General features: G+C 44.7%; 55 protein-coding genes (1 of these 55 running past the window's edge). 27 read left to right on the forward strand and 28 right to left on the reverse strand.

Annotated features, from left to right (window positions below; all coding sequences use genetic code 11):
• Positions 1–156: 156 nt before the first annotated feature.
• From WH96_RS14255 to WH96_RS14295, 9 genes are all read right to left on the reverse strand, one after another.
• Positions 157–750, reverse strand: a complete 594-nt coding sequence (locus WH96_RS14255) for a hypothetical protein (protein WP_047764884.1) — start codon at positions 748–750, stop codon at positions 157–159.
• A gap of 132 nt (positions 751–882) precedes the next feature.
• Positions 883–1,851, reverse strand: coding sequence for an Hsp33 family molecular chaperone HslO (gene hslO / locus WH96_RS14260; protein WP_047764885.1), 969 nt, complete (start codon positions 1,849–1,851; stop codon positions 883–885).
• Positions 1,852–1,869: 18 nt separating this feature from the next.
• Positions 1,870–2,778: an ornithine carbamoyltransferase gene (gene argF / locus WH96_RS14265; RefSeq protein WP_047764886.1), complete on the reverse strand. Its 909-nt coding sequence runs from the start codon at positions 2,776–2,778 to the stop codon at positions 1,870–1,872.
• Between the two features lie 33 nt (positions 2,779–2,811).
• Positions 2,812–3,990 carry an aspartate aminotransferase family protein gene (locus WH96_RS14270; RefSeq protein WP_047764887.1) on the reverse strand — a complete coding sequence of 393 codons (1,179 nt, stop codon included), beginning with the start codon at positions 3,988–3,990 and terminating at the stop codon, positions 2,812–2,814.
• A 137-nt stretch (positions 3,991–4,127) separates the two neighbouring features.
• Positions 4,128–5,075: a TraB/GumN family protein gene (locus WH96_RS14275; RefSeq protein WP_047764888.1), complete on the reverse strand. Its 948-nt coding sequence runs from the start codon at positions 5,073–5,075 to the stop codon at positions 4,128–4,130.
• 70 nt (positions 5,076–5,145) lie between these two features.
• Positions 5,146–6,126, reverse strand: a complete 981-nt coding sequence (locus WH96_RS14280) for a TraB/GumN family protein (RefSeq protein WP_156176816.1) — start codon at positions 6,124–6,126, stop codon at positions 5,146–5,148.
• 137 nt (positions 6,127–6,263) lie between these two features.
• The gene (locus WH96_RS14285; protein ID WP_047764890.1) at positions 6,264–7,091 is read right to left on the reverse strand and encodes an ABC transporter permease; all 828 of its coding nucleotides are present in this window, start codon (positions 7,089–7,091) and stop codon (positions 6,264–6,266) included.
• A gap of 4 nt (positions 7,092–7,095) precedes the next feature.
• Positions 7,096–7,920, reverse strand: a complete 825-nt coding sequence (locus tag WH96_RS14290) for an ABC transporter permease (RefSeq protein ID WP_047764891.1) — start codon at positions 7,918–7,920, stop codon at positions 7,096–7,098.
• Between the two features lie 115 nt (positions 7,921–8,035).
• Complete coding sequence (locus WH96_RS14295) at positions 8,036–8,317, reverse strand: TfoX/Sxy family DNA transformation protein (protein WP_053005929.1); 282 nt, start codon at positions 8,315–8,317, stop codon at positions 8,036–8,038.
• Between the two features lie 74 nt (positions 8,318–8,391).
• Here WH96_RS14295 and WH96_RS14300 point away from each other — a divergent pair, with 74 nt between their 5' ends.
• Positions 8,392–8,994, forward strand: a complete 603-nt coding sequence (locus WH96_RS14300; RefSeq protein WP_204248204.1) for a regulatory protein RecX — start codon at positions 8,392–8,394, stop codon at positions 8,992–8,994.
• A 30-nt stretch (positions 8,995–9,024) separates the two neighbouring features.
• Here WH96_RS14300 and WH96_RS14305 read toward each other — a convergent pair whose 3' ends face one another.
• Entirely contained in the window at positions 9,025–9,822 is a 798-nt protein-coding gene (locus WH96_RS14305) for a class I SAM-dependent methyltransferase (RefSeq protein ID WP_047764892.1), read from the reverse strand.
• A gap of 260 nt (positions 9,823–10,082) precedes the next feature.
• On the opposite strand from WH96_RS14305, the gene WH96_RS14310 reads away from it, so the two are divergent.
• Positions 10,083–10,556 (forward strand): tetratricopeptide repeat protein, encoded by a 474-nt coding sequence (locus tag WH96_RS14310; RefSeq protein WP_047764893.1) that lies wholly within the window; start codon positions 10,083–10,085, stop codon positions 10,554–10,556.
• A gap of 67 nt (positions 10,557–10,623) precedes the next feature.
• Here the strand turns inward: WH96_RS14310 and WH96_RS14315 are convergent, their stop codons facing one another.
• Complete coding sequence (locus WH96_RS14315) at positions 10,624–12,285, reverse strand: adenylate/guanylate cyclase domain-containing protein (protein ID WP_047764894.1); 1,662 nt, start codon at positions 12,283–12,285, stop codon at positions 10,624–10,626.
• A gap of 212 nt (positions 12,286–12,497) precedes the next feature.
• Here WH96_RS14315 and WH96_RS21995 point away from each other — a divergent pair, with 212 nt between their 5' ends.
• On the forward strand, positions 12,498–12,749 hold the full coding sequence (locus WH96_RS21995) for a DUF1289 domain-containing protein (RefSeq protein WP_156176817.1): 252 nt from the start codon (positions 12,498–12,500) through the stop codon (positions 12,747–12,749).
• A 33-nt stretch (positions 12,750–12,782) separates the two neighbouring features.
• On the opposite strand, the gene WH96_RS14325 is transcribed toward WH96_RS21995, so the two are convergent.
• Entirely contained in the window at positions 12,783–13,358 is a 576-nt protein-coding gene (locus tag WH96_RS14325) for a TetR/AcrR family transcriptional regulator (RefSeq protein WP_047764896.1), read from the reverse strand.
• Between the two features lie 98 nt (positions 13,359–13,456).
• Here WH96_RS14325 and WH96_RS14330 point away from each other — a divergent pair, with 98 nt between their 5' ends.
• From WH96_RS14330 to WH96_RS14345, 5 genes are all read left to right on the forward strand, one after another.
• Positions 13,457–14,377, forward strand: coding sequence for an NADP-dependent oxidoreductase (locus WH96_RS14330; protein ID WP_047764897.1), 921 nt, complete (start codon positions 13,457–13,459; stop codon positions 14,375–14,377).
• Between the two features lie 109 nt (positions 14,378–14,486).
• Positions 14,487–14,720 carry a type 2 periplasmic-binding domain-containing protein gene (locus tag WH96_RS22140; RefSeq protein ID WP_053005931.1) on the forward strand — a complete coding sequence of 78 codons (234 nt, stop codon included), beginning with the start codon at positions 14,487–14,489 and terminating at the stop codon, positions 14,718–14,720.
• On the forward strand, positions 14,683–15,294 hold the full coding sequence (locus WH96_RS21445) for a type 2 periplasmic-binding domain-containing protein (protein WP_162200160.1): 612 nt from the start codon (positions 14,683–14,685) through the stop codon (positions 15,292–15,294). Before WH96_RS22140 ends, WH96_RS21445 begins: the two co-directional genes overlap by 38 nt.
• 133 nt (positions 15,295–15,427) lie before the next feature.
• Positions 15,428–17,098 carry a U32 family peptidase gene (locus tag WH96_RS14340; protein ID WP_204248205.1) on the forward strand — a complete coding sequence of 557 codons (1,671 nt, stop codon included), beginning with the start codon at positions 15,428–15,430 and terminating at the stop codon, positions 17,096–17,098.
• Between the two features lie 136 nt (positions 17,099–17,234).
• Entirely contained in the window at positions 17,235–19,313 is a 2,079-nt protein-coding gene (locus tag WH96_RS14345) for a methyl-accepting chemotaxis protein (RefSeq protein WP_047764898.1), read from the forward strand.
• A 78-nt stretch (positions 19,314–19,391) separates the two neighbouring features.
• Here WH96_RS14345 and speB read toward each other — a convergent pair whose 3' ends face one another.
• From speB to WH96_RS14380, 7 genes are all read right to left on the reverse strand, one after another.
• Positions 19,392–20,210 carry an agmatinase gene (speB, locus tag WH96_RS14350; RefSeq protein WP_047764899.1) on the reverse strand — a complete coding sequence of 273 codons (819 nt, stop codon included), beginning with the start codon at positions 20,208–20,210 and terminating at the stop codon, positions 19,392–19,394.
• Positions 20,211–20,339: 129 nt separating this feature from the next.
• The gene (locus WH96_RS14355; protein ID WP_047764900.1) at positions 20,340–20,657 is read right to left on the reverse strand and encodes a hypothetical protein; all 318 of its coding nucleotides are present in this window, start codon (positions 20,655–20,657) and stop codon (positions 20,340–20,342) included.
• A 148-nt stretch (positions 20,658–20,805) separates the two neighbouring features.
• Positions 20,806–21,783, reverse strand: a complete 978-nt coding sequence (locus WH96_RS14360; RefSeq protein ID WP_162200161.1) for a nickel/cobalt transporter — start codon at positions 21,781–21,783, stop codon at positions 20,806–20,808.
• A 35-nt stretch (positions 21,784–21,818) separates the two neighbouring features.
• Entirely contained in the window at positions 21,819–22,496 is a 678-nt protein-coding gene (locus WH96_RS14365; protein ID WP_082130499.1) for a DUF1007 family protein, read from the reverse strand.
• Between the two features lie 173 nt (positions 22,497–22,669).
• Positions 22,670–23,812 carry a TRAP transporter substrate-binding protein gene (locus tag WH96_RS14370; RefSeq protein ID WP_245629494.1) on the reverse strand — a complete coding sequence of 381 codons (1,143 nt, stop codon included), beginning with the start codon at positions 23,810–23,812 and terminating at the stop codon, positions 22,670–22,672.
• Positions 23,813–23,927: 115 nt separating this feature from the next.
• Positions 23,928–25,160 (reverse strand): organoarsenical effux MFS transporter ArsJ, encoded by a 1,233-nt coding sequence (arsJ, locus tag WH96_RS14375; protein ID WP_047764902.1) that lies wholly within the window; start codon positions 25,158–25,160, stop codon positions 23,928–23,930.
• 69 nt (positions 25,161–25,229) lie between these two features.
• Positions 25,230–26,243 (reverse strand): ArsJ-associated glyceraldehyde-3-phosphate dehydrogenase, encoded by a 1,014-nt coding sequence (locus WH96_RS14380; protein ID WP_047764903.1) that lies wholly within the window; start codon positions 26,241–26,243, stop codon positions 25,230–25,232.
• A gap of 299 nt (positions 26,244–26,542) precedes the next feature.
• On the opposite strand from WH96_RS14380, the gene WH96_RS14385 reads away from it, so the two are divergent.
• The gene (locus WH96_RS14385; protein WP_047764904.1) at positions 26,543–28,621 is read left to right on the forward strand and encodes an oxidoreductase; all 2,079 of its coding nucleotides are present in this window, start codon (positions 26,543–26,545) and stop codon (positions 28,619–28,621) included.
• An 8-nt stretch (positions 28,622–28,629) separates the two neighbouring features.
• On the opposite strand, the gene WH96_RS14390 is transcribed toward WH96_RS14385, so the two are convergent.
• Complete coding sequence (locus WH96_RS14390) at positions 28,630–28,956, reverse strand: hypothetical protein (RefSeq protein WP_053005937.1); 327 nt, start codon at positions 28,954–28,956, stop codon at positions 28,630–28,632.
• 170 nt (positions 28,957–29,126) lie between these two features.
• On the opposite strand from WH96_RS14390, the gene WH96_RS14395 reads away from it, so the two are divergent.
• Positions 29,127–29,624 carry an Lrp/AsnC family transcriptional regulator gene (locus WH96_RS14395; RefSeq protein WP_047764905.1) on the forward strand — a complete coding sequence of 166 codons (498 nt, stop codon included), beginning with the start codon at positions 29,127–29,129 and terminating at the stop codon, positions 29,622–29,624.
• A gap of 56 nt (positions 29,625–29,680) precedes the next feature.
• Entirely contained in the window at positions 29,681–30,574 is an 894-nt protein-coding gene (locus WH96_RS14400; protein ID WP_053005939.1) for a DMT family transporter, read from the forward strand.
• 15 nt (positions 30,575–30,589) lie between these two features.
• Here WH96_RS14400 and WH96_RS14405 read toward each other — a convergent pair whose 3' ends face one another.
• Positions 30,590–31,498: a LysR substrate-binding domain-containing protein gene (locus WH96_RS14405; protein ID WP_047764906.1), complete on the reverse strand. Its 909-nt coding sequence runs from the start codon at positions 31,496–31,498 to the stop codon at positions 30,590–30,592.
• Between the two features lie 185 nt (positions 31,499–31,683).
• Here WH96_RS14405 and WH96_RS14410 point away from each other — a divergent pair, with 185 nt between their 5' ends.
• The 3 genes from WH96_RS14410 to WH96_RS14420 all read left to right on the forward strand — a co-directional run bounded on the left by WH96_RS14410 (position 31,684) and on the right by WH96_RS14420 (position 35,436).
• Entirely contained in the window at positions 31,684–32,868 is a 1,185-nt protein-coding gene (locus WH96_RS14410; RefSeq protein ID WP_047764907.1) for a mandelate racemase/muconate lactonizing enzyme family protein, read from the forward strand.
• 67 nt (positions 32,869–32,935) lie between these two features.
• The gene (locus WH96_RS14415; RefSeq protein WP_407060100.1) at positions 32,936–33,877 is read left to right on the forward strand and encodes an NAD(P)-dependent oxidoreductase; all 942 of its coding nucleotides are present in this window, start codon (positions 32,936–32,938) and stop codon (positions 33,875–33,877) included.
• Positions 33,878–33,921: 44 nt separating this feature from the next.
• The gene (locus WH96_RS14420) at positions 33,922–35,436 is read left to right on the forward strand and encodes an aldehyde dehydrogenase (protein ID WP_047764909.1); all 1,515 of its coding nucleotides are present in this window, start codon (positions 33,922–33,924) and stop codon (positions 35,434–35,436) included.
• Here the strand turns inward: WH96_RS14420 and WH96_RS14425 are convergent.
• Positions 35,433–35,900: a flavodoxin family protein gene (locus WH96_RS14425; protein WP_047764910.1), complete on the reverse strand. Its 468-nt coding sequence runs from the start codon at positions 35,898–35,900 to the stop codon at positions 35,433–35,435. The two genes, WH96_RS14420 and WH96_RS14425, sit on opposite strands and share 4 nt — an antisense overlap.
• A gap of 102 nt (positions 35,901–36,002) precedes the next feature.
• On the opposite strand from WH96_RS14425, the gene WH96_RS14430 reads away from it, so the two are divergent.
• Entirely contained in the window at positions 36,003–36,716 is a 714-nt protein-coding gene (locus WH96_RS14430) for an SDR family NAD(P)-dependent oxidoreductase (protein ID WP_047764911.1), read from the forward strand.
• Positions 36,717–36,791: 75 nt separating this feature from the next.
• Here the strand turns inward: WH96_RS14430 and phnE (WH96_RS14435) are convergent, their stop codons facing one another.
• From phnE (WH96_RS14435) to phnD, 4 genes are all read right to left on the reverse strand, one after another.
• Complete coding sequence (gene phnE, locus WH96_RS14435) at positions 36,792–37,610, reverse strand: phosphonate ABC transporter, permease protein PhnE (RefSeq protein WP_047764912.1); 819 nt, start codon at positions 37,608–37,610, stop codon at positions 36,792–36,794.
• A complete protein-coding gene (phnE, locus tag WH96_RS14440; RefSeq protein WP_047764913.1) occupies positions 37,610–38,416 on the reverse strand; it encodes a phosphonate ABC transporter, permease protein PhnE in 807 nt (268 codons plus the stop codon). Before phnE (WH96_RS14440) ends, phnE (WH96_RS14435) begins: the two co-directional genes overlap by 1 nt.
• Positions 38,413–39,213 carry a phosphonate ABC transporter ATP-binding protein gene (gene phnC / locus WH96_RS14445; RefSeq protein WP_047764914.1) on the reverse strand — a complete coding sequence of 267 codons (801 nt, stop codon included), beginning with the start codon at positions 39,211–39,213 and terminating at the stop codon, positions 38,413–38,415. Before phnC ends, phnE (WH96_RS14440) begins: the two co-directional genes overlap by 4 nt.
• Before the next feature lie 79 nt (positions 39,214–39,292).
• Complete coding sequence (gene phnD, locus WH96_RS14450; protein WP_047764915.1) at positions 39,293–40,270, reverse strand: phosphate/phosphite/phosphonate ABC transporter substrate-binding protein; 978 nt, start codon at positions 40,268–40,270, stop codon at positions 39,293–39,295.
• 1,040 nt (positions 40,271–41,310) lie between these two features.
• On the opposite strand from phnD, the gene WH96_RS14460 reads away from it, so the two are divergent.
• The 12 genes from WH96_RS14460 to WH96_RS14515 all read left to right on the forward strand — a co-directional run bounded on the left by WH96_RS14460 (position 41,311) and on the right by WH96_RS14515 (position 56,298).
• Positions 41,311–41,607 (forward strand): STAS domain-containing protein, encoded by a 297-nt coding sequence (locus WH96_RS14460; protein ID WP_047764916.1) that lies wholly within the window; start codon positions 41,311–41,313, stop codon positions 41,605–41,607.
• Between the two features lie 6 nt (positions 41,608–41,613).
• Positions 41,614–41,979, forward strand: coding sequence for a response regulator (locus WH96_RS14465; RefSeq protein WP_047764917.1), 366 nt, complete (start codon positions 41,614–41,616; stop codon positions 41,977–41,979).
• A 112-nt stretch (positions 41,980–42,091) separates the two neighbouring features.
• Entirely contained in the window at positions 42,092–44,335 is a 2,244-nt protein-coding gene (locus WH96_RS14470) for a chemotaxis protein CheA (RefSeq protein WP_082130501.1), read from the forward strand.
• Positions 44,335–44,913, forward strand: a complete 579-nt coding sequence (locus WH96_RS14475; RefSeq protein WP_047764918.1) for a chemotaxis protein CheW — start codon at positions 44,335–44,337, stop codon at positions 44,911–44,913. The genes WH96_RS14470 and WH96_RS14475 overlap by 1 nt, the downstream gene beginning before the upstream one ends.
• 120 nt (positions 44,914–45,033) lie before the next feature.
• Positions 45,034–47,736 carry a methyl-accepting chemotaxis protein gene (locus tag WH96_RS22675; protein WP_053005943.1) on the forward strand — a complete coding sequence of 901 codons (2,703 nt, stop codon included), beginning with the start codon at positions 45,034–45,036 and terminating at the stop codon, positions 47,734–47,736.
• A gap of 68 nt (positions 47,737–47,804) precedes the next feature.
• On the forward strand, positions 47,805–50,681 hold the full coding sequence (locus WH96_RS21455; protein ID WP_053005944.1) for a methyl-accepting chemotaxis protein: 2,877 nt from the start codon (positions 47,805–47,807) through the stop codon (positions 50,679–50,681).
• A 53-nt stretch (positions 50,682–50,734) separates the two neighbouring features.
• On the forward strand, positions 50,735–51,643 hold the full coding sequence (locus tag WH96_RS14490; protein WP_053005947.1) for a CheR family methyltransferase: 909 nt from the start codon (positions 50,735–50,737) through the stop codon (positions 51,641–51,643).
• A gap of 1 nt (position 51,644) precedes the next feature.
• Positions 51,645–52,322: a hypothetical protein gene (locus tag WH96_RS14495; RefSeq protein ID WP_053005948.1), complete on the forward strand. Its 678-nt coding sequence runs from the start codon at positions 51,645–51,647 to the stop codon at positions 52,320–52,322.
• A 13-nt stretch (positions 52,323–52,335) separates the two neighbouring features.
• Complete coding sequence (locus tag WH96_RS14500) at positions 52,336–53,403, forward strand: chemotaxis-specific protein-glutamate methyltransferase CheB (protein ID WP_053005950.1); 1,068 nt, start codon at positions 52,336–52,338, stop codon at positions 53,401–53,403.
• Between the two features lie 75 nt (positions 53,404–53,478).
• The gene (locus WH96_RS14505) at positions 53,479–54,678 is read left to right on the forward strand and encodes a methyl-accepting chemotaxis protein (protein WP_047764919.1); all 1,200 of its coding nucleotides are present in this window, start codon (positions 53,479–53,481) and stop codon (positions 54,676–54,678) included.
• 44 nt (positions 54,679–54,722) lie between these two features.
• Positions 54,723–55,031, forward strand: coding sequence for an STAS domain-containing protein (locus WH96_RS14510; RefSeq protein WP_053005952.1), 309 nt, complete (start codon positions 54,723–54,725; stop codon positions 55,029–55,031).
• Positions 55,032–55,107: 76 nt separating this feature from the next.
• Entirely contained in the window at positions 55,108–56,298 is a 1,191-nt protein-coding gene (locus WH96_RS14515) for a PP2C family protein-serine/threonine phosphatase (protein WP_053005954.1), read from the forward strand.
• A gap of 48 nt (positions 56,299–56,346) precedes the next feature.
• On the opposite strand, the gene WH96_RS21460 is transcribed toward WH96_RS14515, so the two are convergent.
• Both WH96_RS21460 and betC read right to left on the reverse strand, forming a co-directional pair.
• On the reverse strand, positions 56,347–57,246 hold the full coding sequence (locus WH96_RS21460) for an ATP-binding protein (RefSeq protein ID WP_053005956.1): 900 nt from the start codon (positions 57,244–57,246) through the stop codon (positions 56,347–56,349).
• 255 nt (positions 57,247–57,501) lie between these two features.
• Positions 57,502–57,671, reverse strand: partial view of a choline-sulfatase gene (gene betC, locus WH96_RS14525; RefSeq protein WP_047764920.1) — the end only. The gene runs 1,354 nt beyond the window's last position; the window shows 170 of its 1,524 coding nt (coding positions 1,355–1,524); its start codon lies beyond the right edge, outside the window; the stop codon is at positions 57,502–57,504.

A 57,671-nucleotide genomic window follows, 5' to 3' on the forward strand; every position in this document is an offset into this window, starting at 1 on the left:
TTCCCGAACTGGCGACATGGTTGCCAAAAGTGATCTTTGGCTAATACAACACACCAAAGATCTAACCAAAAAGCCGCTGAGTTTTATTCTCAGCGGCTTTTTAAATTTATGCTCTATAAATAAAACGTCTAAAATAACGACACAGGTATAAATGAGCTACAGCACGTAATCGCTTAGATGTTTTGCAATGCCTTGCTGGAGTTGGCGATCAATCTCCGTCATCAGATCTTCGGTAAGTTTATACCAGACCTTCTCTCTTTCACGGAGCTTGATATTTTCAGCAACAGTCACAGAACGTTCTGCCTTTGCGATAACAGAAGCTTCGTTAAATCCTTGATCGCTCAAGATCTGCAACTCAACTTCAAGCACACCATTATAACGCTCAGACTGGTCATAGGTGAATAATCCGGTCAGGCCTTTTTGCTGCTCCAGTTTGCTCTCGGTAACGGCAGCATTCTTAATAACAAAATTCAGAATGTTATTATTGCCTTGCGGATATAAACGATCCCTCGCCCAACGTTCCGACGCCTGTGCAGGAGAAACATCAAACAAATGTTCAACATTTGGAGACTTCGCGGGACTGACATAGGCTTGATCAACAACAACATCCCGCACCAAGAGATTATAAGGAGGGAGGTGTGTATAAGTAAGCTCAGCATACTCATAGGTAGAAGGTGCCGTTTTACATCCAGCTAAAACTGCACTGCCGAGAGCTAAACCACTAAGAACAAATGACCGTCGACTTAACATTCTATAATCTCACCTTTGAATAAACCTAATCGCATCTCAAACATCCCATAGATAAAGAGATAACGAATACTAAGCACTCTTCGTAAAGAAACAATATGGCACGACAAAGGCCTTGGTTCTTAAAAGAAAGGCTTAGCTCTGAGCAGCTTCTTTTTGAATTTCGGCAATTGCAGCATCATCAAAGACATAAGAACGGCCACAGAATTCGCATTTAGCATCAATGACGCCGTCAACTTTATAGGAATCAACTTCTTCAAGTGAAACTGTTTTAATCACATTAGCCAGCTTTTCCCGCGAACAACGACAACCTTCTTTTAACGGACGTTGATCATACACTCTCACCTGTTCTTCATGGAACAAACGATAGAGCAAATCCGTTACAGCAAGATCACGATCCAGAAGCTCATCTTCTGTACAGCTGGACATCAGAATCATAGACCGTTGCCAGTCTTCTTTGATCTCGTCATCATCCTTGTCTGTTTGTTGGTTAACGCCACCATCACCAGGAACGTACTGAAGTATCATGCCACCAGCATGCCAACGTCCCTCAGTCTGGGCAACATTAACCAGAACACCTGTATTAATCTGATCAGATTGTTTGAAATATCCCTGAATACATTCGGAAAGATTATTGCCTTCAAGCGCAACAATCCCTTGATAACGCTCCATGTGTTCACCTTGATCCACAGTAAAGGCGATATAACCTTTGCCAGTTAGATCTGTAAGCGAAAGTGTCGAATGGTCTTCCGTTTTATCCAGAAGCTCTTTCAGAGCAACCTCGTCAATTCCGGCACATCCACGCAAGACACCTTCGGATGTCATGTCACTAACAAGCATTTTCACAGGGCCGTCACTTTTGCTTTGCAGGGTAAAACAGCCGGAAAACTTCATTAACGAAGAAAGGACACTCGTCAGGGCCAAAACCTCACCCAACAACTCATTCACAATTTGTGGATAGTCGTGACGTTTGAGGATCTCATCAATGGTGGGGCCCATTCGGACAATACGTCCTCGGATGCCAGTTGATTCAAGCAAAAAGGGTTGAATTACATCATCCTTTAAGAACTCAGACCCAACATTTTCCCCAACGGTGTCATTCATTTTTCTTCTCCAACGCCCTTAAAGGTTACTCATACACCAATAAAGGATACCTTTCTGGGCATGTAATCTGTTTTCTGCTTCGTCAAACACAACGGATTGCGGGCCATCGATAACTTCTGCCACGACTTCTTCGCCGCGATGTGCAGGCAAGCAATGCATAAACAACGCATCGCTTTTGGCAAGCGACATAACTCTTTCATCGACCTGGTAGGGTTTCAGCAAGTTATGACGGTTCGCCGCATCCTTATCGCCCATGGATACCCATGTGTCAGCGACAATACAATCACTATCCTGCACAGCTTCATCCATTGAACAGGTAACTGAAATTTTCCCACCCTGAGACTGTGCCCAATCAAGAACTTTTTGGTTCGGCGCCAACTCAGCCGGTGTTGCCAGTTTCAATTCAAAATCAAAGCGTGTCGCCGCATGTATCCAAGATGACGCAACATTGTTGCCATCACCACACCAGGTTACTGTTTTTCCCGCGATAGCACCGCGATGTTCTTCATAGGTCATAACATCAGCCATCAACTGACAAGGATGAGACTCATCAGTCAGACCATTGATAACAGGAACAGTCGCATATTCCGCAAGCTCATGAAGAATCTCTTCCGACGATGTCCGGATCATAATTGCATCCACAAAACGCGACAAAACACGCGCCGTATCCGCAATGGTTTCACCGTGCCCCATCTGTGAACTACTCGGATCAAGTAAAACTGCATTGCCACCAAGTTGATTAATACCAACCTCGAAAGAAACCCGTGTTCTGGTTGACGGTTTTTCAAAAATCATGGCAAGAGACTTACCTTCCAGTGGTCGCCCGGAAATTTCCCCTGATTTCAGCTGGGAACCATAGCCCAGTATTTCTCTTAATTTTGAAGTTTCAAACTGGTTTAAATCCAGAAAATGTTTTGTATGGGTCATTATATTATACCTTATAAACCCGGCGCCATTTGATCAGGCAGCCAGGGTTAATCCTTTGCAGACGTCTTCCAATATTGAAATTGCTTCATCAACGTGTGATCGCTCGATAACAAGCGGCGGCAACAATCGGATAACATTATCCGCAGCACCAACGCTTAATAGACCGCCATCACGCATCGCTGTGATCACATCACTATTGGGAACCCGGCATTTCAGACCAAGCATCAACCCAGAACCGCGGACTTCTTCAAAAATATTCGGGTTTCGGGCAACAAGGCCATCAAGTTTTCCACGGGTATAATCTGCAATAGAAATCACGCTCTCCATAAAGCCATCTTCAAGCAAGACATCCAGAACGGCATTCCCGATTGCCATCGCCAAGGGGTTCCCGCCGTATGTACTGCCATGAGTTCCGGGCACCATGCCAGCAGCAGCGTTATCTGTGGCTAAGAAGGCACCCATTGGGAAACCACCACCAAGTCCCTTAGCCGTCGCCAAAACATCCGGCTCTATATCTGCCCATTCATGAGCAAATAGCTTCCCTGTACGGCCATTTCCACACTGGACCTCATCAAAGATCAAGAGCAAGCCAAATTCATCACAAACCGTCCGCAAACCTTTGAGAAAATCCATCGAAGCAGCACGAATGCCACCTTCCCCCTGGATCGGCTCAACCATAATAGCAGCGGTCTCTTCACCAATCGCCGCCCGCAACTCATTTAAGTTTTCAAAGGCAACATGATCAAAACCAGGCGTCTGAGGACCAAACCCATCCAGATGTTTTGCGTTCCCTGCCGCAGACAAGGCCGTCATCGTCCGGCCGTGGAATGCACTGTCACAAGTAATAATACGATATTTCTGTGGCTGACCGTTATGGTTATGATATTTACGCGCCAGCTTAATGGCACCTTCCAGAGCTTCGGTTCCAGAGTTGGTAAAGAAGACCTTATCTGCAAAAGAATTTGCAACAAGACGCTCTGCCAGTGTTTCGCCGCCTGTAATTCTATAGAGATTAGAGACGTGCCATAATTTACGACCCTGCTCTTCCAATGCAGCAACAAGCTTTGGATGACTGTGTCCCAGAGAATTAACGGCAATACCACCAGCAAAATCAAGATATCGTCGGTTTTCAGCAGTATATAAGTAAGGACCTTCGCCCCGCTCAAATGCGAGGTCGATACGTGCGTAGGTGGGCATCACTGCGTCACTCATGGTATCTCTCTTTTATATCTGCCGAAAAAACAAAGCCCGGGGCGACAGTAAGTCACCCCGGAGCAGCGTATTAACCCAATATCAACGCCTGCTGTCAACCGGAACAAGCAGGATTCACAAGGTTTTTAACAGAAAAGCTATTTCACTGGTGTAATAGTAAAGCCTTTACCCTGCAAAAGCGTCAAAACTCCCTGTTGTCCAGGTAGATGGATTGCATCAACCACGGTCAAACTATTACCCTTCTGAAGTATTTCACTCATTCGAGAAACCATCTGACGATTACGTTCGAAAACAAGGCCTTCCAGATATCTTGCTTGTGCTTCTGGCGACAGAATTGATACTTCGTCAAGAACCTCTTGGTAAAGCGCCCCGGACGATTGAGAGAGAAAGTTATTGATCCGGGTTTGATAGGTCGCTTCTACGGTTTGAATTTCTGCAGGTAATGTATCCAGGAGTGTAATTTGATCGGCTTCATTTAGTGCCTCAGCAACTTCCAACTGCTCTTCGATAGTTTGAAGCGGAACAATCTCGATTCTTTGTGTCCTCGCAACATCCTGAAATGTTTGATTAAGCGTTCTAATCCCTAATGAAATACGTGATGCTTCAGACGGTGGAGAGGAAAAAACAACACGCGCCGCCCAAGGCTTCAGCACATTCATCTGTCGAGCCAAATATCCGTATTCATAACCGATGACCTTGATTTTTTCGAAAGTCTCTTGCGAAACAAGGTCCCTTAATCGGCGATTATCATTATACAGCATGACACTAAACAGCTTTTGTTTGATCGCATCATCATCAAGGATATCCACCATGAGATAATTGATGCCTTTCAAGAGCTTATGTGCAAAAACTCCGGCATCAACAACACGGCGATCACTGCTATTCAATGTCCCGTATATATAACTTGGTTCCGCGTTCTGCCCTTCTATTTTCCACAGCACAGCATCACCATTAACCAGCGACGGTGCAGAACTGACCTGTAAAGGCAAAATAATAGTAAATAAAAACAGAATACCGGAGAGAGGGCGCACAAAAATCATGTTCTTAACCAATCTACGAAATTGGCTAATCTGTATCAAAGCCATCTTAATTCCTGAAGGAATGAATTTAATAAACCATGTTGAATATGATCATTGTTGCAGATATTTATGCAAATTACATGTCTTGATTAGGGCAAAAGCTACTTTTTTCATCTTCACCACAATCCATCCGAGAAACTGTATAACCACGATTTACTAAAATATTCAAAATCCCTTCTTCACCGGGAAGATGAAGCGCGCCGACAGCAGTAAAAGAATTCCCTTTGATCAAGCCTTTGGTCATGCCATTCACCATATTTAGGTTTCTTTTATCCAACATCGCGATTTTCTCTATCTCGTATATCTCGGGCGGTTCATCTTTGAGTGTCTCTTCAAGAGTGTGATACATTCTTGTCGTGTCTCTATTAAGATAATTCTGGATAAATTGCTCACGACGCTTCGCGGCATCCTTGATAATATCGACATTCTCAAGGGCTCGCTCAATTCCTTTCAAATATATTGGTGCAGGTCGTCCCCAAACCAACTGAGCTCTTTCCCTTGCTTTTTCTAGCCCCTGAACTTTGACGTTACTCTCAAAAGCCATAATTCCTAATTGTGTATCCAAAACAGGTTCATCATCTTCACGACTATCTTTGTCGTTATCGGTGCCTCGATACCAAGGCGCGCCCTTCAACAGTTCATAGACAAACCAAAGCTCCAGGACTTTAAGATCTTCTTCTTCAAGATCGATTGACTTTGCAACTTCGACCACTTTTTTAAATTGCTCTTCTGATAAATCTTGATCCAAGGTTCTGTCATCATCACGAATACGCATATTTGTTTGTTCACGATATTCCCGATGAGTTTGTTCAACTTCTTTATAGAGAATTTTTGCTTTCGTCAGATAAGGTTTCACCTCATCCTTCATCTTCAGAACCCGCGGATCAGCAACGTGCATTGTGCCCAAAAGATAGCTTGGTGCGCGATCATCTTTTTCGATTTTCCAAAACAACCCTTTGCCATAAAGAACTTCGGTTTCTGCCCAAGCTACAGAAGAGAATAACAGAAACCCAGAAAGTAAAAGAAGGAGCAAAGATTTATGAAACAAAAAAGGCATCAGAAGCTCCCCAACAAAACAGATCACACAATCATAGTTTGAGAGTAATCTAACAATCACTTCCTTATAAAAAGTGAAAAATAGATCAAATGCAGTTTAAAATTTGAGATCCAAACCAAGGCAAATAAACTAACCTGTCAGGCCTTGATTTTGTATCCACGTTTAAATAGCAACCAGCCGCAAGCAACCATAATCAAGATCAGGCAGACAAGTATCCCGCCTTGCCAGATTAGATCTTCAACAGATCCATAGCCGGTAATACCGTAACGAAAACCGCTAATAATCCAGAACATAGGATTGGCTTCGAAAAGCCATTGCCAGTTTTCCGGAATGCGATTCAAAGTAAAGAATGTGCCCGACAAAAGACCAAGTGGGAGAACAAGGAAATTATCCACCAAAGAGAACTGATCCCACTTATCGGACCAGAGGCCAACAACAACACCTATCATAGAGAATAACAGGGCTGCAGAAATAGCAAAGAAGGCTGTTGCCCAGAAACTATACAGCATCGGGCCGGTAAAAACTGTCATCGCCCCAAGGAGCAGTATAGCAACAAGCAGCGCATTCGCGATACCAGCAAGGCTATAACCAAACAGAAGCTCTATCGGTGATAAAGGTGCCATAAGGACATCGGTTATTACCCCTTCCTGCTTGTCGATAATCAGCATGAAACAGACATTTTGAAAAGCCGTTTGCGACAAGACAAAAACCGCAAGACCGGGGGCAATAAACTGCAATGCAGAAAGCCCGGGCACCATTTCACCATCCGGCCCCAAAGCCAAAGCAAATACAGTCATAAACAGCATCGTCGATACCATCGGTCCCAAAAGGCTCTCGACCCAGAACCTCATGAATCGAACAACACCGCGACGGTAGAACAAAGTCCATATTCTCAATAACGCGATAATACGCACGCCGTCACTGTGCACAATGTTACTGCTTTGATCTGGCGTCGCGTCATTCATACCATCAGGCCTTCAAACGATATCCGGTGGTAATTAGACGATGCGTAACAAACCATAGAACGAGGTTCACCACAGGAAGCAGGATCGCCCCAACCATAATGTTTCCATCTGCATGCCCGATAAAGCCGTAGCGGAAACCGTCAATCATATAGAAGAAAGGATTGAAATGCGCCACAGCAACCCAGGCATCAGGCAGTCGATCAATCGAGTAGAAGGTCCCCGAAAGGAAAGAAAGTGGCGTAATAATAAAATTGGTCACGGCAGCGATGTGATCGTACTTTTGCGCCCAAATCCCCCCAAGCATGCCCAGAAGAGCCAGCATCATACAGGCATTAATGGCAAACCACAGTGCAGATAAAGGGTGCGCGAGTGAAATCGGCAGGAATAGCATCATGGAGAAAAACACGGTCAATCCGACCATCAAACCACGGGTAATTCCGCCCGCAGCAATACCCAAAGCCATTTCCCACGGCGCCAAGGGCGGCATGAGAATATCAACAATATTGCCCTGAACCTTGGCAATAAGAATAGAAGAGGATGTATTGGCAAAAGAGTTTTGCGTCATGGTCATCATCATCAGACCAGGCGCAAGGAAAGTAATGTAATCAACACCACCCACCGTTCTGCCGAGGCCACCAAGTGCCAGCGCGAACACCGCCAGAAACAACAGTGTTGTGATAACCGGGGCCATAAGTGTCTGTGTAAAAACGTTCAAAAAGCGTTTTACTTCACGACTATAGAGTGTCCAAAGACCAAGGGTGTTCACACGACCTATGGTACGGGGAGCGATTTGGGTGAGTTTTTGATCGATCAAAGCCATGCGACACATTTACGCAACCATCCCGCTAGCTTCAAGAGCAAGATCCTAATTACTTCTTATTTTTGCCATTTTTATTTTCCCAAGCATAGATAACATCCAGAAAAGAACCCACGACAATACCAGATTAAGATTTCAAATCTTTCAATAATCTTCTGAATTCCTCTTTTCTATCCATGGGTATCAGACGCCAATCACATCCTATTATCGCGCCTTCCAATGCATAGAGATAATTCACCGATAGCCTGTGTTCGTCACAAAACCGAAAGTATAACCGTCGAAACACCTCTTCCGTACCGAGATCGTTTAGTTGGTCAGACGATGTGATCCCAATATCGACCAATTGTGCAACCGACTTAGGTCCCAGATTTTTTAAGGCAAGAAGATCTTCTTTTGGATCACTGTTCATTTTAAATTTTGGACAAGGGTCATTTTGACATAATTTATTCAACAAAAGAATTGGCCCCGGAACATCGCCGTGGCATGTATAAGAACATGATGGAACGGTCAGAAAAAAACAACCGCGAACAACCCAAACGTAAAGTTCCGCGAAAAGCCACAGCAAAATACCTGGGCAACGTTGCTCGATTTTATCTGGAACGCTACGCAACGACAGAGGTTGGCTTGCGCCGCTATCTTATGCGCAAGGTAAATCTTTCTGCCAAGGAACATGGCACAGTCCCTCAAGAAGGGACAGAGATTATAGAAGATTTGATCTCTAAATTCCGCGACTTGAACTTTCTGAATGACGAACGCTATGCCGAAGGTCGTAGCGGTAGCTTACACCGCAAGGGCATGTCTCTTCGTGCTATTCGGCAAGATCTATCCCTCAAAGGTGTCTCCGAAGATCTCATTAACAAATCCATAGATCTTATCAGAGAAGAAAGCAGCAATCCAGATCTGGAAGCTGCGATCTCCTATGCCCGAAGACGTCGCCTCGGCCCTTACCGCACTGACGACAAACGTGAAGAACGTCGAGACAAAGATCTCGCCGCGCTCGGCCGGAAGGGCTTTTCTTTTGTCATCGCTGAACGTGTAATTCTCGCCGTTGATATTACTGAACTGGAAGATGAAGCTGGTCTTTAGTCCTCAGCAGACCTCTTTCATCAATCGAATTCATTTTTTTGGTTTTCTCGCTACAGCACACCACAATCGGTGTGGAATAAACAGAGGGTCAGCAGAGAATTCTCTATGAAGCAAATCAGCATGCTCTTTATCAAAGGCAACAACATCTTCAGGTGATAGCGAGGCTGAGACACCTGCTGAAGCTCTGATACGCCCACGCCAGTCTTCATGACTATAGCGAACGAGCAAATCCTGACTGAAGGTTTCAATCGCTTCAAAACCACCCGTTGCCATGTCTATTGTCCACTGCGGATAGATGCCCGTTCCGCCCGACATTTCCCACGCTGGATTATGTTTGGAAATGAGATTTTCTGTTGCTGAGACAACATTTCCGGGTAAAGGGAGCCAATCAAAATGACAAATGACAAGATAACCACCAGGTTTCAGTAACCACAGACATTCTTTTGTTGTCTTTGCCGCCTCAAACCAATGCCAACACTGCCCAGCTGTCACAACATCAAAGTTTCCACTTGCCAGACCTGTTGCTTCTGAACTGCCCCGTTGAAAGGTAACGCGAATGCCTTCGTCCTGCGCCATTAATCGCGCCTGTTCAAGAATAGCTTCGGAAGGATCAATCCCGGTAACTTCGACGCCTCGTGCCGCAAAGCCGCGAGCCAAAGTGCCAGTTCCTGTTCCCAAATCAACAAGGGATTGCCCCGTGATACCAATGCTTCGCTCTTTCAGCAGATCAAAAATAAGCGTAGGAAATCCAGCTCTGTGCTTTGCATAATCTTGTGCCGTTTTACCAAAGTCTATTCCGTCAGAATTTACTTTTCCGATTTCTCGCATTTGTCTCTTCTATAAATAAACATGTTTTGAAATTTCGAACCTGTTAGAATAACAAATCTGACCTTATTGATGCTGAATTACGCCCAGCTGGCGGGCCAAGAAGCGACCTAAACACTTGAAGCAGAAATTTATTCATTATTTTTATGTCAGAATAATGTGATCAAGAGATCATTGAAAATCTGCTCAAAAACTACAATCATTACTATAGGACAACAGAACACTAAAACCAACGCGATTATAGTAAAAGTGGAACAAAGCACATGAAAATAAAGGCAATCACCATAGCACTGGCCACAGCAGGATTTCTTATAAGCGCTACCGGTCCGGGCTTTGCCGCAAGCAGCGGAGGAGACAACGGTTGGGGCAATAGCTCAAATTCTGATCTAAAGGCCGCTATCAAACTGATCAAAGAAGAAAAGTACAGCGACGCACAACCTCTTTTGCAAAAGACCATAAAAGCCGATCCTGATAATGCTGATGCGTATAACATGCTCGGCTACAGTCAACGAAAGCTTGGAAACAAAGATATTGCTCTTGGTTACTACACCAAAGCGCTTGATCTAAAACCGCGGCATCGTGGAGCCAATGAATACTTAGGCCAACTTTATCTGGAACTGAACAAGCCGGAGAAGGCAAAAGAACGACTTGATGTGCTTGATAAGAATTGCACATTTGGATGTGACGAATACACAACACTCAAAAAAGCCATAGAAGCTTACGAAAAAACGCAATAATATCCTTAAACCACATAGATTTAGACATTGAATCGCGTTTATGCGTACCAGATCCTGCATATGAGTATTAGATCTGTGGCAGATCTTTCGCATTCTCTAGTGACCAGATATCCATCCCGTCTTGTCGCCCTCTGACCTGAATATGTTGCCGGGGAAAATCTTCAAGATCGATCCCGGCAATTTTTGCGAGAGGTTGAGAGACCACAAGTTGTGACTTCAATTCCTTAGTCATCCCCTCTAAACGGCTGGCAGTATTCACAGCATCTCCAATTGCAGTAATAGACGTCGCCTGTCCCCACCCGAGTTCACCGACGATAACTGCCCCCGTATGAACACCAATGCCAATGCGAAGAGGTTCAGGCAACTCGTGTGCGAGATGCGCATTGAGTTCATCCAGCTTCTCTGCCATCCGTCGCGCAGCCCGCAGAGCATTTTTGCACCCGGTTTCAACACCGCGATCAATACCAAAAAGTGCCATGACACCATCGCCGATAAACTTGTCTAGGCGTCCGCCGGACTCTTCGACAGCTGTCCCCATCGCTTCAAAGTAACGGTTCAGAATAAAAACAACATCATAGGGAAGCTTCTTTTCTGACAGAGTTGTAAATCCCCTGATATCAGCAAAAAGAATGGCAATTTCGCGTTCCTGTCCCTGCGAAATCGAACTGTGTTCTCGGCGCGCTGCCTTCAAATCACTTTTTGCAGGTAATAGAGGTGTCACTTCAACATCTGTAATAGGATAGGTTTGACACGCCAAACGCATATTATCCGATGCCCCGATCCGGATGAGAACCTTACGTTCCTCGGACTCGCTTTCAGGTAAATGATCCAATCCCTTACCAACGCGAACACGACAGGTAGAACAACGCCCTTTGCCCCCACAAACTGCGGCATGCGGCATATTATTCAAATGACTGACATCAAGCAGGCTCGTTCCTTTTATCGCCCGAAATGCTTTGCCATTCGGATATGTCACCTTAAATGTTCCCTGCCACCGCTGGATAGCATAACGAACCCAGCGCCCGATGATCACGACAGAAATCACCCCGGCAAATGCGAACTGAATAACCGTTTCCAGACGATAGATATCCTGAGCTTCTTCTGCCGTTGGCAGATTGTAACCACCGAAAAATGACTTTAACCACTGAGGGTCAGCAGCAAGTTTCATAACCTCTAAACTCGCGACATAGTAACCCGCCATGGAAAGAGCAGGAATAACAACAGCAAATGCAAGAGCCAGTGATTTGTAATTTTCATAAGCTGGTTTATATCTGAGCCAATAGTGAATGCCGACACAGCCGTGCACCCACCCCAAAACCATCAATATAGCCTGTCGGTATCCAGCATCTATATTATGAACAACCAGGGCATAAAGGACGTAAACATAGTTATCGTCCACACCATAGATCTCGTGTGCAAATCGCGTCCCTAGAATATGCAAAATCAACAAAAAGGGAATGAGCAAGCCAGAGAGGAGTTGGGCCATTTCCCAGAACTTCATGTGTAAATGTTGTCGCTGATAAACACCCCACAAAGAAAGAACCATGTGAGAAGACAAGGAAAGATATAAAAGTGGCGTACCAATCGGGTTTCGCCACATCGCCAAAAAGGCTTTGCGACCTTCATCCATCGCTTCGATAGAATGAAGACCAAGAACATGGTTCAGTAAATGCGTAAGAATGTAAACAAAAAGCACAAGCCCACCGTAGAGACGGATCGTCCGAACCATGTAGTTTTTATCCTTCTCTCTATACTGACTTTATCACTCTACCCCTTAGCCACAGACAACCTTGCAGCAAAAAACGTGCACTTTGCCTTAAACATCAGGGTGTTTTGTCGTTCTAGTTATAAGTTCTTGTCGCGAAAAGAACGAGTAATTAATTAATAGCTGAGTAGGATAATAGGGAATAGGAATGATATCCAGTGCAGGAAACAAGTAACGTGACATCAAAACTATCCCGGGAAGAAAGGACAGCACGTCGTAAAAAACGGCGCGAAAAGCTTCTTCAAGAGCTTGATTCGTCTATTCCGTCCCCCTGCACCTCTGTCTGTCAAATGGATGATCTGACACAGCTATGCATTGGCTGTCACCGGACAATAAATGAAATCCGGGATTGGGTTATTATGACTGGCGATGAAAAACAGGATCTTTTGGAATCAATCAATCAAAGACGTACTGGAATGGTTGCCTAGTTCCACACCTAAGACTTTAGCTAAATTCCTCACTTAGCCATTCTTCAAGAAATTTTCAGCAAGTGATGCGAGATCAACCGCTAAAACCTCGGGATCAGGTTGCAGGGCTTTTTTTGTAACGCAATAACCTTCCAAAAACGGCATCAGAATATTTACAGTCCGAGCAATCTTTTCATCCTCAACAGAGAAATCACAAGACGCGGTGAGTAGCTGACAAAAAAGCTCATGTGTTTGCTGGTAAAACTGATCAAGCATGCCATTAATTGAGTCATTCCGTGTCGATAGAGACCAGAGTTCCTTAAAAACAATTGCACAGCTATCAAAACTACTGTGCGTAAGAATTTGTAAAAAAATCTGCTCCAGAGAACAATTCTCTCGCTCCCCCCAGTTCTCTTCCAGATACTGCGTAAGAAAATCATTAAGAATGGCACTTAAAAGCTCTTCTTTGTTTTTATAATGATACTGTAGATTGCCGAGGCTCATTCCGGATCGCTCGGCAACCCGTCGCATTGATAACCCTTCACCACCATACTCTTCAAGAAGCGTCAGTGTTGTCGCCGCAATTGCTGCGCGTTTTAAGCTGTTTTGGTGCTCTCTAGATTTTGGCACACGCCTCACCTTGTCCAATTTTTTTCAAAGTCATGTTGAAACTTAGGTCATGCGACCTAAATAATGTTTTCCATACAACATATACTACGAGGGAAGTCATGAAAGGCTTAATCGTCAAGGAAAAAACCATTATTTTCAACAGTGATCTTGAAAAACCAAAACCAGGTAAAGGTGAAGTCCTTATCAAAGTTCACAGCGCTTCACTTAATCCTTATGATCTGGAGAGCGCGGCAGGTATCTATGATGATTATTTCAAGGAGTACGGCTTTCATCACCCGGTACAAACAGGCCTTGAATTCGCTGGAACCGTAGAGACGGAGGGCGAAAAATTCAGTATCGGTGAGCCTGTCTATGGCTATGCACATCTGATAACAGGGTGTAAAACCCACGCTGAATATATCACCCTGCCCGAGGCATATATATCGACAATACCGTCAGGCCTGAGCTTTGAAGAAGCAGCCGCCCTGCCGATCGGTGTTCTGACATCCTTATCCATCTATGAAGACCTGGCCCCCCAAGCATCTGACTTGAAGGTTTTAATTATCGGCGCTTCGGGCGGAGTAGGCGTCTATGCGACACAACTGGCTAAACAGAGAGGTCATCATATTACGGCGCTTGTCGGAAAGGGACATAGAGATTTTCTGAAAGAGCTCGGCGCTAATATCACCCACGAATATACTGAAAAACCACTCAGTGATCTGGACGGGAACTACGATCTCATTCTGGATTTTTCCACACGCTTTACCCTGTCTGATTGCCGATCTCTGCTAAGTACTTCCGGAAAGTTCATGCCTGCCCTGCCAGACGATCACAATGGCGGAACATCAGAAGATAAACAGGTCGCCTATCTGATGGTAATGCACGGCGACACCAAGCGATTAAAATCTATAGAACCTCTCTTAACAAGCAAGGCTCTGCGACCCGTTATCGAAGAAGTCTATAGCTTTGACAAATACAATCAGGCTCTCACGCACCTTCAAAAAAGAGGTAAGCGCGGGCGTATAATATTGAGTTGGTAATATAACCCCAATTTATTAACAGGGCTGATCCATTTATCCGCCCTGTTAATAATTATTTTGCGAGTCATGTATTACACTTGATGGTGTCCGACATCATAAGGAGCCCCCAATGAAAACCATAGACTATTTGGCCGGGGTCATTGTTACAGTCTTTATCGGGTTACTCCCCTTTAGCAGTTCAGCTGCACAGAAAGTGGTCATATTCGGAGATGACGGGTACGCCCCCTTCTCCTATCTCGAGGACAATCAGCCAAAAGGCATTTATGTCAATATTCTCAATCACGTCTTTACAAAACTTGACGGCTATGACGTTACTTTCCAGATGCTCCCTTGGAAGCGCTAGTCTCAGCAAAGTAGAAAAAGGCACAGGATTTGCGGTTTTTCCACCTTATCACTTTCCCGAAGAACGTCCATATATCGCCCCTTATTCCGAACCGATTTTATTGGAACAGGTAATCGCCATTTGTCACGACAAGGTTCTTGCAAAAGACAGGAAGAATTGGCCAGAAGATTATTATGGCCTCAGAATAGGAACCAACGATGGTTTTTTATCCCCCGGACAAGATTTTTTCAACGCTGCAAGACAGGGGCACCTTTCATTAATTGAGGCCACCAATACCAGAAGCGGACTCCGAATGCTTCTGGCCCGTCGAACTGATTGTTATGTAAACGCAGAGATGTCTATCAGATGGGGGTTGTTAAAATTGCGTCGCGCTGGACTTTACGATCCCGGCCTTGACCAGCTCCGGTTTGGGGCTGTTATTGATGCAGAATGGGGCTATATTGGCTACACAAACAGAAACGAAAACGCATTTCCCTTTAAAGAAGATTTCATCCATAAGGTAAACAAAATCATTCGCCAGATGAAGAGTGATGGAAGCATTAATCAAATCGTTGAGGACTATTTCGAATATTAACCACCCTTTTCGATTATCGTGACTATTCTTGATTATGATCAAATTAATTCGCTCGAATTGCCCTAGATCAATTATTCTTAGCGAAAGTATCGCCATAACCCAAACCAGTTGATGAGCAAACACTGGTTTTCTAATGGTAAAAATTGCACCCCGTCCCCAACGATCCGAATTGTTAATGCCTGCAGGGTCGCTAGAGAAACTTAAAATCGCGGTCCTCTACGGTGCGGATGCCGTATACTTGGGCACCCCGGATATGTCACTTAGAACGAAATCTTCCTTTACATTGGAAGAAGTGGTCGAAGGCGTCCAATTTGCCCATGCCCATGGGAAACGTGTTTATCTGACCCTCAACCTTTTTTCACACAATAAAGATATTCCTAAACTTCCGCTATTCATTGAGACGATCAAAGCCATCAAACCGGATGGTGTTATCATCGCGGACCCCGGTGTTTTTCAGTATGTCAAAGACAATGCACCGGAACTTGAGCTCCATATATCAACCCAAGCCAATGTTTGTTCTTGGATCTCTGTTGATTTCTGGCAAAAACAGGGGGCAAGCCTTTGTGTTCTTGCCCGTGAAGTCAACTATCAGGAACTTTGCGAGATCCGCGAAAAATGCCCAGATATAAAACTGGAAGCTTTCGTACACGGTGCGATGTGCATGACCTATTCAGGCAGGTGTTTGCTATCCAACTTCATGGCAGAACGTGGCGCCAACCAAGGAAATTGCGCCAACAGTTGCCGGTGGCATTACAAGGTACATATGAAGCTCAAGGACGGAACGGTTAAAGAGCTCAACCTGTCCGAAGAAAATCTAGAGCTTTTTGAATTTATGATGGAGGAAGAATGCCGTCAGGGAGAATTGATGCCCATCGAAGAAGATGAGCGCGGATCCTATATTCTCAACTCAAAAGACCTGTGTCTTATGCCAAAACTCGACGACTATCTCAGGATCGGGGTTGATTCACTCAAGGTAGAAGGACGAAACAAAAGCGCTTACTACGTTGCCGTAACGGCAAGAGCCTATCGACAAGCCATTGACGACTGGTATCAAGACCCGGACAACTGGTCACCAGATAACTATATGGAAGAGCTCTCAACAGTTCCCAGTCGTGGATATACCCTTGCGTTTCACAATGGACGCCTGGAAAACCACGCCCACAACTATGAACACACAAAAACCTTTGCCGATTATGAATACGCCGGATACATTGAGAAAGTTACGGCTGAAGGTCTTTACGTCGCCGTAAAGAACCGATTACAGGCGGGTGATGTACTGGAATTACTTCCTCCCGGCTCTCTGGATACAATCCTGATCCGTCTCTACGAGTTTATCGATGCCAAATCTAAGCAAACTCACGACGTTATAAATGCCGGTCAAAAGCCGATAATTTTTATTCCCTGGTCACTCTTTGATCAGGAAAACATCGTGTCGCTACAACAAAAGCTTTGTGAACAGACGATAATCAGAAAAGAAAAATCCCTTACCCAGGCAGAATGGGATCGATTGAAACTCGACGCGACAGCCCAAAGAGTAGAGTTGGGGACAGGTAGTAACACCCTCTACCAAAAACAGCGTAATAAACTCCAAGCTTCAATCTTCGAGGAAAACGGCGAACGTATCCCAAAAACACCGCGTATCGGTACCGACGGCTGTTGTGGTCGCGGTTGCAACGGTTGCGCGATTTTCTGGCACGACCCGATCTATGAAAAGGCCAGAACACTTCTAGCACAGAAAAAGCAGGGCGAGATGTTTGACCGAGATATGAAGGACGAGGCTGTCATGTCAGACGTAAAAGTCTAATTACAATTATTACGTTAAAATTAAACTCTTTTTTAGTCTTTTCATTCAACACTACCCGTTCTCACACTTTCCAAATAAATGGATCATCACAAACACCAAAGAAATGATGACCGTTAGACAAATACGGGTAAAAAATATGAAAAACGCCTTCCAAAGCCTCAGCTTCAGGCTTGTGGGATTAACGGCCATTATGGTGATCTTAGGGTTTGCCGCCGTTATTTCCTACTCAACAATCAGCCAACATCAAAACGCACAGGAAAACGCGAAAAGCTATTTGTCGAGTCTTTCTGCGCAATACGCATTGGACGTAGAACTCGATATTGAAGAAGCCCTCGTTGCCGCACGTGGTATGGCACACGCGATAGAAGGTCCGCTAAGAAGCGGCTCTACGGATCGTGACGGCTTTGCACAGATCGTCGAAAACACGATCAGGCGTTATCCCAATTTGGTTGGCGGAGCCGTTGGTTTCGATAGCAATATCGGTGGTAAAGATGCTGATTTTGCAGGAAAAGGCTATAATGACAAAGCTGGCCGTTTACTCCCCTATTTTTATCAGGACGGTAACGGTGGCGTTGCTTGGGAACCACTTGCCCTTGGCGGTGATAGCGGATCCGAGCTCTGGTACGACCTACCCAAAAATAAAAAACAGGAAGTTGTAACCGAGCCTTACGTCTATCCGGTCAACGGAGAAGATGTTGTCATGACCACAGCGACTGTCCCCATTTTTGACGCCAAGGATCAAGCCGTTGGCGTGGCCACAACCGATATGGCCCTCAAAGATATCCAGGTTCGTCTTTCGGAACTAAAACTATTTGAGAACGGAACTGTTTCACTGATCACTTCTACAGGGATGTGGATTTCACATCCTGACGATAAAAAGCTGGCAACGATTGAAGAAAGCAAAGCTCTCTCATCTGTACTCAAAGAACTTTCCGCAGGGAAGAGCTTTTATGGAAACATTAATGATCCAGTCGTAGGTGGAGACCGATATCTTGCTGTACAACCAGTAACTTTTGGTAAAAGTGATGCAGTTTGGGGCGTTATAGTTTCAGCCCCTGAAAGCGAAATTATGGCTTCGGCGAATGATTCTCGTAACTTGACGATACTGCTTTCTTTGCTCGTCGTTATTGCCGTAATTGCTATTAACGGCTTTATTGGCACCAAAGCGATGGCATTACTGCGAAGAGTCACTGACAGTATGCAACGCCTTGCCGAGGGTGAAACAGACATCAAAATTCCGGCCAGGAAAAGAAGCGACGAAATTGGTGCGATTGCCCGAACCGTTGAAATTTTCAGAACAAATGCGCAGGACAAACAACGCCTAGAAGCCGAGCAACTACAGTTGCAAGAAACGGCAGCAACAGAAAAGAAAGCGACCCTTGATCAAATTGCCTCTCGTTTCCAACAAGGCGTAAGTACTCTCATTAACGATATTGAGTTATCCGTTACTGACATGAAGTCCTTTGCCGACAACATGAATGATATGTCACAGCAGACAAGATCCCGCGCCTCTGAAGCATCATCTTCATCAGACAATGCCAACCAGAGTGCACAAGCTGTTGCAAGTGCATCTGAACAGCTCGCTGCCTCGGTCGGCGAAATCGGACGCCAAGTCGGACAGGCCACCTCAATCACAGGCGAAGCCGTTGCTGAAGCAAGTAGATCAAACGAAAATGTACAATCACTTGCTCAGGCTGCCCAGCGTATTGGTGAAGTTTTAAAACTAATCTCTGACATTGCAGAACAAACAAACCTGCTTGCCTTGAACGCAACAATTGAGGCCGCTCGTGCAGGAGAAGCCGGCAAAGGATTTGCCGTGGTTGCCAGTGAAGTGAAATCCCTTGCGACACAGACTTCAAATGCGACAGGTGAAATTGAACAGCAGGTTATTGCAATTCAACATGAAACCAAGAACGCTGTAGAATCTATTGGTCATATCAGTACCGTGATCGGCCAAATCGACGAAATCAGTACCGTGATCGCAGGCGCTGTTGAAGAACAAGGTTCCGCAACACAGGATATCTCGTCCAAGATTCAACTGGTTGCTTCTGGCGTTAGCTCAATTCTGAAAAGTATCTCTGGCGTAAATGAGGTTTCAGTTCAAACTGATACGGCGGCAAACTCCGTTGTTGAGACCATCAACAATTTGGACAAAAAAGTACAGGCCCTTAACGAAGAAGCAGAAAGACTTGTTGCTGAAGTCCGTAGCGCTTAGCATTATATAAGAAGTATAAATATCGAACTTTGAGAGAGGCTTGCACATTCGCAGGCCTTTTCTTTTATCACGACTTATTTATTCAGACAAAAACTTTGCAGATACTTCTTTTGTAAGCTTGGCAGCAACCATTGCCGTCATTCCAACCAGATCCCGGTGCGGGTTGAGTTCTACGATATCAGCCCCGATCAAGTCGGCATCAAGTCGATGTAGTGTATTGATTAGATCACGAACAGACATCCCGCCGGGTTCATGATGGGAAACACCCGGTGCGAAGGCCGGATCAAGTACGTCCAGATCAATAGATAGATAAAGCGGACCATCAAAGTCAAACGAGATATCCGGATGCCAATCTTTCATGGCGATAATTTCGACCCCGAACTTTTCAGCCTGTTCTTGTTGGTGCTTATTCAATGTTCGGATCCCCACCTGCACAAGGCGTTTCACCCGACCCGTTTCCATCGCTCTTGCAAAAGGACAGGCATGACTGTCTCTGTTCCCCTGCATTTCATCATAGAGGTCAGAATGGGCATCAAAGTGTAAGATGTTTAAATCAGGATAGCGTTTGCTATGTGCCCTTATCAGAGGCCCGGATACTGAATGATCTCCGCCAATACTTAAAAGTTTTGCACCTGTGGCAATAATTTCTTCTGCTTTCTGTTCGATAAACATAATTGCTGTAGAGGTGTCTTGAAAATGTAAATCACCAAGATCCTTGAGACGGGTATCAGTTCCCAGATCATGGCCATTTTCGCTGGTAAGATTCGCGGCACCACAGTGTAAGGCTTCGCGCATTCTCTGCGGCCCCATGGCAGGTCCGGTCATAAAAGACGAGTTGTGATCAATGGGCAATCCCAGCAAAACCAGATCCCCCTGTTTAACGTCGCGAAGATCCATAACCAACCCCTAAAACTAAACACAGTACAAATAATTTTGAAGCAAGCTTATGCTGTTAAAGAACCAGGTCAAGCCGAGAAGGATAGCAAGAAAGGATCGAAGAGGTATCAATGGAATTTTGCATGAATATTAATCTCGCCTATCAAAAGGGTCACGAACAAGAGTTTCCCTGTATTTAAAATAGCAAAAGACCGTCGTACTTAATCCAGCTCCTAATATCCAGGGGCTTTGATAAAAATACCCAATAGTGATCAACCCCAAAGCCAAGACGGCAAGAACACATACAGGAGCATCAGCTCGATCACCGCATAAATCTATCCAGAACTTGCGCTGCTTTAGCAAAATAGTATTGAGATTTCCTGTAATAATTGATGTTCCGATAAAAACTAAAAAACCGAAACCGATAATACCTGCAACAGTAAACGCCTGTTTAAACAAATCTGACATTCATATCTCCTTCGACTATATCCCGGAGGACACATCGTCTTGGAAAAACTTATTGCCTTAAATTGAGCTTAGGGGAAGTTACAGCTTACCTCAAAATGATCAATTTGCGAAATTCGCCAAGGAGATACATCATCAAAAAGCTTTGCTTTTAGGCGAAGGGGTGTTGAGGCGTCATTAATGTATCAGTCAAAAGCAGCAAACCAATAATCGCAATTACGATCCCACCAAGCAAAGACACATAACGCCCGAAATAACCGACATGTACACCCATTTCATCCATAATCTTCATCAATGGAAAGCGTATCCCGCGGGCCCCTATCGCCAGAAGAGAAACCGTAATGCCTGTCCCAAAAGACATGGCAAGCACTGCCGCCAGTCCCCCGGCCCACTGCCCAAGGACAAATGCAAGAATAAGAACAAGTAATGCGCCCGTACAGGGCCTGATGCCGACGGCAAGGATGATCGCTATCAAATCACGTTTGGTATGGGGTAAATTATCTCTGGCTTGAATAGCCTTATCAGATTTAGTGTGTTCGTGAGCGTGATCCGACACATGATGCTCGCAACAGGAATGATAATGCTCTTCGCCTCCTCCTTCGCTATGCTCATGGTCGCAACAATCGCCTGAGCTTCCTCTCACACCACGCCAAATAAGGACGAGCCCGACAATGGAAACAGCACCGTAACTTAGAGATTCCATAACATCTTCAATGGCAAGCGATGTACTTCGAACGCTTGTTTCCAAAAGAAAATAACATGTTCCAACAATTAAAATTGCAGTTAATCCTTGGACAAAAGATGATGCCATCGACAGCATAACTGCAAGTAAAATTTTAGTATCCGTCGTCAAAGTATAACTCGCAATAACAGCTTTCCCATGCCCCGGACCAAGGGCGTGAAAGATCCCGTACAAAAAACAAATCCAAATTAAATAGAGGACCGAATCAAACCCGATATCATCACCAAGTGCTCTGACCCCCTGCCCCAGTAAGTCAGAAAAATTTCTTTGCTGCTGTCTAATTTCGCTCAAGGCAAGATCAATAATCGACTGATCTTCAACAGAAAAAACACTGAGCAACCCGACAATAGCAGCAAAGAAAAGAACAATCAGTACGACAGCCAGCATAGCACTTGATGACCGCCTGTTTTGAGAAGAGACTTTTAACATCTCACTTCGACCGTCTTGGCAAATATCGATCCCAGATCAGGATTTTCTGCGACCTCTTCATCACTAAAGACCAGATCAGAAAGGCTTGTTGTATTCTCCGCGAAATCATCAGGGTGCGTAACGTTATGGGTACAGCCATTCAAAGAGGATGGCAAAGAAGATGGAAGATAAGAAACTGTTTTATCGTCAATAAAATCGATCGCAATAAAATAGGACGGATCATACATTTGAACCTGTACTACAGTTCCAGCCTTGATTGGATCTTCAAGTTCCAGCCTAAATCTCAACAAAAGGCGATCATTCAAGACGGTACCGTCTGTTATGATTTCTTTTTTGTATTGTAGAGCAGATGCGTCTTCTCTTTTAACCTTCAGAAAATAATCCCATTCCTGAAGGTTTCCAACGGCTTCTTTGGCAAAAGTTAGTAACTCTGGCTTCTCGACCTTACCGCTCTGATCCTGATCAAGATCAGGTAATAACGAGGCTGTATAGAGATCATCAAAAATCCATACAGGCTCCAGAGCAGAGATTTCACCCGCCTCGTTTCGATGGATAATAAGCGCCGCATCAACCCAAACATGGGGGTGTGATTGCGCATAAGATGGATATAACAAAGCAAGTAACAACATTGTACGGGCGATATACCTCTGGCCCTGTTTTATCCGTCTCATCCCTATTCGCTTACAAAAAGCCACTCTAACCTTTTCCTTTAAAACATAACCGTCATATTTCAATCACATAAAATTATGACGGCAAAACGGCAATAGTTATATTATAACATTTCAAAAACACAAGCGATCAGACTCAAAGTATAAATTACCGGGCAGGAAAAATGCCCGACAACCTACTCCATAGCTTTGGCGCGCATCTCAAGTGCCGCGAGTTCCGATGCTTTAGCATAGTTATTAGCTTCTTTTCTGTAGGTCACGAAGCTATCAAAAATCTCTTTAGCCAACGCACTTGTCTTACTGATTTCAGTGAGGGTGTCTTCCGACGCTTGATAGAGCGCCTTCATCACATCATCCGGGAAGCGGCGTAATTTTACCCCTTCTTTTGCCAACAAGGGTTCGAAAGACTTTACGTTGCCATAGGTAAAATCAGCGTAACTTTCATTTGCAGACGCCATAACTGCGCGCTTAACAATCTCTTTCAAGTCATCTGGCAAAGCATCATAAGCGGCTTTGTTCACTGTTGCTTCCAATGCAGGACCAATTTCATGGAAGGCTGGCATATAATAATAATTCGCAACTTTATAGAGGCCGAAAGCAATATCGTTCCAAGGGCCAACCCACTCTGCCGCGTCAACAGTCCCAGACTTCATCGCCGCGAAGATTTCACCAGGCGGCATCAAGACAACATTCACACCCAACTTCCGCATGGCTTCACCGCCCAGCCCTGCAATACGCATCTTGATGCCTTGCAAATCTTCAAGACTGTTGATTTCTTTACGGAACCATCCCCCGGCTTGCGGCCCGGACGATCCGGCATAAAAAGGTAAAACACCAAAGGGTTCATAGGCCTTTTGCCAAAGTGCCTGACCACCCCCAAAATAAAGCCAGCCGGTGTATTCGGCGACGCTCAACCCAAAAGGAACGCCCGTGAAGAAATGAAAGGCCTTATCTTTCCCCTGCCAATAATAGGGGGTTGCATGCCCCATCTCGGCGACACCATTTGATACAGCATCAAAGACTTCAAAGGGGGGAACCAGCTCTCCACCAGCATAGACATCAACCCGCAGACGGCCACCAGACATCGTCGTAATCATCTCAGCTAGTCGCTGGGCATTCATCCCCACGCCAGGCGAATTGCGCGGCCAACTCATGGCCATTTTCCAGGTTATCGTGTCTTGAGCTTTAACAACTGCGGGGGTAGCAAGTGTTGCGGCGCCAGCTGTGACCAAAGCTCCAAGAACTTGCCGTCTATCCAGAGTTTTAGATTGCTGATCTTTATTATTACAGATCTCTGTTGTCATCTTTTTGTCGGTCATAGCGGCCCCCATAATTGATATGAGAGACCACTTTACCGTCTCCCCTATCAGACGCAATGCCCGAGAAGGTCATCACACAAAAATAACTTTGAGCCAGCTCGGGAATGAAGACGTTTTAAGCCGAAGATGAAACAGAAGACTGTCCTGGTTCCAGAAAAAAAATTGTAAAGGTGGCAATAACAAGCATCACTGTTGATGCCAACAAACAAGCTTCAAGACCGGCGTACTGAAAGATTAACCCGGAAAGCAATGTTCCCATCAGTCGACCAATCGCATTGGCCATGTAATAGAAACCAACATTCAACGCAACCTTGTCTGCATCAGAACAGGCGACAATAAGATAAGAATGCAGAGAAGAATTAATCGCGAAGACAAAGCCAAAGACAAGAATCCCGAACAGAAGGAAAGCACCTGAAAAAGACAAATCCTGCCATAAAACAACGGCGATCACAGCAGGCAAAACTGCCAACACCCCCCCCCAGAAACGCGCAACTCTGATCCCTGAATGCGGGCCTTTTACTTTTTTGGTAAGTTTTGGCACCAGCGCTTGAACAGTACCATAACCAATTACCCATAGCGCCATGAAGGCACCGACTTCATCAAAAGACCACCCCAGAGTGGAATAGAGAAAAACCGGCAAGCCAACTACAAACCACACGTCTCTCGCTGCGAAGAGGAAAATTCTCGCAAACGAAAGAACATTTATCGCTCTTGATTTTGAAAAGAGTTCTTTGGTGCGGATTTTTTGCTTTGCTTTTCCGAGGTCAACCTTAACCACCAATGCCGTAGTTCCGAGAACAACAACCAATGACAAAGCCATTGAAAGCAGGGAATTTTCAAACCCAACCCATTCCAATAAAACACCACCGAGTAAAAAACCAAGGCCTTTGAGAGCGTTCTTGGAACCGGTTAAAATGGCTACCCATCGGAACAGTGTTCCTTTGTCTTCACCATCATCCTTAGCCACAAGCTTTACCGCTGACTTGGAACTCATCTTTGTCAGATCTTTAGCAACACCAGACAGAGCCTGTGCCCCCATGACATAGATGATCGAAAAATCAATCGACCAGTCTGCACGCAACTGAGAGAGTAATCCCAGAGCTACAATTTGAGTCGTTAGACCTAAAAAAAGTGTCAGCCGAAGGCCAAAGCGTGCTGCAATCCACCCTCCAACAAAATTGGTTACAATGCCCATCGCCTCGTAAAGTAAAAACAGATAGGCCAAATCAAGTGGCGTAAATCCCAGACGATGGAAGTGCAGCAATACCAGCATGCGCAAAGCACCATCCGTGAGGGTGAAGCCCCAGTAGGCCGCGGTTACTGCGCCATAACTCCGTAAATCAGACATACAATTTACCTGTCAACTCGTATCTCATACGCTCAAGTCTCTGACAAACCTAACCCCTGATGGCTTGCATCAATGAAGATCACGACTGATCATAGAAAGTAGATCTGCCATACGATTTACATAGCCCCATTCATTATCATACCAGGCATAAATTTTAAGATGACGCTTATCCACAATCATGGTGCTCGGACCATCAATGATTACAGAACGAGGATCATCAACAAAATCAGTAGAGACAAGTGGCCGGCTTTCAAACCCGAGAATATCCTTTAACTCTCCGTCGGCAGCAGCCTGGAAGAGCTGATTGACCTCTTCCACTGTTGTATCCCGCGCCAACTCAAAAACACAGTCAGTCAAAGAAGCATTAAGCAGGGGCACCCTTACTGCATGACCGTTCAACTTCCCCTTTAGCTCAGGATAAATCATCGTGATCGCTGTTGCTGACCCCGTCGTTGTCGGGATCAAAGAATTAAGACCTGATCGTGCCCGTCTGAGATCTTTGTGCGGCGCATCTACCATGACCTGTGTGTTGGTAACATCATGAATGGTCGTGATCGATCCTCGTTCAATACCCAGAGCTTCATGGATTACCTTGATAACAGGAGCAATACAGTTCGTCGTACAGGATGCGGCCGTTAAAATATCATCCTTGGCTGGATCATAAAGCCCTTCATTAACGCCATAAACCAGATTAGGTACCCCTTCCGATTTAACAGGCGCAGCTACAAGAACCTTCTTCACCCCTTGATCAAGGTAAGGAGTCAGGACCTCTTTGCTTTTGAACTTACCCGAACACTCAAGTACCACATCCACACCACGGTCGACCCAACCAACATGAGAAATATTTTTTTCTTCGGAAAAGCTGACCGTCTGCCCTTCGATGATGATGTTATCCCCCTCGACATCGATGGCTTTATCCCAATGACCGTGGACAGTATCAAACTCCAACAGGTGTGCGGCGCACTCTACGCCTCCGCTAATTTCATTGATATGAACAATATCGATATCTTCCATGCCCCACGCGGCCCGCAGTACAAGTTTTCCCATACGGCCAAAGCCATTGATGCCCACACGTACTGTCACTGTGTTATCCTTCTATGCTTGAGAATTTCATTCAATATTGCCCTGAGAAGCCTTTCATATCTTTAGGCAACATCAGTGCTATAAAAACATTATTTCGAATGTATTGGAAATAATAAACAATGCACATGAATTTTTCATGACGCCCCTTATGAACAACGCAAAAGAAAACCCTCTATTAACAGAATGAAAGCATCATAAATAAATCTTGTTGGTCTCTCTCACTTGCTTCTGACATCATCACCGTAACGAGCTTAGAGAAACAAGCCATAAGTACGTCAGCAGATATCCGGAAGCTTAACATGACCTCTCCTAACACCCGTAATTCGCGATACGATATTCTTTTTGAGCCAGTAAAAATTGGCCCCATTACGATGAAGAATCGATTTTATCAAGTGCCTCATTGTAACGGTCTGGGCTATGCACGGCCACAAAGTCTCGCCGCCATGCGCGGCATCAAGGCCGAAGGTGGTTGGGGGGCAGTCTGCACTGAAGAGGTGGAAATTCATCCTTCGTCAGAAATATCACCTTATATAGAAGGACGGCTTTGGGATAAATCTGATATTCCTGCCCACCAATTGATGACATCAGCAGTCCATGAACATGGTGCGCTTGCTGGGATCGAACTTGTTCATAATGGTTTCCACGCCCCCAATAGAACATCACGACTTCCCCCGATGGCCCCTTCTGCCATGCCTGTCGATGCCTATGATCCCGTACATGCACGTGCAATGGATTTAACGGATATCAAGAATTTCCGGAAATGGTATCGTCAGGCAGCACTGAATGCCCATGAAGCGGGCTATGATATTATCTATGTCTATGCCGGGCACTGCATGACCACCCTTATGCATTTCATGCTCGAGCGCTTTAATCATCGAAATGATGAATACGGTGGCTCCCTAAAAAACAGAGTACGCCTCACCCGCGAAGTAATTTCCGAAGTAAAAGACGCCGTTGGCGATCAATGCGCCATCGCCTTCCGCTTTGCCGTCGATGAACTTATGGGCAAGCATGGTATGACCTCTGAGGGAGAAGCACAGGAAGTCGTCGGCCTCCTCGCCGAACTACCGGATCTATGGGATGTGAACATCAGTGGCTGGTCACATGACTCTTCCACCGCACGTTTCGAACCAATCGAAGGCTATCAGGAAAAATATACATCCTTTGTAAAATCCCTCACCACAAAACCCGTTGTTGGTGTCGGGCGTTTTACCTCGCCTGATGCCATGGTCTCCCAGATCAAACGCGGTGTACTTGATCTTATCGGCGCTGCACGTCCATCAATCGCCGACCCCTTCTTACCAAACAAAATTGCTGAAGGACGTATTGATGAAATACGCGAATGCATTGGCTGTAACATCTGCGTCAGTGGCGATAATCTCAGTGTTCCCATCCGCTGTACTCAAAACCCGACAATGGGTGAAGAATGGCGTCGCAAGTGGCACCCGGAAAAGATCGCACCGAAAGTATCTGATAGCTCCGTACTTGTCGTTGGCGCAGGGCCATCAGGACTTGAAGCAGCTCTGCAACTCGCGAACAGAGGCTATCAGGTCACACTGGCAGAGGCAGGAAAGGAACTTGGCGGACGGGCAACAAAAGAAAGCCTTCTCCCCGGTCTTTCAAGCTATGCCCGCGTCCGGGATTATCGCGTAAACCTCCTCACCCAAATGGTTAATGTTGAAATTTATAAGGGCAGCCCGCTTGATGAGGATGCCATACTTGATTTTGGCTTTCCTCACGTCCTTCTTGCCACTGGTTCACATTGGCGTCGTGATGGTACTGGACGTCACCATCAACACCCAATTCCGGGACTGGATACTATTTCAACATTTACACCCGACGACATAATGCAAGGAAAGGTTCCGACTGGGGACGTCATTATCTTTGATGATGATCACTACTACATGGGCGGAGTGCTTGCCGAAAAACTTATAAGCGAAGGGATGAAGGTAACTTTGATTACCCCAGCAACAAAGATATCAGCCTGGAGTGAATACACGCTTGAACAAGAAAAAATACAGGCAAAACTCATCACTCTTGATGTGGATCTCATCACCAATCACGCCTTATTAAATGTTACCGGCAACCAGATAGAGCTATCCTGTAGCTACACAGGCAGAACAAAAAGCATTCACGCCGATAGTTTAATACTTGTGACCGCAAGACACGCGAATGACACCTTATACCAACGACTAAAGAGTAACCCCGGTAAACTAGATAAAGCTGGTATCAAATCATTAGAAGTCATCGGTGACGCCTATTCTCCCGGTTCCTTGGCATCAGCAGTTTACTACGGTCATCTTGCCGCCCGATGTCTAGAGGGAGAAAACTGGGATGCCGCTCTATTTAACGGGGAAAGACCGGGTTTGATTTCCTAACTCAACCGTCAAGCGCACATCCGCATATCTGAATGATTCGATCTATCACCTAGTTCCTCAATAGAATTGACAACATAGCCTGTCGAGTTCACCGTGAAAATCTCGTTGATTTTGCCTGCGAGGATATAAGCACGCCGTTGTGATAGTCCCTCGACTATGATTGAAATTGTTTGTGTATCGTCTGGATTCGCATCAGCTCTCACGTTGCTTGGCGTCGCCCCAATCAAGGCAAAGTACTCTAATACTCGCAACAATGTGTTGGGTTCACTCATGGCAACGATAACAAACTCAACCCGCGTATTTTCACTTGTTGCTTCTGGTGTTGTTTTTGGCACAGAAATTCATCCCGCTTACGATCACTATTTTAGTTACTTCAAGCCAAAGACATTATCTTTGCCTGATATAACCAGTATCCCAGAAGCAAGCAGGTATTTCTTCCCCAACACATCATTTAAATGTTATTATTCGAAACAATATCCCTACTGATTAAACATTTTCAGGAAAAATGACCACAAAATTGGACAAACTCGACATTCGTATTCTGGAATACTTACAAAAAGACGTCACCATACCGGTAACCGAACTTGCCGAAAAATTGGGGTCATCAAAATCAGTGTGTTGGCGTCGCATCCAGCGCCTGATTGACGAAGGTGTGATCAAGGAGCGTGTTGCCATTATAGATCAAAAGAAAATTGGTCTAGGCGTTACCGTTTTTGCCCAAGTCAAAATGCACCACCATGTAAAAGACGCCCTACCGGACTTTGTAAAAGCTGTGCAAAAGTTTCCACAGGTTATTGAATGTCATACCCTCATGGGCAGCGTTGATTTCTTGCTAAAGATCATCGTTAAGGATATTGAGGATTATGAACGTTTCTTTTGGCAGGATTTATCGCAAATCGAAGGCGTTCAGGAAATAAGTTCTTCAACAGCTCTGACACGTTTCGTAGATACCACCAGCCTTCCTCTGGATCATCTTTATCTCCAGGACAACCAAGCCGACTGAGCCTATCTGCTTCTTAGAATACATCAGACAAGCCAGAATCGCGATGAAAGTAACGAATGACCAAAGCGATAACTCCATCCGGTGGAGACCAACCCGTCGGGCTGACCGATTACAGTGTATTGGCGATGATTTTCATTCTTTGGGCATTGAACTACATCGCAATCAAGGTAAGCGTAAACGATTTTCCCGTCTGGACAGCCTTGGGTATTCGCTTCAGCATCATTGTTGTTCTTCTGGCACCCTTTGTTAAATTTCCAAAGGGTCAATTCCGTTCGTTATTGTTAATTAGTGCTGCGCTTGTCCCCGGGCATTTCGGACTACTCTTCTGGTCAATCCAGAACACGGCCAGTGTTGGGGCAATCTCTGTCATCATCCAACTCGGCCCTGCTTTTTCAGTATTGCTCGCCTGGATTTTCTTCAAAGACACACCCGGCATCAAACGTATCAGTGGATTGCTTATTGGCTTTATGGGTATTGTTTTCCTGTTTTACGAACCAACTTTCTTCGATACTCTTGATGCATTGATCGCTGGGCTTGGATCTGCATTTTTTATGGGCACTTACATGGTTTTGGTTCGTGGGAAAAACCAGATATCACCCCTTGCGATTATTTGCTGGTCCTCTGCCTTAGGCATCCCTTTTTCTTTTGGAATGGCCCTCGTCTTAGAAGCACCAATCCTAGAGACGATACAAAGCGCGAGTACTGAGAGTTGGCTCGGCATTGCCTACGCAGCAATAGCATCAAGCATCATAGCTCATGGCTCTTGGGCGTGGATGTTACGACGTCAGCCGATCTCTTTTCTGGCGCCTTTGACGCTTATTGTTCCTGTGTTGGCAGTCTTCGCAACAGTAAGCGTTTTTGATGAACCCTTGACCTTGCATATGATTATTGCCGGGCTAATCGTTCTGGCAGGTATAGGATTGATCACTATTTCCAAAGCATACAAATAAGCTTGATAACCAATCCTAATAAGTTGCCATATCGTCAAGCAACCAGGATGTAAACGCCCGTATATGTGGTGCATCTTTAAGCTCTTGTCGACAGACAATACCCCACCCACCGGGGGCCTTTGCAACATGATCAACAGGCCGAACTAATCGCCCGGCTTTAAGATCATTATCTGCAAAAGGTCCATTGACCATAGCCACGCCCTCACCATCCAGCGCCATCTCCAAGGCAATTGCTACGGTATCAACAGCAATTGAATTACGGGATACTTCGGCAAAAATTCCAAGGGATTGAAACCATTCTTCCCAATGATCATCAGCTGTATAAACCTTCAAAAGCGGCAGGGTCAGTAATTCTTCAGCAGGAATATGCCCTCCCTTTCCCTCAAGAAGCTCAGGACTACAGACTGGAATCAGTTCTGCACCAAAGATGGGTATCCAATGCAGATGCTTCGCGACAGGCACTGGACTATAAATAATTCCCACATCTTCATTTATTTCATCAAAAGTCCCGTCGAGAATACTGGACGTTATTTGCACATCCAGATCTGGATATGCCGCTCTAAACCGGGACATTCGTCTTGCCAACCAACGAATAGATAGGGTTACAAAGGCTTGAACACGTAACTTTTGACTTTGTCCGCTACACCGTAACGCTTCCGATGAATAAACAAGCTGTTCAAGAATACTGCGCACAACAAGGTAAAACTGCTGCCCTTCGGTTGTCAGCTTGACCCCACGGCCATCCCGCTGAAATAACTCAACATTAAGATCTTCTTCAAGAACCTTAATTTGATGGCTGATAGCCGTGTGCGTCAGATTTAATTCACCCGCAGCGCCCCTGAAACTCAAAAGTCGTGCCGCAACTTCAAAGCCTTTTAAAGCTTTTAAAGGAGGCAGTTTTTTTAAATCTATCTGTCCAGCCATCATAACCTCTTACAAATCAATAAAGTATTAGTCACACAGCACACGAAGAATTGGAATAAGGGAATTGGAATAATTTTTGAACCAATTGGCCTAAAAACATCAATTGCGATTCTTTTTCGATAGGCCCATTCTTGAAAAAACAACAACGATAAAATCATCGATCCAAGCAGCACATTGAGGCCAAAATGAAAATTACCGAACTAAAAACATTTGTTGTCGGCAATCCTCCCCCTCATTTTGGTGGCAAGTACTGGATTTTCACCAAATTGACAACAGACACAGGCATCGAAGGAATTGGCGAAGTTTATTCCGTTCCCTTCCACCCCAGAGTTGTCGAAGCCATGATTGATGATATATTTTCGCGTCATGTCGAAGGTATGGACCCTTTTAAAATCGAAACACTCTGGCGTCGGGTTTATTCCGGCGGTTTCACACAGAGAACCGATATTTCGACAATGGGTATCTTAAGCGGTTTGGAAACGGCCCTTTGGGATATTATTGGCAAGGCTCTGGATAAACCCGTTTACGAGCTTCTTGGCGGACAGGTTCATGAAAAACTGAGATCCTACACCTATCTCTATCCACAAGAAGGCGACACAAAAGATGTCTATATGGATGCAGATCTAGCGGCAGAACGTGCTGCTGACTATGCAAAACAGGGCTTTACTGCTGTTAAATTTGATCCCGCCGGGCCTTATACCGCATTTGATCCTCGGCAACTTTCTTTGGAAGAATTGGACCGCTCGGAAGAATTCGCCCGGAAAATTCGTGAAGCTGTTGGGAACAGATGTGATCTCCTGTTCGGTACCCATGGTCAAATGACCGCAGCCGGGGCAATTAGACTGGCAAAACGCCTCGAGCCTTATGACCCTCTCTGGTTTGAAGAGCCAACGCCACCCGACAATCAGGAAGAAATGGCCAAGGTAGCACGCAGCACGTCTATTCCTGTTGCAACAGGCGAACGGCTGGCAACAAAATATGAATTCCAGCGCGTGCTACAAAGCGGTGCAGCTTCGATCCTCCAGTTTGCCCTGGGGCGTGTAGGTGGCATTCTTGAAGCCAAGAAAATTTCAGCTATGGCAGAAGCAAGCTACGCGCAAATTGCCCCGCACCTTTACTGTGGGCCAATCGAAGGGGCCGCCAATGTCCAGATCGGTGCCTGTAGCCCTAATTTCCTAATTCAGGAAAGTATTCAACAGTGGCAGGGCTTCCATTCTGAAATTTTGAAAAAACCTATGGTTTGGGAAGACGGTTATATCATTCCGTCCAAAGAACCGGGGATCGGTGTTGAATTAAATGAGCAGGTTGCTGAGGCAAATCCTTATCATGGGACAGCACTTCATCTAGAAATGTACCCTGATCCTGTCTGAATTCAAAACCAGTACTTTAAAAATTAAACAAACCAAGCATCAGTCCTGACGTCATGGAAGACTGAGCATTAAGGGAGCGCGTATAATGAAAATTGGTTTTATCGGCTTGGGAAGTCTGGGTGAACCGCTGGCAATGAATCTTGTCTCTTCAGGTTCTGATGTCACGGTAACAGACCTCAACAAAGAAGCGGCAAATCGTTTGCTAGAAGCCGGGGCGAAATGGTCCGATAATGTCGCCGGTGCCTGCAGAGATGCCGAGGTCGTCATTACCGCCCTGCCTTCCCCGGCCGCCTCAAGAGCTGTCGTAGAAGGTGATGACGGAGTCTTTGACAATCTCTCGCCTGGGGCAACCTGGATAGAAATGAGCACGACTGATTTCGAAGACCTGCAACGCCTGACAGATTTGGCCAAAGAAAAAGGCATTGATGCCTTGGAATGCCCTGTAACCGGCGGTGTACACAGAGCTCATTCTGGATTGATTACAATCCTTGTGGGTGGTGAGGAAACGATTTACGACAAGGTAAAACCTGTACTGGAAATTATGGGTGGCGAAATCCTCTACATGGGACCGACAGGCCACGCTACCGTCGTGAAAGTCGTAACAAATATGCTTGCCTTCATCAATCTTGTCGCGGCAAGTGAAGGCATGATGCTCGCGCGTAAATACGGCGTTGATATGGATGCCATCTGGAAAGGTATCCGTCACAGTTCCGGCAACTCTTTTGCCCATGAAACTGAATCAAAGCTCATTCTTAGTGGCAGCTACAACGTCAACTTCCCTATTGATTTGGTTTTAAAGGATCTGGGCCTAGCTCAAGGTATCGCTGATAAAACAGGTGTTCCGCTCGAACTCGGAAGCGTTACCCAACAAATCTATCGCCGGGCAAAAGGCCTTTTTGGGGGAAATGCCCAGTCCCCGGAAGTTGCCAGAATGATCGAACAGGCCTGTGGCATAGAGATGCGCGCAGAAGGCTACCCTGTCGAATTGACAGAAGAAAACGCCGGATAATTTCGCCCCTTCGCCTAGGTGATAATCTAAAGGTTGATGATCAGATGACTTTAGACGATTTAAAACTCCTTTCCAAAAAAGATTGGACAAACAAAGCAACTGCTTTGACGTTTGAAACGCGTCTGTTCATCGACGGGGGTTATCGCGCTGCCAGCAAAGGTGAAGAGCTGGAAACAATCAATCCGGCAAATGATACACTCCTCGCCAGCATGGCCGCAGGCACAGAAGAAGATATTGATCTTGCTGTCGCCGCCGCAAAAAAAGCGTGGGATGATGGTCGGTGGCGACACATGCCTCCGCGCCATCGGATGGAGATACTCTCTCGTCTCGCTGATTTAATAGAGGAAAATGCCGGAGAACTGGCGCTTCTCGAAAGTCTTGATATGGGTAAACCAATATCAGATGTCCTCAACATTGACCTCCCGCAGGTTATTCTCACCTTCAGGTATTTCGCCGAATGCATTGATAAAATAGAAGGCTCAGTCACAAATACCATTCACGAAGCTCTCCATTACATTCAACATGAGCCACTCGGTGTTGTCGGGGCCATATCCCCCTGGAACTACCCCCTTTTGATGGCAACATGGAAAGTCGCCCCGGCTTTGGCAGCAGGTAACTGTGTCGTCCTCAAGCCTGCAGAACAGGCTCCGTTGAGTTGCCTTCGTCTGGCAGAATTTTTTGTGCAGGCTGGCGGACCAGCAGGCGTCTTTAATGTTGTGAATGGCCTTGGGCCAGTTGCAGGAAAAGCCCTTGCACTCCATAACGATGTCACAAAGATCACCTTTACCGGATCAACCGCTGTTGGCAAGTTGATGCAGGCTTATTCCGGACAATCAAATCTGAAACGGGTTTCTCTGGAATGCGGCGGGAAAAGTCCGCAGATATTCATGCCTGATTTAAAAGACATGGATAAGGCAGTTGATTGCGCTCTTATGGGTATTTTTGATAATGCCGGGCAAGTTTGTAATGCCGGATCGAGATTACTGGTGCACGAAACAATTCGGGATGAGTTTGAGGCCGTTTTCATTCAACGCAGCAAAGAAGCATATCAACCCGGTGATCCCCTAGACCCCAAAACAACCATGGGCCCGATGGTGAGTAAAAATCAGCGACAGGGTGTCCTTGATAAAATAAATCGCGGCATAACAGAAGGGGCAAAAGCACCCCTTGGCGGGACAATCCCCGAGGCTTATCCGATTGGAGCCTATATTGCCCCGACACTTCTGAGTAGTGTAACGCAGACCATGAGTCCTGCCAGAGATGAAATTTTTGGCCCCGTTGCGTCACTTATCACCTTCAAAGATGAAGAAGAAGCGATCCAGATTGCCAATGACAGTATCTACGGCCTCGCCGCAAGCGTCTGGACGCAGAATGTCACAACAGCCAATCGTATGGTGAAGTCATTGGAAGCGGGCGTAATTTGGGTCAACTGCTTTGGGGATGGCGATATGACACAGCCTTTTGGTGGCTATAAACAGTCCGGGAATGCACGAGACAAATGTTTCGCAAGCCTGATGAGCTATACCCAAAGCAAATCCGCCTGGTTTGATCTGAGTTAAAAAATGCCAGCTTCCAGTCCGGCCGCCACCAACATACCAAGCTCTTCGCATTGATCTTCAAACACTGATTTATAATCCCCACGACAGATCAGGGCCTCTTCCTGCACAGGATTCCAGCGCAAGCCAGTGACAATTGTCTCAACGGCACGTTTGGTCCCCGTTCCGTCATGCCCGGCCCTGATATAAATACCATAGGGCAACCCCTGTTTAACCTCTAGACAGGGATAATAGATACGATCAAAAAAATCCTTCAATGCACCGCTCATATACCCCAGGTTCTCTGTGGTTCCCAATATAATACCATCAGCCAGCAGAACATCTTCAGCATCCGCCTCAAAAGGTGTCCTCACAACAACGTCTATTCCCTTGATGTCAGAGTTATTCGCGCCTTTTACCACCGCATTACGCAGGATCATCGTATTTGGCGAGGGTATATGCGCAACGATAAGAAGGCTTTTATTCATAAGGCAAAATCTTAAAAAGGATGACTACACTTATTGCTCTGAGAACAGTAGGATAACATTAATCATCCCATTTTCAGATTATTTTCGAAAGCCCACATAAATATGTCCCTGCAAAGTACATCACACGAGAATAAAGTTGTCCTGATTACCGGTGCAACCAGCGGTATTGGACTGGCAACAGTCGAAAAACTCAAAGATGTTGGCTACCGTCCAGTTTTAACCGGACGCAATCCTGACAAAGTCAAATCTTGTGCCGAAAAATTAAACATCCCCGGCTATCAACTGAATGTTGCAAATGAAAAAGATTGCGCACGAGTTGTTGCAGCCGTTGAACAAGATGTCGGGCCAATTTGGGGGCTCATTAACAACGCGGGCATTTGGCTGGAGGGTGCTTTTGAAGACTATAGCGCTGCTGATATCCGTGCCGTTATGGAGACCAATACTCTTGGCACCATGTTTATGACCCACGCCGTGCTACCCAACATGATAAACCGCAAATCAGGCGCAATTATCAATGTTGTTTCCACTGGTGCCCTCTATTGTCGCAAATCCATTTCCGTCTATGCCGGAAGCAAATGGGCCATCCGAGGATTTACCGGATGCATGGAAGTTGAATGCGCGCCGAAAGGTGTTCGCGTTATGGGGTTTTATCCGGGAAAAGTTGACACCAATATGTATTCAACTGCGGGAATAGACAGAGATTTGGAAGTTGCAATGACACCCACTGACGCCGCCAGTATGATCGAACGCATGCTAACAGACGAGAAAATTCTGTGGGGGCATGTATCTGGGCGTAGTATTAATGACTATATGTAAAACCGATATTCTCCATTACAAAAAAGGCCTCGAAATCATTTTCGAGGCCTTTTTTGTCTCACCAGTTTAGCTTGATTAGATAATCGCAGCACGTACTTTTGCTGAGACCATTTCACTAAGGATCACAGCAGCAAAGATAACCAGCAAAATTAAAGACACCTGTGGCCACGCCAGAACATCAATCGATGCTTTCAATTGTAACCCAATTCCTCCAGCACCGACATAACCAAGCACCGTAGATTCACGAATATTGATATCCCAACGGAAAACAGAAATACCCGCAAAAGATGGCATAATCTGGGGTACAATTCCATAGGCAATAACCTGCCATCTGCTCGCTCCTGTTGCTTTTATTGCTTCAACCTGCTTTTCATCAATTTCTTCGATCGCCTCGTACAACAACTTGGCGCAAAATCCAATGGATCGAACAGCAATGGCAATAGTTCCAGCGAAAATTCCAGGACCGATAATCGCCACCAACAACAAGGCCCAGATCAGCGAATTGATTGAGCGCGTGGATACGATGATCAGCAATGCTGGCCAGCGACAGAAAATATGATGTGGTGTCGTATTCCTTGCGGCCATAAAGGCAATAGGCACCGCGATAATCAAGGACAGAACAGTTCCAATCGTCGCAATATTAATTGTGTCCCAAAGCGGTTTCCATAGTTCATTGATATAGGGCCACTTGGGCGGCATTGCCCGCCCGCCAATATCCCCAGCAATACGCGGAGCATCCAAAACAAAGAACCAGGTTGTGGCTTCTGAAATTGTTTGCCAGCAATACATGATTACAGTTACTGCGACAAAATACACAAACCACCGTGTTAACTGTGTATTCCTGTCTCGAACAGCCCAGATTTTCTGACTGTTTTTATCGATAGATATAGCCATTATTGTAACCTCGCCCGAATAATGCCCGAGAGATATTCAAGGAGCATAACAATGACAATAATCATAATGATAATAGCCGATGCCGTATCAAATTCGTAACGATCGAACGCAGTATTCAGTGTCGCACCAATTCCTCCGGCACCGACAAGACCAAGAATCGCAGATTCACGGAAATTAATATCCAATCTGTACATCGACAACCCAATCAGCCGTGGCATGACTTGTGGCTGAATGCCATAGGTCACCCATTGCCACCAGCTTGCCCCTGTCGCTTTGATTGCCTCGGCCTGTGATCGATCGGTATCTTCGATATCTTCCGCAAGCAACTTGGCTAGAAAACCAATCGTAGCAAAAGACAAAGTCACAAACCCGGCAAAAGGACCAAAACCAAAAATTGCGACCAAAATAATCGCGACAATAATTTCATGCAATGCACGGGAAATCGCAATAATTCCCCGACAGACAAGATAGACGGGTAAAGGCGCGATATTTCGTGCCGCACCAAGGCCGATAGGAATCGAAATCAGAATACCGCAAGCTGTCGACGTTATCGTCATGATGGCAGATTCAGTCATGCCATCAATAATATCGGACTTTCTACTTAAAAAATCCGGCTTAGCAAAAGCAAGAATGAATTGCCAACCACGGTCCAGTCCTTCGTAGACGCGTGCCCATTTTACGTCAAACGATCCAAACGCCAGTGCGAGATAAATCAAGCACCCGAAAATCAATACCCAACGCATCAGGGAATTTTTGATCATCGGTGGCTTTCGCCATTTCCGCGAAGCAGTCATAGAAGTGCTCATGCAACACCCCCCTGTTCTGCCTCATCATCCTCGTTTATCGTTTCGATGGTTGCTTCCCAGTCTTCTTCACCGTAAATTTCGGTCAAGGTCTCTGGCTTAAGTTGATCAGGAGGACCATCATAAACGATCTCTCCAAAGCGTAAGCCAATAACCCGCTGAACAAACATCTGCGCCAAAGCAACATCGTGAATGTTAATAATCGCCGCGAGATCACGTTCGGCACATAGTTCACAGATTAATCGCATAATCTGGCGCGATGTCTTTGGGTCAAGAGAGGCTGTCGGCTCATCTACGAGCAACAACTCAGGATCTTGAATCAACGCACGCGCAATGCCAACACGTTGTCGCTGACCACCCGATAGCTCATCTGCACGCTTGTCTGCCATATGATCTAAACCAACCCGCTCTAACAAACGGAAAGCTTCATCAACATCGCTTTGCGGATATTTACGGAGAAAAGAACGCCAGAAACCAACGTACCCCAAACGCCCGGAAAGAACATTCTCCATTACAGTCAGACGCTCAACCAAAGCATATTCCTGGAAAATCATTCCCATGCGACGTCTTGCTTGACGCAATGCGCTGGAACCGAGTTTTGTCAACTCTTTACCATTGAGCGTAACACTGCCCGATGTAGGCTCTACCAATCGGTTTATACAGCGGATCAAAGTGCTTTTCCCTGCACCGGACGGCCCGATTAACGCAACAACCTGTCCCTTGGGGATCTCAAGCTCCACACTCTTGAGGGCCATATCACCCGTTGCATACTGCTTGGTAAGTTTATTCAGGTGTAACATGCTATTTACCTGTCATATCAATAACACACCCGACACCTTGAAAGGTGTCGGGCTGTTGTAAAAAATTCAAATATTATTGTTACTTACAGGCGTAAGAAACATTGTTAGCCGCATCAATTTTACGGATAACATCCCAGAATTTTTTATAGGTCATTGGTAGAAACTGGCTTTCTTTGGATTTCTTAAACTCTCTTTCCAAAGATGTCCCTGCCCATTCAAAACTAAAGAACGCATCTTTAATTTTGTCCTGCAGTTCCGGCTTCAGATTATAAGCCACCCCAAAACCTGTTGTCGGGAATGTCTGTGATTTGTAAATCGTTTTAACCTGATCTTCCTTAATCACATCCCGTGAAATCATACGGAACTTCACCGAGTTTGCGATCGAAGCAGCAATATAATCCTTATTGGCAACACCAAGGATAGAGTTATCGTGTTTTCCAGAGAAAGTCGCTTCGAAATCACGATCTTTTTCCATATCAAAGTCAGCTTTTAGAATAGCTGAAGGCGCTTTAAATCCAGAATTTGATGTGGGTGAAGTAAAGGCCAACGCTTTGCCTTTTAAATCCTGAACCTTTTCAACACCACTACCCGGGTATGTAATGATTTCCATTTCATACCCAAAACTGCCGTCTTCCCGTGCCATAATAGTAAAAGGACTGAAACCGGCACAGTTCACAGCTAGAGGATTAGATCCAGTGTTAAAGCCCGCGATATGAAGCCGTCCCGACCGCATCGCTTCGATTTGGGCCGCATTTGACTGGACTGGAAAGAAAACAACATCTTTCCCGGTTTTTGCTTCCAGATAATCAAGAAAATCAGACCAAGCTTCTTTATAAACGGCAGGATCTTCGACAGGTGTGTATGCAAAAATTAATGTGTCCGGATCCAGTTGCTTTGCCGGATCTGTCGGTGTGTCGGCAATCATATCGCCGTCAACGTCACAAAACCGCGTATCCAAGTCACCGCGAGCACAGTCCTGAGCCGTCGCGCTTGATACGTTTAGAGAAAGACAGGCCAGTACACTGGCGCAACCAAAAAGAATGTCCCGAAGTTTCATCAATACCTCCCATAGTATTGTATCGCCCATTGGTTATTTTTGTAAGAGCATGTGCAACATCAGAACACGCTCTTGTGAGGTGACTTAATTGAAGATGAGTTTATTTTTCTTTTTTCTCATCCAATAGTTTCAATTGAAGCACACTATACTTTCATTTGAAACATGGTTTTCATAAAAAATATAAATCTTAATCTTCCAATAGCTCAAGTCCGCGCGAAATGACTCCTATTGAACCAATACTTATTGGTGGACGGAGCAGTGTCAGGCATGCCGCTTGTCCATAAAAAGAAAAGCTTGTGACATTAGAGCTTTAAATTCATGTTTCACGGGTTCTTCCCTTGCCGCCGTCATCATTACTTAGGCAAGAACCGTATAAGCAGCCACCCACGATTTTTTGACTTCCGGGGTAAAATCACTCCCCGGCCCTTTTCCAACGTCGAGATCAAGGCCTCACCAACTGTCTTATCGTCGGAATCCTTTACATCATAACTTATGTTTTTCACCCCAAGCTTCTGCGCAACTGGGATTATTTTTTTAAGACTATTCAATCCAGAGACTACTGTTGCCAATGCAACTATAAGCTTTTTACCTTGATTCTTCAGATTAAATTTAAACTGTTTTTTAAGAGAAGGATCGTGCTCAAAAAGCCGTTTATAAAAGAGTTATGCAGCCTGTTCTTTTATTTTCGCGACTTGTTTAAAAGCCCTTTGAATCTCGATAATTTCAGAATTTTCCATGAGTATTTACCCTGTAAAACACTTCAAAGGCTTAGAATTTACTTTTAAAAACAAATGAATGATCAAGCCCTCCCAAAACATTTCATTCACATTTTAAACATCGCCTCAACATTTTACGCCGATGTTTAAAAATTTAGTAAAAAATACAATAAAGACAAAACATCTCAGCCAATTTCACAAACACGCTTAAGGGCTTATTAATGAATCGAGACCACACTCATAGAATGCATTTAGTACAGGTGTGCATATTTTCATTAGTGCGGTTTGAAATTGTTTCCTTACTTCAGGAGGTATTTCAGGACTATGAAATTGGAAGTATCCGACCAAACGGCAACAATCGAATTAGCGCCTAGTTTGGATATATTTGTTGCAGAGGAGTTGCTCGCCTTATTTGTCGATGCCGACAATAAAAGCCTCGACCTGAACATTAATGCTGGAGGTGTGGAAAAAGCCTCCACCGCATGCCTACAGATTATTCATTCCGCTGCTGTCAGTTGCATAGAAGCAGATCGTACTTTTCAGATCACAGAAGCTTCTGATGTCCTGGTTACAGCCTTTAAAGATCTGGGCCTTTATTCAAAAATCACCATGCGGAGCTAGAAAAATATGGGGTTAAAAGTTTTAACAGTAGATGATTCAAAAACAATGCGAGACATGGTCTCTTTCACTCTCAAAGGTGCCGGACACAATGTAATTGAAGCGTCAGACGGTTGTGAAGCCCTTCGTGTCCTTGGTGGTGATCGTGTTGATTTGGTCATAACAGACGTAAACATGCCTAACATGGATGGTCTGACTCTCTGCAAAGAAATTCGATCCAACCCAACGCATAGACTGACACCGATCTTGGTTTTGACGACAGAATCAGATGGTAACAAGAAAAACGAAGGACGAAGTGTCGGGGCAACAGGTTGGATTGTGAAACCGTTTAATCCCGAAAAATTGCTTCAGGTAGTCAATAAGGTTTGTCCATAAAGCAGATAAATGGGTGGCTCGTACCACCCATCTAGAATCCTGGAATAGAGTTTGGTACAGGACGCTGTCATATAATCGCCGATCTACGATGTTGTCGTAAAAAGGGGGAAAAGTGAGTACCAACGATTTCGACCTTGATCAGTTCAAAGCAACTTATTTCGAAGAATGTGCTGAACTGCTTATAGATGCAGAAACAAGACTTGCCGACCTACAACACAACCCAGAGAATGTTGACGCAGAAGATTTAAATGCGATCTTTCGTGTTGTCCATTCTGTAAAGGGTGGTGCCGGTGCATTTAGTTTCGATCAACTCGTTGGTTTTGCGCATATATACGAAGCCCTTCTTGATAAAATGCGTCAAGGTGAAATCCAAATTACCGAAGACATCGTCACATTATTGCTTTCCGCCAATGATATCCTGACAAACCTTATTCAGGCAGCACAAAACGGCATTACTGTGCCGGAAGACGATTTTATCGACATCAAAAATAAACTGAACCTGCTTGCATTTGATCAACCCATAAGTTCTTCGGTCGAGGAAGATGCGACAGAGATCACAACGCCTGAAGAAAAAAGCGCAAAAAAATATATCATTTCGTTCACCCCTAAACCCGAACTCCTGCAACATGCGAACGAACCTCTTCTTCTTGCTCGCGAAATGAAAGCACTTGGTGAGCTCACAACCATCGTCAACACTGATCGCTTGCCTTCCATCCAAAAAATTATCTCCGATGAAGCTTACTTTTCCTGGGTTTTCGAGTTGGTCTCCGATTGCAGCCTTACAGACGTGGAAGAGGTATTCGAATTCGTCACAGAAGATTGCGATCTGGAAATAAAAATAGACGGCGATCCGAAAAAAGAAGAAATCTCTTCGCAATCAACATCATCTGAATCCACAGAAAACAGCGACGAAAAATCACTGGAAACAACAAAAAAACAAGCTGTTGAGGCAATGCAAGCGCCGACAATTCCAACATCAGTACCAGCAAAACCAACTCCGGCAGGGAATAATCAGACTTCTCAACGCGTCTCTTCCATCCGGGTAGAACTGGATCGAGTAGACCGACTGGTGAACATGGTTGGCGAACTCGTCATTACCCAAGCAATGTTGCGCCAACAAGTTGACAATCTTCCCTCGGAACTAGCTGCCTTTATGGCCAAAGGCTTTGAAGATCTTGGGATGCATACACGGGAAATTCAGGAATCAGTCATGGCTGTCCGTATGCAGCCCGTCAAATCCGTTTTTGCTCGTATTCCAAGATTAGTACGGGAACTTGCCTCAAAACTCGGCAAAAAAGTAGAACTCGAAACATCTGGGGAACACACAGAAGTTGATAAAACAGTTATAGAACAACTTTCTGATCCTTTAACTCATATGATCCGTAACTCGCTTGATCACGGGATTGAAGAAACGCCTGAAGATCGGAAGACTGTCGGAAAACCAGAGCTCGCAACTGTCACCCTATCCGCAGAACATCGATCAGGGCGCATTCATATTATCGTGACGGATGATGGCCGTGGCATCAACCGTGAGCGGGTCAGGTCCAAAGCAATAGAAAAAGGCATTATCAATGCAGACGAAAACCTTACTGACGAAGCCATTGATGACCTGATATTCAGTCCCGGATTTTCAACAGCAGAAGAAGTGACCGACGTCTCAGGTCGAGGTGTTGGCATGGATGTTGTTCGTCGAAACATCAGTAATCTTGGGGGCCGCATTTCTGTTCACTCTACGCCAGGCAAGGGAACCAAGTTTGTTATGTCCCTGCCCCTTACCCTTGCCGTTTTGGATGGGATGGTTGTTGCCGTGGGTAGAGAGAAATTCATTATCTCACTTACATCTATTATCGAAAGCTTGCGTCCGGCAAAAGCAGAACTTCACAGGCTTTCGAATGGAGCGAATGTTGTTTCCTTACGTGGGGAATACATTCGATTAATTAAACTGCATCAGCTGTTCAATATCCCTGGTGCCCGCAAAGATCCAAGCAAAGCCCTCGTTGTTGTTGTTGAAATCGAAGGCGGGAAACAAGTTGGTATTTTGGTCGATGAACTACTTGGCCAACAACAGGTTGTCATCAAGAGTCTTGAAGAGAATTATGACCCGGTCGACGGTATTTCCGCAGCAACGATTCTGGGTAACGGGATGGTTGCCCTTATCCTTGATGTGGATGGCCTTGATGCTATGGCACGGCAAGTAAACCATCGATCTGATCCAAGTGATCTTGAAGATACGGATACGGTACTTCTCTCAGAGAATTCGAAATCATTAACTCACCCCCCTGATCTAGCTGAAAAAGAGATCGACAATCCTCTGTCAAATGAAACTCAAGATCTTGAAGTAATGGAGCAAAATTAATGGAAAGTAACAGCCTCGTTGCCCAAGAAAATAAAGCTGTCGCACCAATATCAGACGCAAAGCCGCAAAACGTAAATGCTGACGGAACCGGACTTGCTCTGGCCGAGAGTTCAGGACAGGAGCAATACATCACCTTTACTGTCGGAGAACAGGAATACGGTGTGGATATTATGTCTGTTCGAGAGATCAAGGGATGGGTGGAGACAACTCTTTTACCCAACACACCGGATTATATGCGCGGCGTCTTAAATCTTCGTGGCGTTATTGTCCCCATTTTTGATCTTAGATGCCGTTTCGGACTTGGAGAAACAGAGGCAACAAACCTGCATGTCATTGTGATCATTGCCGTAAAAGAGCGGATGGTCGGTATTCTTGTTGACACCGTCTCGGACATTCTAACGGTATCAAATTCCGATATCAGAGACGTTCCCAAAATGGAAACACTGATCGAGGAAGAATATTTGTCTGGATTAGTAACAATCGAAGAGCGAATGGTTGCTTTACTCAATCAAGAAAAACTTTTCGACACCCAAATCATAGAAAAAGGGATCTCAGTCGGTCTGACTGAAGAAACCTGAATTTTTAAAGCTTACAAAAAAGTTGTGTGATGCCGCCAAAAACCACAACTAAAGAAAGAATTTTTCGTAAAATAAAATCCTATAAGTAACAAGTATAGAAGTCTAGACGGAGAGATACAGATGGTTACTTTTTTAAACAATCTTCCAGTGAGGTTTAAATTCAGTATCGCCCTATTGATACCGATTTTAGGCCTTCTGTTTTTCTCTATCTACACTGTATTAGACAAAAACGCGACGGTTCAATCCATGAAAAAGATCAGGCATATTGCTGAATCTTCTCTGGATATTGGGACCTATGTCCATAATCTGCAAATTGAACGTGGTACATCCGCAAGCTATATAAGTTCCAAAGGTTCCCGTGACATCAAGGGTCAGCTAGAAGATCGTCGCCGCCTCACCAATGAATCTCAACAAGCCCTCGTCGAAAAGCTTGAAATTTTACTCACGGAATCAACCAGCGATGTTTTCTCAAGTAAAATAAACAAGGTTAAGTCCAGATTTACAGAGCTGGAAAAATACCGTTCCGATGTAACCGATCTAGAGCTGACAGTCGCTGAAATGGCGAGTTTTTATTCTGGAACCGTGGCTGATCTGATCAATATCGTCGCTGAAATGCCCCTGCTAAGTAATGATGGGGCTATATCGAATCAAATCACCGCTTTAATTGCCCTTCTCCAAGCAAAGGAAAATGCTGGCATCGAGCGCGCTGTTGGCACCGCCGGATTCGCCTCTGGTTCTTTTGATACAGCCAGATATAAGCAACTCGCAAATTTGATCAGCAAGCAGGAAAGCTATTTTTGGATTTACCAAAACTACGCAACACCAAAGCTGAAAGCCCTCTACACAGACATGGTTACCAATCCAAGCTCTATCCGTTTAGAAGAGATGCGTAAAGTCATTGCAAACTATCCAGATAGCTTTGATCTCGCTGGTATCAGCGGACAGGATTTATTTAATACAACATCTGATCGTCTGGAAATCATAAGAGAAATAGAGATCATCGCAGAAGAACTGCTCATCGAAAATATTGAACACGTTGAACATGAAGCCTTTACGATCGAACTTATATTCCTGTGCATCACAATTGCCGTCCTCATCATTGCAATAGGTTTAGGCATTATTATTACCTTGGGTGTCAGCCGTGCTCTCACTCAACTGGTGACACTGGTCACCGACAACGATGCAGAAGTAAATATCAATCCTGATCGGAAAGATGAGATCGGTGTTCTTGGCAATTCCCTTCTCGCTTTTGTTGAAGAGGCAAAAGAAAACGAGCGAATTGCCATAGCAAACACCAGAATAAAATCAGCTTTGGATAGTTGCCAAGCCAATGTAATGGTCGCGAATAACGATTTTGACATCATCTACATGAATGATGCCGTTCTCGATATGATGCGCAAAGGCGAATCGGATATCCGACAGGATCTCCCTGGATTTGATACATCAAAACTCCTTGGCGATAGCATTGATCGCTTTCACAAAAACCCTGCCCACCAACGCTCTATGCTCGAGGCCTTAACAACAACCTATCAAGGGAAAATCGAGGTTGGAGGAAGAACTTATGAACTAATTGCGACTCCAATTAATACCGAGAATGGTGATCGTTTGGGAACAGTTGTTGAATGGAAAGACATCACAGCCGAACTCGCTATACAGGCTGAAGTCGACTCTATGGTTCAAGCCATATCCAGTGGAGATTTCACCAAATCTCTATCCCCAGAAGGTAAAGAGGGCTTTATGCTGGCTCTGACCAATGCTCTAAACTCTCTGAACAAAAATGTCAGTGCAGTGATCGATGATGTAGCAACCGCTCTATCTTCTCTCTCCAGAGGAGATCTTACTCACGAGATTACAACCAGTTACACTGGCATGTATGAGACCCTCAAACAGGATGTAAACCAAACATCTAAGCGCCTATCTGAAACTGTTGGTGATATTATTTCAACAACAGATGAAATAGGTTCGGCATCGACCGAAATTGCCTCTGGATCAATGGATCTATCCCAACGGACAGAAGCACAGGCATCTAGCCTACAGCAAACGGCAGCCTCTATGGAAGAGATGTCAACAACGGTGAAGCAGAATGCCGATAGTGCTCAACAAGCAAACCAGATGGCTCTGAATGCAACAGAGACTGCCGAACGTGGTGGCGGCGTTGTTAAAGATGCTGTTGTTGCGGTGACAGGTATAGAACAAGCATCTCAAAAAGTATCAGACATCATTGGTGTGATTGATGAAATCGCTTTCCAAACCAACCTTCTTGCCCTCAACGCCGCTGTCGAAGCTGCAAGGGCAGGCGAAGCTGGTAAAGGCTTTGCTGTTGTCGCTGCCGAAGTTCGAACACTGGCTCAACGTTCCGGTGAAGCAGCCAAAGATATCAAAATCTTGATTGTTGAAGCCAATGACCAAGTTAAAGAAGGCGTTACTCTTGTTAGATCTACCGGAGATACTTTGTCCGAAATTGTAGATTCATCCAAACGTGTGGCAGATATTATTTCCGAGATCGCTGCGTCCAGTCGTGAGCAAGCTACCGGAGTAGAGGAAATCAATACAGCAATAACCGCCATGGATGAAATGACCCAGCAGAACGCGGCATTGGTCGAAGAAAGTTCAGCCTCAGCAAGAACACTGGAAGAACAAGCCGAAGGGCTTTCTGAAATGATTGGTTTCTTTAAAACTGACGGAAATAGCAACAGAGAACCTAAGCCAAAGCCGCAGGACATCCCCAAAATGGCGTCACAAAAACCCTCAAAGACTGTAACAACTCTTAAGCCAGCAACAGCAACTGCCATTGAAGACGATGATGACTGGTCAGAGTTTTAAAAACCAAAGCTATGACTAATACCAAACAACAATCACTACAGAAATCATGTTAGATAACGGAGAATATAATGCGTAGTGCAAATAACCGTTTTTCCCTGAAAATTGCGTATAAACTGCCAATACTGTTTATTTTAATAGCAATGATTTCTGTCGTATCTATCGGCACATTCAGCGTCATAAATTCTTCAGACACGTTGATTTTGCAAAAACAGCAAACTTTAACAGCATTGGCGGAAGCACGCAGTTCTTCTTTAAGACAATATCTGGAATCAATCCGAGAAGACATCCTCATCACAGCAACCAATAACAATGTTCATAACGCTATAACAAGGTTTTCCGAAGGCTTTAAAGACGAAAAAGAACTCCATAGTGATCCTCTTGCATCCCTCCAATCCGTTTATATAAATGAAAAAAATCTTACTGATACAACGTCTTTCGGGAACAAAGAAGCGCTAGGGCAAAAACATCTGTTTGACGGACCGTCTGTCGCTGAAGGAATTTATCACACACAACATAAACGCCTTCATCCTTGGTTTCGCCGAATGCTGGAAGGTCGTGGGTATTACGACATATTTCTTATTAACCCAGAGGGAGATGTTGTTTATACCGTTTTCAAAGAGCTTGATTACGCAACCAATCTTCTCGACGGTAAATATAACAATACTGGGTTGGCTCAGGTATTCAAAGCTACCCTTTCGAATAACGAGCCCGGAAGCGTTAACTTTGTAGATTTTGCACCCTATGCCCCAAGTAATGGTACGCCGGCTAGTTTTATTGCAACACCAATTACCACTATAAACGGTTTCGTAGGTGTTCTCGTTTTCCAAATGCCTATTGATAGAATTGACCACATTTTACAACTCAGTGCAGGTATGGGGGCATCAGGCGAAACTTATCTGGTTGGTAGTGATTTCCTCATGCGAAGCGATTCCAGATTTTCAGAAGAATCAACAATTCTGAAAACAGAGGTTAAAACTGCAACTGTGGAAAAGGCTCTGAATGGAAAATCAGGTATCGAAGTAACACCCGACTATCGTGACATCCCCGTTCTTTCTGCCTTTCAACCATTTGAATTTGAAGGAATCAGATGGGCATTAATGGCAGAGATTGACGAGGTTGAAATGCTTGCTCCTGCACATGACGCACGTCTATTCATTCTTATGATCGGTGGAATTGTTCTCGTAATTGTAGGCCTGCTTGGATGGTTATTTGCCCGCTCTATTATCCGCCCCTTACAAAAATCAACATCTGAAATGCTCCAACTTGCTGAAGGGGACAAATCATTTGCTATTTCCGGATTGGAACGTCGTGACGAAATCAGGGATATTGCTTCTGCATTGCAAACCTTTAAAGACAATGCGGTTGAACAAGACCGATCAGCAGCAGAAAACATGCGGATCAAATCAGCACTTGATAGCAGTTCAGCGAATGTCATGGTCGCGGACAATAACCTTGACATCATCTATATGAATGACGCTGTTCTTGAGATGATGCGCGAGGGTGAGACTGATATTCGTAGGGATCTTCCCGGTTTCGATACAAATAAGCTCCTTGGTGACAGTATTGACCGCTTTCATAAAAATCCAGCACACCAACGTTCTTTGCTCGAAACTTTGAATACGACATATCAAGGCCGCATCAAAGTCGGAGGCAGGACCTATGATTTGATAGCAAACCCCATCATCACACAAGACAAAGAACGTCTGGGAACCGTTGTTGAATGGGCAGATGTCACAGCTGAACTCGCTATTCAGGATGACGTTGATGAAATGGTTAAAGCTATTTCAGAAGGTGACTTCACAAAGTCCTTAGTAGCAGACGGTAAAGAAGGCTTTATGCTAGCCTTGACCAACGCTCTGAACTCCCTCAACAAGAATGTCAGTGATGTTGTTGATGATGTGGCAACCGCTCTCTCATCTCTCTCACGAGGGGACCTCACGCACGAAATTACAGCCAATTACACTGGGATGTACGAAACCCTCAAACAGGATGTGAACCAAACCTCAAAACGTCTATCTGAAACTGTCGGCGAGATAATCACTACCACTGATGAGATTGGATCTGCCTCTACCGAGATATCCTCAGGCTCTATGGATCTGTCTCAAAGAACAGAAGCACAGGCATCCAGCCTGCAACAAACTGCGGCCTCTATGGAAGAGATGTCAACCACCGTGAAGCAGAATGCAGACAGTGCTCAGCAGGCAAATCAGATGGCCTTGAATGCAACGGAGACCGCCGAACGAGGAGGAGAAGTTGTCCAGGAAGCCGTTGTTGCCGTGACTGGAATTGAACAGGCATCACAGAAAGTTTCCGACATCATCGGAGTTATTGATGAGATTGCCTTCCAGACGAACCTTCTTGCCCTCAATGCTGCGGTTGAAGCCGCCAGAGCGGGAGAAGCAGGTAAGGGATTTGCTGTGGTTGCAGCCGAGGTTCGAACTTTGGCGCAACGTTCCGGTGAAGCAGCTAAAGATATCAAAACCTTAATTATAGAAGCCAACGACCAGGTTAAGGAAGGTGTTACTCTGGTTCGTTCAACCGGGGATACTCTGTCCGAAATTGTTGATTCATCCAAACGTGTTGCTGATATCATCTCCGAAATTGCAGCCTCTAGCCGGGAACAGGCATCCGGCGTTGAAGAGATCAATGCAGCAATCACAGCAATGGATGAAATGACCCAGCAAAACGCTGCTTTGGTTGAAGAAAGCTCGGCTGCGGCCCGTACCCTGGAAGAGCAAGCAGAGGGGCTCTCCGAGATGATTGGTTTCTTTAAAACAGACGATACAAGACGAGTTAATAGTCCCCAAAAACCAAAAGAGGTTAAACAGGCGCCCCCTGCGGTGACGCAAAAACCTCAACCGCAACAAAAGAATGTTACAGCACTCAAATCCACCGCTTCAACAGCAGTCGCCATCGAGGAGGAGGAGGACTGGTCCGAATTTTAAATGGAAATGAACGTGGGATTCTTAAAGCCATACAGAGTAAAAGAGTAGAATCGATGACATCATCAGGACTCGCTTCATCAGTAACAAGAAAATCAGCTTCTTCTAGTATAGAGGCCGCAGATACTAATGAGCGCGAGTTTCCTTTCTCTGACCAAGAGTTTAAAACTCTCACCCAGATGGTTTATGATAGAACCGGTATTGTCCTGAAAGATAACAAAAAAAACATGGTTTATGGTCGTCTCGCCAGACGATTACGCAAACTAAAAATGTACTCTTTTAAAGAATATTTGACTTATCTGGATAGCCCCGACGGTGCCAATGAAACAGGCATGTTGATAAACGCTATCACCACAAACCTGACCAAGTTCTTTAGAGAGTCCCATCATTTCAAACATTTGTTTACTGCCTGTGAAAAAATCATTCAGGCCCAAACAAATCGAGGCGAAGACCGTCGACTTCGCCTCTGGTCGGCAGGTTGTTCGTCTGGCGAAGAGCCCTACTCTATCGCCATCGTCATGAACGAACTCCTAAAGAGAACCCCTTCGATAGATATTAAAATTTTGGCGACAGATCTTGATACAGGCATGCTGCAAACTGGCATGTCCGGGATTTATAGCAAGAAATCTGTCGAAAACATGCCAGATAAATTCAGAACGAAATATACCCAGGAAATATCTGAATCACAGGTTCAAATGAGTTCAGAGTTACGTAGTTTGATCACCTTTAAACAGCTCAATCTACTGGAAAAATGGCTCATGAAAGGACCTTTTGATGTCATTTTTTGCCGAAATGTCATGATTTATTTCGACCAACCGACAAAGATATCACTTGGTAAACGTTATGCCGAATTACTCAGGACAGATAGCTGGCTCTATATTGGCCATTCTGAAAGCTTACCAGAGGAAACTAACCTAAAACTCATTGGTAAAACCATCTATCAACGTCAGGATCGGAGAGGATAAAATGTTACATAAAACAGACATAAAAAAAGCTCCTCCGTTCAACAAAGTTCCGGATCATTTTTATTCGGATGACACAGATCTTCGTCATCCTCACGAAGGGGAACCGAAGAGGTTTTTTGATCCTAAATTCAAACATTATGCCGTGAAAATAATGCCTGGAACTCATTACGTAACATCCAGACACGATGAAATGCTCGTCACCACATTAGGGTCATGTGTAAGTGCCTGCGTCCGCGATACAGCACTCGGTGTCGGAGGGATGAATCACTTCATGCTTCCAGAAAGTGACACAGGTAAATGGGGCGGAAGCAGTGCGGTGATGCGATATGGTAACCATGCCATGGAAACCTTGCTGAACGATATTCTCGCTATGGGTGGAGCAAAAAATCGCATGGAAATTAAGCTCTTTGGCGGTGGTCACGTTCTTAACTCATCCAACCTGGTCGGCGAGAAGAACGTTCAGTTTGTTGAACGGTATTTAAAAAACGAACACCTCGCACCTTCGTCACAACACTTAGGGGGAAACCAAGCGAGGAAGATCATTTTTTTCCCCAAAACCGGTGTCGTTAAAATGAAGCTTCTCCCCCATGCATTTGATGAAGAAGTCGTTCAAAACGAGAGAAAACTCAGTACCAATCTTAATCACCAAGAGATTGAAGGCAGTGTTGAACTATTTTGAGTAGGAATTTATTTTGACCTCAATTAAAGTCCTTATCGTTGATGATTCAGCTCTTATGAGAGAGCTTTTGACGGCCCTTCTGTCCCAAGATCCAACCATTGAGGTTGTTGGATCTGCGACGGATCCCTATCAGGCACGCCAAATGATCAAACAGTTATTACCTGACGTCATTACGCTTGATATCGAAATGCCCAGAATGGACGGATTATCTTTTTTGGAAAAGATAATGACATTAAGGCCCATGCCTGTAGTGATGGTGTCTTCGCTAACACAACAAGGTGCAGAAGCAACACTCAATGCCCTTGAGCTTGGTGCCGTGGATTTTTTCCCAAAGCCCAAGCTAGATATGAAGCGCGGTATTGAAAAGCGTGCCGATGAACTTATTCACAAGATCAAGACCGCCGCACAGGCAAAGGTAAAAACTCTCGAACGCGAACAGGATACACCGCTTGCCTTAAACCCTCTTTCAAACATTAAGTTTTCTACAACTGAAAAAATCATTGCCATCGGCGCTTCAACTGGTGGAGTTGAAGCCTTACGTGTCGTTATCAAGAATTTACCGGCCAATAGCCCTGCTGTTCTTGTAACCCAACACATGCCTGAAAAGTTTACAAAAACCTTTGCCGAACGCCTGAACAAAATTTCAGCTGTTTCCATCAGCGAGGCCAAACACGGCGAACGCGTACTGCCAGGACACGTTTATATTGCGCCAGGTGGTAAGCACTTAAAATTACATAGATCAGGTGCAAACTACCTCTGCCAATTAACTGACGAGGAAGCAGTATCCGGCCACAAACCTTCCGTTGATGTCCTTTTCCGTTCTACCAGTGAAGCAGCTGGGAAAAATGCTATTGGCGTTATTTTGACTGGCATGGGCAAAGATGGCGCGGCAGGCATGTTGGAATTACGAGAAGTCGGAGCAAAAACCTTTGGGCAGGATGAAGCCTCTTGCGTTGTCTATGGCATGCCTAAGGCAGCGTACGACATTGGCGCTGTTGAACATCAAGTTTCCTTAAACAAGATAACCGAAGCAATGTTGAATGCCTGCGGCGCAGCAAAAGATCGACATATACGCGTCTAAACACTGAAAGATCTAAACACTGAAAGAGTCGTGTACGAACGTGAGGATTATACCTCATATAGTAAGGAGAAACGAATGGCTATGGTAGCACAACCCGAAATCTATGCGGATAAACCCCCAAACAACGCAGAGGATAATCCTGAGCAGGATACACTATCCATTCAGGACGATACCATTGATCATAGCCTGCCAGTCATTCCAGGGAGTCCACCTATTGGCAGCAACGAAGGGATGCATGATTTACTGACATTATGGGTCGGTCTATCAGATGTACAAAAAAGAACCTTTAAAGCCCTGACAAAAGAAGTCGAAGTGGCAAGCAACCTCGTAGAAACATCAACAGAGGAGCTCTCCAAAAATTTTCAAGAGCTGGCAAATTTCTCTCGGAAACAAGCCGACGATCTGAAATCAATCATTGAATCTGCCAGCACCGTGACCGTCGACGACAAAGAAATCACTTTGACAGATGTCCTGCACGTTATGGAAGAATCGATTAATACTGTGGTTGAACAAATATTACACGTGTCTAAACACGGAATGTCCATGACCTATGCAATGGAAGATCTCCTTGGAAATGTCGAAAAAGTTCAAGCACGGGTGACTGATATTGAAACAGTTACCAAACAAACAAACCTGCTGGCTCTTAATGCAAAAATAGAGGCTATGCGAGCTGGAGACGCCGGTGCCGGATTTTCCGTTGTTGCAGATGGCGTGCGAGAACTTTCAAGTTCTATTAACGATCTTTCTGGTCAAATCAGGCGAGAGATTTCTGATGTCTCCAAATCTTTAGCAGACAGTCAAGGAAATCTAAGAGAAGTTACCTCTGTTGACATGACTGAAAACATTATGGCTAAAGAACACATCGAAAAAATCATGACTTGCCTCATAGATCGTAACGATTCCTTTAGTAAAACCATTCAAAATTCTGCAAGTAATTCAGACGACATGACACGCCAAGTCTCTGAAATGATCACCGGAATTCAATTCCAGGATAGAACTAGCCAACGCCTTGGTAATATTCTGGATGCCTTGAAGGTCTTGTCCGAGGCCGGGGAAGAAATGAAAGCCAAAACGGAAGAACAGGTTGGTGAACAGATAACACCTGAATTGGATAGAGAATGGCTTAATCAGCTGATCAATGGCTTCCATTTGGGCGAAATGCGTGAACGTTTTATCATGCATGCCCTCTATGATGACGATATGGCAATTGATGATGAGGCGAACGGTACTCAAAGCCAACCAGACGATGACGAAGACGATATAGAGTTGTTCTAATGACTTACCTTATAATTATCTTATCTGGGAAAGGATAACGCTAAATGGACTATTCGTTTAAACCAGACGGAACCTTGCTAAAATGCGTAATGACAGGTGAATTCACCTTTACTGATCATCCCACTTTTCGCAGCATGATTGACGAAGCAGTAAAAACAGGTGCCCGTTCAATACAATTAGATCTGCAAGACGTAGAATATATTGATTCAGCAGGTCTAGGCATGTTTTTAGTGGCCCATGAACGATCAGGCGAAGAAGGATGGACGTTTTCTATTAGCAATCCCAGAGAAAAGGTTCAAAAGATGTTCACCCTCGCAAGGCTGGAAACCATTGTAACCATAGCAAACGGTTAAAAACATAATCACTCAAGAACCTCTGTAGTGTCAGACAGACATTACTTTTCTTAGTAAGAAATTAATCAAGAGTTGAATGCCCAATAGTTCAAACGACATACCTTTTGAGACCATCGCAAATCGGCAAGTTTTAGTTGTCGATGATGTCAAACTATTGCGCGATCTCATTACCAGCATTTTACGACAGGCTGGCTTTAACAATATCGAACACGCAGAAAATGGCCAAGAAGCAATGCTCAAAGTCACGGACAATCCTCCGGACATTATTATCTTGGATCTCATGATGCCAATTATGGATGGCATGGAGGTCTGCCGCTTGGTTCGAGAAATTGAAGATACGGCATCTATTCCCATTATCGTTCAAACTGCCATGCATGATAATGAAGAGCGCCTGAAAGCCTTTGCAGCGGGAGCCAGTGACCTTGTCACAAAACCAGTGAACGCCCTTGAACTTGTGATCCGGACAAAACTACACCTCAAGAACCTAATTTTGACGGAAAATAGAGAAAAATATCGCGCACGTGTTGCCGATGAACTAGCAACAGCAAAAGACGTCCAGCAAAATATTTTACCCTCCCCACAACACCTCCGGGAAATACGCGAACAAACGGGGCTTAATATTTCCTCTGTCTGTCAGCCATCATCAGAACTCGGAGGGGATTTTTGGGGCGCACGCATCTTAGCAAATGGCTCAATCGGCTTCTACGTTACAGATTTCTCAGGACATGGTGTTGTTTCGGCCCTGAATACCATCAGATTACACACACTTTTATTCAACGTAGGCGAAGCATGGCAAAAACCAGACCAGCTCTTGTCTGATATCAATCAGAACCTTTGTGACATGTTACCAACTGGGCAGTATGCAACAATGATTATTGGTTTAATTTCTCCTGAGAACAATACATTAAGCTACGCTGGTGCTGCGGCTCCTCCTCCAATTTATGGCGAATGGGAAAAGCCCGAAAAGTTTAGCTATCTTGATACAACAGGGTTACCACTAGGTGTTAGTAAAATTGCAACTTACGATCTTCAAACAGTTCCTTTTACCAAAAACCATTTACTCTTTTCCTTTAGCGATGCCTTAATTGAAACCAAGCTAAATGATGGCACGTTTTTGGAAGGAGAAGAGTTGATAAAGCTCGTAAAAGATCTCACAAATAGTAGAGCTAATCCTCAACTTTTGAATCAGCTCATTTCTTCTTTTTTTGAAAATGGTGGCGATGATTTGAGAGACGATTTAACAGCAATCTGTTTTGATTATTTATAGTATCAGCAAATTTAGCGTATTTAGCTTTCAACATGCATTCTGGACAACTTACAAAACAATCTTTGCCGTAACTCTGTTGCCTTTTTCATTATAATTGAGCTCGGTAAAGGCCATCATTTTTGCGAGTGCAATACCTCTGCCGTGATTGGAACGTATTCGTTCATCATCGATAGTTAGGTATTTTTGCCAATTAAAGCCTTTGCCTTCATCTTCAATGACAAAAACTATTTCACTATCGCTTCGCGTGTAACTGACCTTTACAATTCTTTTGTTATAAGGTTCCATGTTAAGGCGATTATGGATTTCATCATGAAGGCGACTTGTTTCAAGAAGCTCCGTTTTTAAATTATATCCAATTTCAAGATTTCCGTGCTCGACTGCATTATGCAACAATTCATTCAAGCCAATCACAATACCATCAGCTCCCGGACAAGCTAAACTCAGCATTGTTGTTAAATTACGGGCCTCATCAACCGTTTTGAATTCAAACGTTCCAGAAGTAATCAATCCGATTGCAGAGCTACGGGTTTCTATTTCATTTAACAAGCTACGAACATGATTAAATTGATTAGTTGCGGCACAAGTCACCGAATATAAAATATCGGTGTCACAGGGTTTTTTAATTGTGTGAAACCAGTTATGCACCACTAATTCCAAGGGCGATTTACGACTATCTATCGTCGTCATTACAACCGTAGGAATTTGTTGAGGTAATTTTTTATCAGCCCCAAGAACAAGCGATGATTCGGACAAAACATCACGATCATAATCGTCAGATATCAAGATCAACCCGACAGGATCTGTTTCCAAACGATTATCAAAAAGAATAGAGTCAGGTTTTAAAGAACAAACAACATCAAAGTTTTTTCCCGTCAAAAAGTTTAAAATTTCATTCCGGGCAATCTCATCCGGCTCGATTAAGAGTATGCGCGGCTCTTTCGAATTCATTAATTCCCCCTGATCCCTATATGATCATCGGCAATATAGCAAAATACTACCCCCTAGTTTACTCAACAGAATATAAACAAAGGATAAAGAACCAACCACCTATAAGTGTTTTTACACGTAAAAAACCAACTTCGGCGGCACATCAAAATTCAGAAATATTTATAGATATCAGAACGGTCAGAATTCAATCGTCAAATCCGTTAAATGACATGCCATGGTTAAAGGCATTTCATTTAATCACGGAATCAATTTCAATTATTCTCCACGGGGAAAACGTGCACCTTCTTCAAGAACATTCAAATCCATATGATTGCGCATGTACCGCTCAGATGCTTTTTGTAAGGGTTGGAAATCCCATGGGAAATACCCCCCATTTCTTAACGCTTCATAGACAACCCATCGACGTGCCTGACTTTCACGCACCT

The organism is Kiloniella spongiae, from assembly GCF_001026905.1.
Taxonomy (GTDB): Bacteria; Pseudomonadota; Alphaproteobacteria; order Kiloniellales; family Kiloniellaceae; genus Kiloniella; species Kiloniella spongiae.

Bases quoted from the DNA above. Each gene is read 5' to 3' on its own strand.
- WH96_RS22140 (WP_053005931.1), top strand. From the start codon at position 14,487: ATGAAAACCATAGACTATTTGGCCGGGGTCATTGTTACAGTCTTTATC.
- WH96_RS14395 (WP_047764905.1), top strand. From the start codon at position 29,127: ATGACCACAAAATTGGACAAACTCGACATTCGTATTCTGGAATACTTA.
- WH96_RS14255 (WP_047764884.1), bottom strand. From the start codon at position 750: ATGTTAAGTCGACGGTCATTTGTTCTTAGTGGTTTAGCTCTCGGCAGT.
- WH96_RS21455 (WP_053005944.1), top strand. From the start codon at position 47,805: ATGCGTAGTGCAAATAACCGTTTTTCCCTGAAAATTGCGTATAAACTG.
- WH96_RS14370 (WP_245629494.1), bottom strand. From the start codon at position 23,812: ATGACCGACAAAAAGATGACAACAGAGATCTGTAATAATAAAGATCAG.
- WH96_RS14275 (WP_047764888.1), bottom strand. From the start codon at position 5,075: ATGGCTTTGATACAGATTAGCCAATTTCGTAGATTGGTTAAGAACATG.
- WH96_RS14490 (WP_053005947.1), top strand. From the start codon at position 50,735: ATGACATCATCAGGACTCGCTTCATCAGTAACAAGAAAATCAGCTTCT.
- WH96_RS14345 (WP_047764898.1), top strand. From the start codon at position 17,235: ATGAAAAACGCCTTCCAAAGCCTCAGCTTCAGGCTTGTGGGATTAACG.
- speB (WP_047764899.1), bottom strand. From the start codon at position 20,210: ATGGATCTTCGCGACGTTAAACAGGGGGATCTGGTTTTGCTGGGATTG.
- WH96_RS14405 (WP_047764906.1), bottom strand. From the start codon at position 31,498: ATGGCTGGACAGATAGATTTAAAAAAACTGCCTCCTTTAAAAGCTTTA.
- WH96_RS14365 (WP_082130499.1), bottom strand. From the start codon at position 22,496: ATGAGACGGATAAAACAGGGCCAGAGGTATATCGCCCGTACAATGTTG.
- WH96_RS14315 (WP_047764894.1), bottom strand. From the start codon at position 12,285: ATGGTTCGGACGATCCGTCTCTACGGTGGGCTTGTGCTTTTTGTTTAC.
- WH96_RS14425 (WP_047764910.1), bottom strand. From the start codon at position 35,900: ATGAATAAAAGCCTTCTTATCGTTGCGCATATACCCTCGCCAAATACG.
- phnE (WP_047764913.1), bottom strand. From the start codon at position 38,416: ATGAGCACTTCTATGACTGCTTCGCGGAAATGGCGAAAGCCACCGATG.
- WH96_RS14285 (WP_047764890.1), bottom strand. From the start codon at position 7,091: ATGAATGACGCGACGCCAGATCAAAGCAGTAACATTGTGCACAGTGAC.
- WH96_RS14400 (WP_053005939.1), top strand. From the start codon at position 29,681: ATGACCAAAGCGATAACTCCATCCGGTGGAGACCAACCCGTCGGGCTG.
- WH96_RS14475 (WP_047764918.1), top strand. From the start codon at position 44,335: ATGGAAAGTAACAGCCTCGTTGCCCAAGAAAATAAAGCTGTCGCACCA.
- WH96_RS14355 (WP_047764900.1), bottom strand. From the start codon at position 20,657: ATGTCAGATTTGTTTAAACAGGCGTTTACTGTTGCAGGTATTATCGGT.
- phnD (WP_047764915.1), bottom strand. From the start codon at position 40,270: ATGAAACTTCGGGACATTCTTTTTGGTTGCGCCAGTGTACTGGCCTGT.
- WH96_RS21445 (WP_162200160.1), top strand. From the start codon at position 14,683: ATGACGTTACTTTCCAGATGCTCCCTTGGAAGCGCTAGTCTCAGCAAA.
- WH96_RS14280 (WP_156176816.1), bottom strand. From the start codon at position 6,126: ATGCCTTTTTTGTTTCATAAATCTTTGCTCCTTCTTTTACTTTCTGGG.
- hslO (WP_047764885.1), bottom strand. From the start codon at position 1,851: ATGAATGACACCGTTGGGGAAAATGTTGGGTCTGAGTTCTTAAAGGAT.
- argF (WP_047764886.1), bottom strand. From the start codon at position 2,778: ATGACCCATACAAAACATTTTCTGGATTTAAACCAGTTTGAAACTTCA.
- WH96_RS14270 (WP_047764887.1), bottom strand. From the start codon at position 3,990: ATGAGTGACGCAGTGATGCCCACCTACGCACGTATCGACCTCGCATTT.
- WH96_RS14330 (WP_047764897.1), top strand. From the start codon at position 13,457: ATGAAAGGCTTAATCGTCAAGGAAAAAACCATTATTTTCAACAGTGAT.
- WH96_RS14505 (WP_047764919.1), top strand. From the start codon at position 53,479: ATGGCTATGGTAGCACAACCCGAAATCTATGCGGATAAACCCCCAAAC.
- arsJ (WP_047764902.1), bottom strand. From the start codon at position 25,160: ATGTCTGATTTACGGAGTTATGGCGCAGTAACCGCGGCCTACTGGGGC.
- phnC (WP_047764914.1), bottom strand. From the start codon at position 39,213: ATGTTACACCTGAATAAACTTACCAAGCAGTATGCAACGGGTGATATG.
- WH96_RS14465 (WP_047764917.1), top strand. From the start codon at position 41,614: ATGGGGTTAAAAGTTTTAACAGTAGATGATTCAAAAACAATGCGAGAC.
- WH96_RS14420 (WP_047764909.1), top strand. From the start codon at position 33,922: ATGACTTTAGACGATTTAAAACTCCTTTCCAAAAAAGATTGGACAAAC.
- WH96_RS21460 (WP_053005956.1), bottom strand. From the start codon at position 57,246: ATGAATTCGAAAGAGCCGCGCATACTCTTAATCGAGCCGGATGAGATT.
- WH96_RS14460 (WP_047764916.1), top strand. From the start codon at position 41,311: ATGAAATTGGAAGTATCCGACCAAACGGCAACAATCGAATTAGCGCCT.
- WH96_RS22675 (WP_053005943.1), top strand. From the start codon at position 45,034: ATGGTTACTTTTTTAAACAATCTTCCAGTGAGGTTTAAATTCAGTATC.
- WH96_RS14305 (WP_047764892.1), bottom strand. From the start codon at position 9,822: ATGCGAGAAATCGGAAAAGTAAATTCTGACGGAATAGACTTTGGTAAA.
- WH96_RS14340 (WP_204248205.1), top strand. From the start codon at position 15,428: ATGGTAAAAATTGCACCCCGTCCCCAACGATCCGAATTGTTAATGCCT.
- phnE (WP_047764912.1), bottom strand. From the start codon at position 37,610: ATGGCTATATCTATCGATAAAAACAGTCAGAAAATCTGGGCTGTTCGA.
- WH96_RS14510 (WP_053005952.1), top strand. From the start codon at position 54,723: ATGGACTATTCGTTTAAACCAGACGGAACCTTGCTAAAATGCGTAATG.
- WH96_RS14300 (WP_204248204.1), top strand. From the start codon at position 8,392: ATGTATAAGAACATGATGGAACGGTCAGAAAAAAACAACCGCGAACAA.
- WH96_RS14385 (WP_047764904.1), top strand. From the start codon at position 26,543: ATGACCTCTCCTAACACCCGTAATTCGCGATACGATATTCTTTTTGAG.
- WH96_RS14295 (WP_053005929.1), bottom strand. From the start codon at position 8,317: ATGAACAGTGATCCAAAAGAAGATCTTCTTGCCTTAAAAAATCTGGGA.
- WH96_RS14290 (WP_047764891.1), bottom strand. From the start codon at position 7,920: ATGTGTCGCATGGCTTTGATCGATCAAAAACTCACCCAAATCGCTCCC.
- WH96_RS14360 (WP_162200161.1), bottom strand. From the start codon at position 21,783: ATGCTGGCTGTCGTACTGATTGTTCTTTTCTTTGCTGCTATTGTCGGG.
- WH96_RS14515 (WP_053005954.1), top strand. From the start codon at position 55,108: ATGCCCAATAGTTCAAACGACATACCTTTTGAGACCATCGCAAATCGG.
- WH96_RS14495 (WP_053005948.1), top strand. From the start codon at position 51,645: ATGTTACATAAAACAGACATAAAAAAAGCTCCTCCGTTCAACAAAGTT.
- WH96_RS14410 (WP_047764907.1), top strand. From the start codon at position 31,684: ATGAAAATTACCGAACTAAAAACATTTGTTGTCGGCAATCCTCCCCCT.
- WH96_RS14310 (WP_047764893.1), top strand. From the start codon at position 10,083: ATGAAAATAAAGGCAATCACCATAGCACTGGCCACAGCAGGATTTCTT.
- WH96_RS14430 (WP_047764911.1), top strand. From the start codon at position 36,003: ATGTCCCTGCAAAGTACATCACACGAGAATAAAGTTGTCCTGATTACC.